This window comes from Fodinicola acaciae, from assembly GCF_010993745.1.
Taxonomy (GTDB): Bacteria; Actinomycetota; Actinomycetes; order Mycobacteriales; family HKI-0501; genus Fodinicola; species Fodinicola acaciae.
The window spans coordinates 1,609,246-1,666,314 of record NZ_WOTN01000001.1 but is presented as its reverse complement, the minus strand read 5'-3'; the positions used below and the strand labels follow the sequence as shown (position 1 = coordinate 1,666,314).

General features: G+C 67.3%; 56 protein-coding genes and 1 pseudogene (2 of these 57 cut by a window edge). 39 read left to right on the top strand and 18 right to left on the bottom strand.

The window, feature by feature from the left end:
- The 4 genes from GNX95_RS07835 to GNX95_RS07820 form a co-directional block, all read left to right on the top strand.
- Positions 1-824: the 3' portion of a S53 family peptidase gene (locus tag GNX95_RS07835; protein WP_163506448.1), read on the top strand. Its footprint begins 586 nt before the window's first position; the window shows 824 of its 1,410 coding nt (coding positions 587-1,410); its start codon lies beyond the left edge, outside the window; its stop codon occupies positions 822-824.
- A 156-nt stretch (positions 825-980) separates the two neighbouring features.
- Positions 981-2,003 carry a LacI family DNA-binding transcriptional regulator gene (locus GNX95_RS07830; protein WP_163506447.1) on the top strand — a complete coding sequence of 341 codons (1,023 nt, stop codon included), beginning with the start codon at positions 981-983 and terminating at the stop codon, positions 2,001-2,003.
- Between the two features lie 67 nt (positions 2,004-2,070).
- Complete coding sequence (locus tag GNX95_RS07825; protein ID WP_163506446.1) at positions 2,071-3,546, top strand: methyltransferase; 1,476 nt, start codon at positions 2,071-2,073, stop codon at positions 3,544-3,546.
- 45 nt (positions 3,547-3,591) lie between these two features.
- A complete protein-coding gene (locus GNX95_RS07820) occupies positions 3,592-5,019 on the top strand; it encodes a carboxylesterase/lipase family protein (protein WP_246281531.1) in 1,428 nt (475 codons plus the stop codon).
- Here GNX95_RS07820 and GNX95_RS07815 read toward each other — a convergent pair.
- A complete protein-coding gene (locus tag GNX95_RS07815; RefSeq protein ID WP_163506444.1) occupies positions 5,016-5,252 on the bottom strand; it encodes a DUF397 domain-containing protein in 237 nt (78 codons plus the stop codon). The genes GNX95_RS07820 and GNX95_RS07815 overlap by 4 nt on opposite strands.
- On the bottom strand, positions 5,249-6,100 hold the full coding sequence (locus tag GNX95_RS07810; RefSeq protein ID WP_163506443.1) for a helix-turn-helix domain-containing protein: 852 nt from the start codon (positions 6,098-6,100) through the stop codon (positions 5,249-5,251). Before GNX95_RS07810 ends, GNX95_RS07815 begins: the two co-directional genes overlap by 4 nt.
- A 183-nt stretch (positions 6,101-6,283) precedes the next feature.
- On the opposite strand from GNX95_RS07810, the gene GNX95_RS07805 reads away from it, so the two are divergent.
- Complete coding sequence (locus tag GNX95_RS07805) at positions 6,284-6,598, top strand: hypothetical protein (protein WP_163506442.1); 315 nt, start codon at positions 6,284-6,286, stop codon at positions 6,596-6,598.
- Here the strand turns inward: GNX95_RS07805 and GNX95_RS07800 are convergent.
- Both GNX95_RS07800 and GNX95_RS07795 read right to left on the bottom strand, forming a co-directional pair.
- Positions 6,579-7,979 (bottom strand): formimidoylglutamate deiminase, encoded by a 1,401-nt coding sequence (locus GNX95_RS07800; protein WP_163506441.1) that lies wholly within the window; start codon positions 7,977-7,979, stop codon positions 6,579-6,581. The two genes, GNX95_RS07805 and GNX95_RS07800, sit on opposite strands and share 20 nt — an antisense overlap.
- Positions 7,976-9,184 (bottom strand): allantoate amidohydrolase, encoded by a 1,209-nt coding sequence (locus GNX95_RS07795; RefSeq protein WP_163506440.1) that lies wholly within the window; start codon positions 9,182-9,184, stop codon positions 7,976-7,978. The genes GNX95_RS07800 and GNX95_RS07795 overlap by 4 nt, the downstream gene beginning before the upstream one ends.
- A gap of 206 nt (positions 9,185-9,390) precedes the next feature.
- Here GNX95_RS07795 and GNX95_RS07790 point away from each other — a divergent pair, with 206 nt between their 5' ends.
- Entirely contained in the window at positions 9,391-10,617 is a 1,227-nt protein-coding gene (locus GNX95_RS07790; protein WP_163507915.1) for a sensor histidine kinase, read from the top strand.
- Positions 10,605-11,249 carry a response regulator gene (locus GNX95_RS07785; protein WP_163506439.1) on the top strand — a complete coding sequence of 215 codons (645 nt, stop codon included), beginning with the start codon at positions 10,605-10,607 and terminating at the stop codon, positions 11,247-11,249. The genes GNX95_RS07790 and GNX95_RS07785 overlap by 13 nt, the downstream gene beginning before the upstream one ends.
- Positions 11,250-11,857: 608 nt before the next feature.
- Here the strand turns inward: GNX95_RS07785 and GNX95_RS07780 are convergent.
- Genes GNX95_RS07780 through GNX95_RS07770 form a run of 3 tightly spaced genes read right to left on the bottom strand, consistent with a single transcriptional unit; the run spans position 11,858 to position 13,598 of the window.
- On the bottom strand, positions 11,858-12,574 hold the full coding sequence (locus tag GNX95_RS07780; protein WP_163506438.1) for an SDR family NAD(P)-dependent oxidoreductase: 717 nt from the start codon (positions 12,572-12,574) through the stop codon (positions 11,858-11,860).
- Positions 12,571-13,218, bottom strand: a complete 648-nt coding sequence (locus GNX95_RS07775) for a VC0807 family protein (RefSeq protein WP_163506437.1) — start codon at positions 13,216-13,218, stop codon at positions 12,571-12,573. Before GNX95_RS07775 ends, GNX95_RS07780 begins: the two co-directional genes overlap by 4 nt.
- Positions 13,215-13,598, bottom strand: a complete 384-nt coding sequence (locus GNX95_RS07770) for a hypothetical protein (RefSeq protein WP_163506436.1) — start codon at positions 13,596-13,598, stop codon at positions 13,215-13,217. Before GNX95_RS07770 ends, GNX95_RS07775 begins: the two co-directional genes overlap by 4 nt.
- Before the next feature lie 130 nt (positions 13,599-13,728).
- On the opposite strand from GNX95_RS07770, the gene GNX95_RS07765 reads away from it, so the two are divergent.
- Both GNX95_RS07765 and GNX95_RS07760 read left to right on the top strand, forming a co-directional pair.
- Positions 13,729-15,603 carry a sensor histidine kinase gene (locus GNX95_RS07765; RefSeq protein ID WP_163506435.1) on the top strand — a complete coding sequence of 625 codons (1,875 nt, stop codon included), beginning with the start codon at positions 13,729-13,731 and terminating at the stop codon, positions 15,601-15,603.
- The gene (locus GNX95_RS07760) at positions 15,555-16,202 is read left to right on the top strand and encodes a LuxR C-terminal-related transcriptional regulator (RefSeq protein WP_163506434.1); all 648 of its coding nucleotides are present in this window, start codon (positions 15,555-15,557) and stop codon (positions 16,200-16,202) included. The genes GNX95_RS07765 and GNX95_RS07760 overlap by 49 nt, the downstream gene beginning before the upstream one ends.
- Positions 16,203-16,252: 50 nt before the next feature.
- Here GNX95_RS07760 and GNX95_RS07755 read toward each other — a convergent pair whose 3' ends face one another.
- Both GNX95_RS07755 and GNX95_RS07750 read right to left on the bottom strand, forming a co-directional pair.
- Entirely contained in the window at positions 16,253-17,092 is an 840-nt protein-coding gene (locus GNX95_RS07755) for an LLM class F420-dependent oxidoreductase (protein ID WP_163506433.1), read from the bottom strand.
- A gap of 19 nt (positions 17,093-17,111) precedes the next feature.
- A complete protein-coding gene (locus GNX95_RS07750; protein WP_163506432.1) occupies positions 17,112-17,636 on the bottom strand; it encodes a hypothetical protein in 525 nt (174 codons plus the stop codon).
- A gap of 88 nt (positions 17,637-17,724) precedes the next feature.
- Between GNX95_RS07750 and lpdA the strand changes: the two genes are divergently transcribed.
- The 16 genes from lpdA (at position 17,725) to arfA (ending at position 32,762) form a co-directional block, all read left to right on the top strand.
- Positions 17,725-19,125 carry a dihydrolipoyl dehydrogenase gene (gene lpdA / locus GNX95_RS07745; RefSeq protein ID WP_163506431.1) on the top strand — a complete coding sequence of 467 codons (1,401 nt, stop codon included), beginning with the start codon at positions 17,725-17,727 and terminating at the stop codon, positions 19,123-19,125.
- Between the two features lie 79 nt (positions 19,126-19,204).
- Complete coding sequence (locus GNX95_RS07740) at positions 19,205-20,338, top strand: discoidin domain-containing protein (protein ID WP_163506430.1); 1,134 nt, start codon at positions 19,205-19,207, stop codon at positions 20,336-20,338.
- Positions 20,339-20,525: 187 nt separating this feature from the next.
- The gene (locus tag GNX95_RS07735) at positions 20,526-21,512 is read left to right on the top strand and encodes a trypsin-like serine peptidase (protein WP_163506429.1); all 987 of its coding nucleotides are present in this window, start codon (positions 20,526-20,528) and stop codon (positions 21,510-21,512) included.
- 185 nt (positions 21,513-21,697) lie between these two features.
- Positions 21,698-22,222, top strand: a complete 525-nt coding sequence (locus GNX95_RS07730) for a MauE/DoxX family redox-associated membrane protein (protein WP_343034783.1) — start codon at positions 21,698-21,700, stop codon at positions 22,220-22,222.
- The gene (locus tag GNX95_RS07725; protein ID WP_163506427.1) at positions 22,219-22,752 is read left to right on the top strand and encodes a hypothetical protein; all 534 of its coding nucleotides are present in this window, start codon (positions 22,219-22,221) and stop codon (positions 22,750-22,752) included. The genes GNX95_RS07730 and GNX95_RS07725 overlap by 4 nt, the downstream gene beginning before the upstream one ends.
- The gene (locus GNX95_RS07720; protein WP_163506426.1) at positions 22,749-23,081 is read left to right on the top strand and encodes a hypothetical protein; all 333 of its coding nucleotides are present in this window, start codon (positions 22,749-22,751) and stop codon (positions 23,079-23,081) included. Before GNX95_RS07725 ends, GNX95_RS07720 begins: the two co-directional genes overlap by 4 nt.
- Before the next feature lie 72 nt (positions 23,082-23,153).
- Positions 23,154-23,726, top strand: coding sequence for a hypothetical protein (locus GNX95_RS07715; protein WP_163506425.1), 573 nt, complete (start codon positions 23,154-23,156; stop codon positions 23,724-23,726).
- Positions 23,727-23,729: 3 nt separating this feature from the next.
- A complete protein-coding gene (locus tag GNX95_RS07710) occupies positions 23,730-24,161 on the top strand; it encodes a hypothetical protein (protein WP_163506424.1) in 432 nt (143 codons plus the stop codon).
- Positions 24,158-24,439 carry a hypothetical protein gene (locus GNX95_RS07705; RefSeq protein ID WP_163506423.1) on the top strand — a complete coding sequence of 94 codons (282 nt, stop codon included), beginning with the start codon at positions 24,158-24,160 and terminating at the stop codon, positions 24,437-24,439. Before GNX95_RS07710 ends, GNX95_RS07705 begins: the two co-directional genes overlap by 4 nt.
- Before the next feature lie 160 nt (positions 24,440-24,599).
- A complete protein-coding gene (locus tag GNX95_RS07700; protein ID WP_163506422.1) occupies positions 24,600-25,403 on the top strand; it encodes an NAD(P)H-binding protein in 804 nt (267 codons plus the stop codon).
- 67 nt (positions 25,404-25,470) lie between these two features.
- Positions 25,471-26,934: a cation:proton antiporter domain-containing protein gene (locus tag GNX95_RS07695; RefSeq protein WP_163506421.1), complete on the top strand. Its 1,464-nt coding sequence runs from the start codon at positions 25,471-25,473 to the stop codon at positions 26,932-26,934.
- Between the two features lie 110 nt (positions 26,935-27,044).
- The gene (locus tag GNX95_RS07690) at positions 27,045-28,058 is read left to right on the top strand and encodes a LacI family DNA-binding transcriptional regulator (protein WP_163506420.1); all 1,014 of its coding nucleotides are present in this window, start codon (positions 27,045-27,047) and stop codon (positions 28,056-28,058) included.
- Positions 28,055-29,383 carry an extracellular solute-binding protein gene (locus GNX95_RS07685; RefSeq protein WP_163506419.1) on the top strand — a complete coding sequence of 443 codons (1,329 nt, stop codon included), beginning with the start codon at positions 28,055-28,057 and terminating at the stop codon, positions 29,381-29,383. Before GNX95_RS07690 ends, GNX95_RS07685 begins: the two co-directional genes overlap by 4 nt.
- Before the next feature lie 21 nt (positions 29,384-29,404).
- Positions 29,405-30,313 carry a carbohydrate ABC transporter permease gene (locus GNX95_RS07680; RefSeq protein ID WP_163506418.1) on the top strand — a complete coding sequence of 303 codons (909 nt, stop codon included), beginning with the start codon at positions 29,405-29,407 and terminating at the stop codon, positions 30,311-30,313.
- 3 nt (positions 30,314-30,316) lie between these two features.
- Complete coding sequence (locus GNX95_RS07675; protein ID WP_163506417.1) at positions 30,317-31,222, top strand: carbohydrate ABC transporter permease; 906 nt, start codon at positions 30,317-30,319, stop codon at positions 31,220-31,222.
- Positions 31,223-31,244: 22 nt separating this feature from the next.
- Positions 31,245-32,762, top strand: coding sequence for an arabinosylfuranosidase ArfA (gene arfA, locus GNX95_RS07670; RefSeq protein ID WP_163506416.1), 1,518 nt, complete (start codon positions 31,245-31,247; stop codon positions 32,760-32,762).
- A gap of 135 nt (positions 32,763-32,897) precedes the next feature.
- Here the strand turns inward: arfA and GNX95_RS07665 are convergent, their stop codons facing one another.
- Complete coding sequence (locus GNX95_RS07665; RefSeq protein WP_163506415.1) at positions 32,898-33,974, bottom strand: LCP family protein; 1,077 nt, start codon at positions 33,972-33,974, stop codon at positions 32,898-32,900.
- Between the two features lie 233 nt (positions 33,975-34,207).
- On the opposite strand from GNX95_RS07665, the gene GNX95_RS07660 reads away from it, so the two are divergent.
- Positions 34,208-34,651, top strand: coding sequence for a universal stress protein (locus GNX95_RS07660; RefSeq protein ID WP_163506414.1), 444 nt, complete (start codon positions 34,208-34,210; stop codon positions 34,649-34,651).
- Between the two features lie 129 nt (positions 34,652-34,780).
- On the opposite strand, the pseudogene GNX95_RS07655 reads toward GNX95_RS07660, so the two are convergent.
- Positions 34,781-35,227: pseudogene (locus GNX95_RS07655) on the bottom strand (MBL fold metallo-hydrolase); the annotation flags it as partial.
- 109 nt (positions 35,228-35,336) lie between these two features.
- Complete coding sequence (locus GNX95_RS07650) at positions 35,337-35,984, bottom strand: HAD family hydrolase (protein ID WP_163506412.1); 648 nt, start codon at positions 35,982-35,984, stop codon at positions 35,337-35,339.
- A 50-nt stretch (positions 35,985-36,034) separates the two neighbouring features.
- Between GNX95_RS07650 and GNX95_RS07645 the strand changes: the two genes are divergently transcribed.
- Positions 36,035-36,655: a TetR/AcrR family transcriptional regulator gene (locus tag GNX95_RS07645; RefSeq protein ID WP_163506411.1), complete on the top strand. Its 621-nt coding sequence runs from the start codon at positions 36,035-36,037 to the stop codon at positions 36,653-36,655.
- A gap of 106 nt (positions 36,656-36,761) precedes the next feature.
- Positions 36,762-36,950, top strand: coding sequence for a hypothetical protein (locus tag GNX95_RS07640; RefSeq protein WP_163506410.1), 189 nt, complete (start codon positions 36,762-36,764; stop codon positions 36,948-36,950).
- A 3-nt stretch (positions 36,951-36,953) separates the two neighbouring features.
- On the opposite strand, the gene GNX95_RS07635 is transcribed toward GNX95_RS07640, so the two are convergent.
- Positions 36,954-38,165: an acyl-CoA dehydrogenase family protein gene (locus tag GNX95_RS07635; RefSeq protein ID WP_163506409.1), complete on the bottom strand. Its 1,212-nt coding sequence runs from the start codon at positions 38,163-38,165 to the stop codon at positions 36,954-36,956.
- A 330-nt stretch (positions 38,166-38,495) separates the two neighbouring features.
- On the opposite strand from GNX95_RS07635, the gene uvrA reads away from it, so the two are divergent.
- Positions 38,496-41,474, top strand: coding sequence for an excinuclease ABC subunit UvrA (gene uvrA / locus GNX95_RS07630; RefSeq protein WP_163506408.1), 2,979 nt, complete (start codon positions 38,496-38,498; stop codon positions 41,472-41,474).
- Positions 41,475-41,527: 53 nt separating this feature from the next.
- Here uvrA and GNX95_RS07625 read toward each other — a convergent pair whose 3' ends face one another.
- Positions 41,528-41,971, bottom strand: coding sequence for a DUF6294 family protein (locus GNX95_RS07625; protein WP_246281630.1), 444 nt, complete (start codon positions 41,969-41,971; stop codon positions 41,528-41,530).
- 253 nt (positions 41,972-42,224) lie between these two features.
- On the bottom strand, positions 42,225-42,956 hold the full coding sequence (locus tag GNX95_RS07620; RefSeq protein ID WP_163506406.1) for a maleylpyruvate isomerase family mycothiol-dependent enzyme: 732 nt from the start codon (positions 42,954-42,956) through the stop codon (positions 42,225-42,227).
- Between the two features lie 45 nt (positions 42,957-43,001).
- Between GNX95_RS07620 and GNX95_RS07615 the strand changes: the two genes are divergently transcribed.
- The 3 genes from GNX95_RS07615 to def are packed head-to-tail and all read left to right on the top strand — an operon-like array spanning position 43,002 to position 45,001.
- Complete coding sequence (locus GNX95_RS07615; RefSeq protein WP_163506405.1) at positions 43,002-43,898, top strand: MerR family transcriptional regulator; 897 nt, start codon at positions 43,002-43,004, stop codon at positions 43,896-43,898.
- Positions 43,899-43,940: 42 nt separating this feature from the next.
- Positions 43,941-44,456, top strand: a complete 516-nt coding sequence (locus tag GNX95_RS07610) for a helix-turn-helix domain-containing protein (RefSeq protein WP_163506404.1) — start codon at positions 43,941-43,943, stop codon at positions 44,454-44,456.
- The gene (gene def, locus GNX95_RS07605) at positions 44,453-45,001 is read left to right on the top strand and encodes a peptide deformylase (RefSeq protein ID WP_163506403.1); all 549 of its coding nucleotides are present in this window, start codon (positions 44,453-44,455) and stop codon (positions 44,999-45,001) included. The genes GNX95_RS07610 and def overlap by 4 nt, the downstream gene beginning before the upstream one ends.
- A 57-nt stretch (positions 45,002-45,058) precedes the next feature.
- On the opposite strand, the gene GNX95_RS07600 is transcribed toward def, so the two are convergent.
- Both GNX95_RS07600 and GNX95_RS07595 read right to left on the bottom strand, forming a co-directional pair.
- Positions 45,059-45,880, bottom strand: a complete 822-nt coding sequence (locus GNX95_RS07600) for a hypothetical protein (RefSeq protein WP_163506402.1) — start codon at positions 45,878-45,880, stop codon at positions 45,059-45,061.
- A gap of 110 nt (positions 45,881-45,990) precedes the next feature.
- Entirely contained in the window at positions 45,991-46,278 is a 288-nt protein-coding gene (locus GNX95_RS07595) for a hypothetical protein (protein WP_163506401.1), read from the bottom strand.
- Between the two features lie 351 nt (positions 46,279-46,629).
- Here GNX95_RS07595 and GNX95_RS07590 point away from each other — a divergent pair, with 351 nt between their 5' ends.
- The 7 genes from GNX95_RS07590 (at position 46,630) to GNX95_RS07560 (ending at position 56,579) form a co-directional block, all read left to right on the top strand.
- Positions 46,630-47,310, top strand: a complete 681-nt coding sequence (locus GNX95_RS07590) for an HAD family hydrolase (protein ID WP_163506400.1) — start codon at positions 46,630-46,632, stop codon at positions 47,308-47,310.
- 128 nt (positions 47,311-47,438) lie between these two features.
- A complete protein-coding gene (locus tag GNX95_RS07585; protein WP_163506399.1) occupies positions 47,439-50,864 on the top strand; it encodes a phosphodiester glycosidase family protein in 3,426 nt (1,141 codons plus the stop codon).
- Between the two features lie 61 nt (positions 50,865-50,925).
- Positions 50,926-51,732 (top strand): TIGR03619 family F420-dependent LLM class oxidoreductase, encoded by an 807-nt coding sequence (locus GNX95_RS07580; protein WP_163506398.1) that lies wholly within the window; start codon positions 50,926-50,928, stop codon positions 51,730-51,732.
- A 9-nt stretch (positions 51,733-51,741) separates the two neighbouring features.
- On the top strand, positions 51,742-52,449 hold the full coding sequence (locus GNX95_RS07575; protein WP_163506397.1) for a hypothetical protein: 708 nt from the start codon (positions 51,742-51,744) through the stop codon (positions 52,447-52,449).
- A 70-nt stretch (positions 52,450-52,519) separates the two neighbouring features.
- Entirely contained in the window at positions 52,520-54,883 is a 2,364-nt protein-coding gene (locus GNX95_RS07570; RefSeq protein ID WP_163506396.1) for a beta-glucosidase, read from the top strand.
- Positions 54,883-55,539, top strand: coding sequence for a TetR/AcrR family transcriptional regulator (locus tag GNX95_RS07565; RefSeq protein ID WP_163506395.1), 657 nt, complete (start codon positions 54,883-54,885; stop codon positions 55,537-55,539). The genes GNX95_RS07570 and GNX95_RS07565 overlap by 1 nt, the downstream gene beginning before the upstream one ends.
- Entirely contained in the window at positions 55,536-56,579 is a 1,044-nt protein-coding gene (locus GNX95_RS07560; RefSeq protein ID WP_222853455.1) for a serine hydrolase domain-containing protein, read from the top strand. Before GNX95_RS07565 ends, GNX95_RS07560 begins: the two co-directional genes overlap by 4 nt.
- On the opposite strand, the gene GNX95_RS07555 is transcribed toward GNX95_RS07560, so the two are convergent.
- Positions 56,565-57,069, bottom strand: the 3' portion of a protein-coding gene (locus tag GNX95_RS07555) for a hydroxyacid dehydrogenase (RefSeq protein ID WP_222853454.1). Its footprint extends 455 nt past the window's final position; the window shows 505 of its 960 coding nt (coding positions 456-960); the start codon falls outside the window, past its right edge; its stop codon occupies positions 56,565-56,567. The genes GNX95_RS07560 and GNX95_RS07555 overlap by 15 nt on opposite strands.

The window sequence follows — 57,069 nt, the reverse complement described above, 5'->3', positions numbered from 1 at the left end:
TGCAGATCCCGATGGACCTGCTGAAGCTGCTGGAGGCGGCGACGCTCAACCTGCCGGGGCCGCTGGCCGACGACTTCGGCACGGCTGTCGGCGAGGCGGCCAAGCTCGGTGCCAAGGCGGTCAGCATGAGCTACGGTCTGCCGCCGGGCCTGCAGGCCAGCTACATCGGCACCGGCGCGCCAGCCAAGGCGCTGCACCGGCCCGGCATGGCCGTGGTGGCGTCGTCCGGTGACGCCGGTTATGCCGGCAATACGCAGATCTGGCCGCAGCAGCTGCCGTGGGTGACCTCGGCCGGTGGCACGACGCTGAAGACCGCCGACGGCGGCCAGACGTACACGCAGACCGCGTGGGGCAACATGTTCACCAACTCGCAGGGGACCACCAGCTGGGTCGGCGCCGGCAGCGGCTGCGCGACCAATCTGGCGCCGGCAGTCGGCCAGCCGGCCGCGGTCTCGGCCAACTGCGGCGGTCACCGCGCCACCTCGGACGTGTCGTCCGACGCCGACCCGTACACCGGCGTCGCCGTGTATGACACGTACACACCGGACAGTGGCACCGGCGGTGGCTGGCTGGTCGTCGGTGGTACGAGCGCGGCGTCGCCGTTACTCGCCGGGCTCTACGCACGCGGTGGTCACGTGTCCGGTGTCGAGGGACCGAACACGATGTACGCTGCGGCGGCCGGCACGATCGACGACGTGGTCGGCGGCTCCAACGCGCGGAACGGCGCGGCCGACTGCTCGGCGCACGTGGCGCTGTGCACCGGCGTCGCCGGCTGGGACGGCGTGACCGGCGTCGGCACGCCACACGGCCTGGGCGCCTTCTAGGGCTTTCGCCGCGCGACTCCCACGAAAGTTCGCATGGCCCCCATGCGTGCACTCAACGCACGCATGGGGGCCATGCGACCAAAACGGGGGTGATCGTCCGCTAGGGTCGGTCGACAGGTATGTCGGCTGATCAGACGGGTCCGACCGGGGGTACGCGTGAGCACACAGCGGAAGCCGACTCGGCCGACGCTGGACGCGGTGGCGGCGCGCGCCGGCGTGTCACCGTCGACCGTCTCCCGGGTCGTACGAGGCTCGACGCCGGTCAGCCCGGAGGTCGAAAAGCTGGTGCGCGCCGCTATCGCCGAGCTCGGTTACGTGCCCAACCTGGCCGCGCGGCAGCTGGTCACCAGCCGGTCCGACACCGTCGGCCTGGTGATCACCGAGGACCAGAAGAACATTTTCGCGCAGCCGTTTTTCGCCGGCATGATCGAGGGATTGTCGGCCGAGCTGACCGAAACGCCATATCGGCTGGTCATCATGATCGCCCGGTCGGCCAGCGACCGTGACTGGCTGGAGCATTACGTTCGCAGCCAGCACGTCGACGGTGTCATGGTGATCGCGCCGCCGCGCCGCGATCCGCTGGCGCGCGTGTTGCTCTCGGCCGGTGTGCCGGTGGTGTTCATGGGAAAACCGTTCGCGGCCCGCGGCGCGTGTTTTGTCGACGCGGACAATGTCGGCGGCGCGAAACGAGCGGTCGAGTATCTTTACGCCAACGGCCGCCGGCGGATCGCGGCCGTCACCGGCTTTCCCAACGTACGCCACGGCGTCGATCGTTTTACCGGCTATCAACGGGGTTTGGCGGCGGTCGGCCTGGCCGAGGAGCCGCGGTTGATCGTCGAGGCGGATTTCACCAACGAGGGCGGATTCGCCGCGACGACGGAGCTGATCGCGCGCGGCGCGCCGTTCGACGCGTTGTTCGCCGCGTCCGACCTGACCGCCCAGGGCGCGATCAGAGCTTTGCGTGCCGCCAAAATCCGCGTGCCGCGCGATGTCGCGGTGATCGGATTCGGCGACGAACCGGAAAGCGCGCGCATGCGGCCGGGCCTGACGACGATCGCGCAGCCGACCGTGCGGATGGGCCGCGAGCTGGCGCGGTTGATGGTGACCGTGATCCAGAATCCGAGCGTACGCAGCAAAGTCGTGGTGCCGACCGAGCTGGTCGTACGCGGCACGACCTGATTGCCCTATCGGGCCAAGCTGCCGCCGTGGCGGCACGATCGCCGACCGGATACGCGAGAATTCGTGAATGACGGCGACCACACCGGCGGTGCGAGGCGATCTCGAAGCGCTGCGGGAGGCACTGGACAAGGTCGGCTACACGGTCGACGCGCTCGGCGACCTGCTGCGCAACGACGGCTCGCTCTCGGCGCGCCGCACCGACCGCGAGATCTATCGCCGGCGGCTCGCGGCGCAGCCGGGTCCGCTCGCCGACGTGGTGACGCTGTTGGCAATGGGCTGGGACGTGCCAGCCGATCGGGTGACGGCCGCGCTCGGAAAGCCGGCTTTCGCGGCATTGCTGGAAAGTGGCGCGGTCGTGGTCGAGGGGTCCACGGCCTCGGCCACCATACGGCTGGTGCCGAGCATCGATCTGTGGATCGCCTCGGATGCGCCCTACGATCCGGCCGAACGCGGCGATCCGTTGTATGTCACCGGAATCAACTCGCCGGCCGCGCTGCTGGCCAGCCTGACCGTACGCAGGAAGGTCGCGACCGCGCTGGATCTGGGCACTGGCAACGGAATCCAGGCCTTGGTGTGCGCGGCAGACACCGAGCACGTCGTCGCCACCGACATCAATCCACGTGCGCTCGCGTACGCCCGGTTCAATGCGGCGCTGAATGGCGTCGACAACATCGAGTTTCGCGAAGGCAGTCTTTTCGAGCCGGTCGACGGCGAGCGTTTCGACCTTGTCGTCAGCAATCCGCCATACGTGATCTCGCCGGCCAGCGATTACGTCTACCGTGACAGCGGACGCGAGCCGGCGGCGCTTTGTCGAGAAATCGTCGGCACCATGCCACGACACCTCACCGACTGCGGATACGGCGCGGTTCTGGTGAGCTGGCCGATGAAAGCCGGCGACGACTGGGCCGAGGTGCTGCACGAGTGGCTGGCTCCTGGCGCCGACAGCTGGTTGATTCACCTGCACACCAACGAACCTCTCGGCCATGCGGCTCGGTGGAATCTGGATCTGGACACCGATCTCACCACGTACACCACCGAGGTCGACCGCTGGGCCGGCTATTACCGCGATCAGGGGATCGAGCAGATCGGCTTCGGCGCGGTTTTGTTGCGTGGCACCGACGGCGACGGCACTGTCATCCGCGCGGACGACGCGAAAGCGGTGGAGGGATCGGCCACCGAGCGGATCCAGCGTGCGTTTTCCGCACACGACTTTCTCCGCGACAGGCCGGACATCGCCGACCTGAGGATCCAGCTGGTGTCCGGGCACCGGTTCACCCAGTCGCTGGTGTGTTCCGACGGCGGCTGGGAACTGGCGGCGGCCGAGCTGGAGGTTTCCGGCGGACTCGCGTTCTCGGTGCGGCTGGACGCGGTGATGGCGCAGGTGTTGGTGGCGCTGGACGGCACGCGTACGGTCCGCGAGGCGGTGCGGGCGACGATGCCGGTGATCGGCATCGGGGAGGACAGCCTGCCGGACTTCCTGGACGCCACCTCGCGGATGGTCCGGGGCCTGCTCACCCTCGGCATCGCCGCGGTGATGGCCTGACATGTCACGCCGCAAACGAGCATGACATGGAGCATGATCGGTGGCATGGAGATCGTGACGGCCAGCGGCCGGCTGCGCGGGCGCGCGCTTGGTGACGGCCTGCTTTTCGCCGGCATACCGTACGCGGCACCGCCGGTCGGCGCGCTGAGGCTGCGGCCACCGCGCGAGGTCGAGCCGTGGAGCGGCGTACGCGACGCGGTCGAGTTCGCGCCGGCGCCGGCGCAGGTCGGCTTCGCCGGCATGTCCGGACTGCCGTCGATCGGCGCGACCAGCGAGGACTGCCTGTATCTGAACGTGTGGACGCCGGACGTCTCCGGCCGTCGGCCGGTGATCGTCTGGATCTACGGTGGTGGCTTCGAAACCGGCTCGGCGTCACCACCGAACACCGACGGCGCGGCGCTGAGCCGGGGGACCGGTTGCGTTGTCGTCGCGCCGAACTATCGCATCGGCGCGCTCGGCTTCCTGCATCTTGTCGACCACGGCTGGACCGGCTCGACCAACCTCGGACTGCGGGACCAGGCCGCCGCCTTGCGGTGGATCAGGGAAAACATCGGCGCGTTCGGCGGCGATCCGGACAACGTCACGATCGCCGGCGAGTCGGCCGGAGCCTTCTCGATCGGCTCGTTGTTCGCGCTGCCGGCGGCCGCCGGCACGTTTGACAAGGCGATCTTGAGCAGCGGCAACACCTCGCGCGTCTACTCACTGGAGACGGCTCGAGAGATCACCGCCGATTTCCTCGCCGCCGCACAGGTGTCCACTGTGGACGAGTTGGCCGCGCTGCCGGTCGAGCGGATTCTGGCGGCACAGCAGGTGGTGATCGACAACGACCTCGGCCGCCGCAACCTGCCCGGCGGCCGCGCGTGGGGGACCGTACTCGACGGCGACATCCTGCCGCGCCGGCCGCACGACGCGGTCACCGACGGATCGGTCGCCGGCATTCCGTTGCTGGTCAGCGCAAACCGCGACGAGATGCGGTCTTTTCAGGCGATGCAAGGCGAAGCGTACGCACCGGCCGACGAAGCCGCGCTGCTGGACGAGATCGGCCGAGGCGGCATCGCGCAGCCGGAGGCCATGCTGGCCGCCTATCGCAAGCGCGCGCCGTCCGCTGACCTGACGACGCTGCGTACGCTCTTTCTGAGCGACGCCATCTACAAGCTGCCCGCCTGGCGGCTGGCACGCGCGCAGGTCGAGGCCGGCGGCCGCGCGTACGCTGCGCTGCTGACCGCCGAGCCGCTTGGCGAAGCTTTCGGCGCCGGACACGGCATGGATCTTGTGTACATCTTCGACGGCCTCGCGGCGGCGCACATCGACACGCCGGACAATCTGGCCATACGCGACGACATCCACCAGGCCTGGGGACGGTTCGCGGCCACTGGCGATCCCGGCTGGCCGGTCTACGACGGTCGCGTGCGCGTGTGGGGTGGCGGGTTCGCCGTCGAGCCGCCGGACGACGAGGTCACCAGGCTCAGCTAGAAGTCGAACTCGCCGGACTTGGCACCGACGAGGAAAGCCTGCCACTCGGCGGCGGTGTAGACGATGGCGGTGGCGTCCGGCTGCTGGCTGTGGCGTACGGCCACCGACCCGTCGGCCAGCGGCGCGGCTTCCACGCAGTTGCCACTGCCGCCTTGGCTTCGGCTGCTCTTCTGCCAGACAGCGCCATTCAGGATGGCGGGGTCCAGCGTTCCAGTGCGGCCGATAACGATCATGAAGTGTCCTCCCGGGCCGCCGAGATGATCTCGACGGACTGCTTGGCGGTCATGGCCTTCTTGCCAAGCAGATCGTACGCCCGGGAGAAGCGTTCTACGCCTTCAGTTTCCACGTACAGTGACCCGGCCAATGTCTCCGAGTAGGCCACCTCGGGATACGGCTCAGGCAGTACGAACAGTTGGAACTCTCCGTTGTGAGCCGCGTGTGCACCAGCCGAGAAAGTCAACACGCGTAGCTCGATGCGCGGATCCTTGGCCAGCGTCAACAGGTAGTCGAGCTGAGCACGCATAATCGCAGGTCCACCGATGATCCGGCGCAGCACGGATTCGTCGAGAATGAACGCAAAGCGCTTGGACTCGTCATCGCGAACGCGTTGTCGTGTCAGCCGAAATTCCAGATACTTGGCGACCTGCTCATTCGAGGCGTCCGGATCGGATGCTCGGATAACTTCCTCGGCGTACTCAGGTGTCTGCAACAGGCCAGGGATCACCAGGCTCGCGTAGCCGCGCATCTCGTCGGAGCGTGACTCCAGCCAGGCGAGGTCGATGAACTTCTCGTGCAGGTCCTCGGCGTAGCGGTCCCACCAGCCGGTCTGCCACACCTCACGTGCCACCTGGTCGTAGTGCTCGCGTTTGCGCGGGTCGTCGATGCCGAACAGGTTGAGCAGCGCCATCACGTCTTGTGGCCGGCACGGCAGTGTGGCGTTCTCGAAGCGGCTGACCGAGCCCTGGTCGCGCACCAGATAGTCGCCGCACTCCTTCAGCGTCAGCTTCCGCGCCTCACGCATCTCGCGGAGTTGCTGGCCGAGCCACTGCGCTCGCAGTGAAGGACCTCGTCTACGCGCCATCTCTCTCTCGACTCCCTATTGCAGTTGAACGCGCGCGTTCAACATTGGCGATTCCAACCTGACGAGGCGCAAGCTTGCGCGATTCGATCATTCCTGTCAAGCTGTGCGTCATTCCGCCACAGCAGCGCGTGACGGAAAAGTCGACAAATCGGGGCGGTTAGCTCCGCCGTTGAAGGAGTACGAGTGACCGACAAGGACATGCCGCGGACGCTGTACGGGCCGATGATCGGCATCGACTGGAGCGACATCGACCAGCTCGACTGCTATCTGATCCGCGAGATCCCGGCGCAGCGCGAGCCGGACGGCGGCCGCGGCCTGCCGGCGTACGAGGTGCGCGCGTATCGCCAGCAGGTCGGCGTCGCGCCCGACCTGGTGGGCGCGCGCAACCTGGTGCTCAGCCACATCCGGGAGAACCTGGCGCTGATCGAGGAGCCGAACAGCGATCAGACCGTGTGGGAGGTCGGCCTGATCGATCCGCTCAGCCCTCGGTCGGTTTGACGGCCGACCAGGCCCGGTCGATGGCGTCGGTCAGCAGCTCGCTGGCGCGGCCGAGCCGGTGGTGACGGCCCTGGCGCACCAGGATCCGGCCGCCGACGACGGTCAGCAGCACGTCGCTGGCCGACGCCGCCATCAGCAGCTGGTCAGGCGAGGAGCCGGCGGTGCGGGCCGAGTCGGCCTGCAGGCACACCACGTCGAAAGGTGCGCCGACGACGAGCTGTCCGCCGGGCAGGCCGAGCGCGCGATAGCCGTTGGCCGCGCCAAACCTGACCAGCTCGGCCGGGCTGAAGCGGACGCGGCGGCCGGCACTATGGCCTGTTTTGTCGCCGGTGGCGCGTGTGCCGGAAAGCAGCCGCTCACCGTATTCCAGCGCGCGCAGCTCGGCGACCGGGTCGATCTGCGCGTGCTGGTCGCTGCCGATCACCAGCCGAGCGCCGGCGTCGTGCAGCCGGCCGGCCGGGCCGATGCCGTCGGCCAGGTCGGCCTCGGTGGTCGGGCAGAAGGCGATGTTGGTGCGCGACTCGCCGAGGATCTCGATGTCGGTGTCGGTCAGGTGCGTGGCGTGCACGGCGGTCGTACGCGGACCGAGCACCTTGTGGTCGGACAGCAGCGTCGTCGGCGTTTTTCCGTACGCCGCCAGCGTTTCCTCGTTTTCGGCCGGTTGCTCGGAAAGGTGCACGTGCAACGGCGTGTCACCGTCCACTGTGGACATGATGGTCTCGATGGCGGCCGCCGGCACCGCGCGTACCGAGTGGATCGCCGCACCGAGCCGGAAGGCGCTGTCGTCCGGAAATGCCTCCTGCAGGGACTTCCATCGCCACGACCAGGCCTGCACGCTGCCGTCGGTGAAGCGCTTTTGTTCGTCGGCAAGCGGAATCGGCGTACGGTCGGCGTTGATGCCGGCGCTGAGATAACAGGTGTCCAGCAGGGTCAGCCGGATGCCGACGTCGGTGGCCGCCTTGTGCAGCGCGGCGGTCATCGCATACGGATCGTCCTCGTAGGACCTGCCGTCAGGTTTGTGGTGCAGGTAATGGAATTCGCCGACCGCGGTGTAGCCGGCGGCGAGCATTTCCGCGTAAACGGCGCGCGCGAGCAGATAGACCAGCTCGGGGTCGAGCGCGTTGGCCAGCGCGTACATCCGCTCGCGCCAGGTCCAGAAAGTGCCGGCGGCGTCGTGCGTGCGCCCGCGCAGCGCGCGGTGGAAGGCGTGTGAGTGCGTGTTGGCGAATCCTGGCACGACCAGGCCGGGAAGCGGTGTGGCGTCTGGAAAATGGCCGCCGGTGCGGATCGCCGCGATGATGCCTTTGGGATCGACCTCGATCTCCAGCGGTCCGGTCAGTCCGCCTGGCAGCCACGCGTGGCGGAGCCGAAACGCGGTCATCGGGCCAGGTCCCGTACGACGGCGGCCAACGCCTTCGTGCCGATTTCGATGTCCGGCTTTTCGGCGTGTTCCTCAGGTGCGTGGCTGATGCCGGTGGGGTTGCGTACGAACAGCATGCCGGTGCGTGTCGCGGCCGCCAGGATGCCGGCGTCATGGCCGGCGCCGGTCGGGATGATCGGTGCGTCGCCGGTGATCTTTGCCAGCTGTCGCGCCAAAGTCGTGTCGAAGGTGACCTCGGGAGCGAACGATTCCCTGGTGACGGTCAGCTGGCAGCCTTCGTCGCGGCAGGCCGACTCGGCGGCTCTCGTGATGTCCTCGACGAGTCGCGTGACGACCTCGTCGCGGTCGTCACGCGCGTCCAGCCACAGGTCCACTGTGGACGCGATCACGTTCGTGCCACCTGGCAATGACTGCAGCCGACCGACCGTGGCGCGCGCGTCGTGCTTGGCGGCTGCCTGGCGAGCGGCGATGACGGTCGCGGCGGCCGGCATCATCGGGTCGGCGCGGTCTTCCAGCCGGGTCGTGCCGGCGTGATTTCCTTGGCCGGCAAAGCGAAAACGCCACCGGCCGTGCGCGAGGATCGCCGACGCGACCGCGACCGGTGCGAGGTCGGCGAGATAGCGGCCCTGCTCGATGTGCAGCTCGACGAACGTACCGATATTGGCGATCCTGTCTTTGTCCGCACCGAAACTCGACGGGTCGAAGCCGGCCCTCTTGGCGGCTTCGGCGAGCGTGACGCCGTCAGGATCGGTGCGGCGCAAGGCATCCGCGGCGTCGACGGTGCCGGTCGACAGCGCTGAGCCGAGGCACGCGCGGCCGAAGCGGCCACCTTCTTCCTCCGCGAAGACCGCCAGCGCGAACGGCTTTGTCGGTCGGAAGTCCTCGGCCTTGAGCAGGTCGACGGCGGCCAGCGCGGACGCGACGCCGAGCGGTCCGTCGTACGCGCCGCCGCCCGGCACCGAGTCGAGGTGGCTGCCGGTCACCACGGCGCCGGGACCCGGCTCGCCCCACCAGGCCCACAGGTTGCTGTTGCGGTCGACCTCGACGGTGAGACCGCGGCGGGTGGCGGCCTCGGTGAACCACTCGCGCAGCCCCAGCTCGGCGTCGGTGAACAGGTGCCGTGAGTAGCCGCCGCGGTGCTGGTCCCGACCGGTGTCGGCGATCTCGGCGAGCAGTGCCGAGGTGGGTTCCTGCGCAGCGGTCATGAGGCCTTCCACGGACGTACGACGGTCACGTCATCCTATGACAGCGCTCGCACCCGCCACCGCTCATGCCGCATGGCCACCATGCTTGCGCTGGATGCACGCATGGTGGCCATGCGGTCCTCACCAGCGCGTAGGTACCACGGAAAACGGTGTAGCCTGCTCCACCGCGAAGTGCTCCAGCATGGGCCAGACTGGCGGTCGTGAGGATGAACGAACGGCTGCGCTCGGCCGGTTATCTGTTGATCGGCCTGCCGCTCGGCATGGCCGCGACGCTGGTGTTTCCGCTGCTCTTCGGCACATTGCTGACGATCGTCGTGGCCGGCCTCGGCCTGGTGTTGCTGCCGTTGGCGCTCACCGGGCTCCGCCAGTGGACCGACGTCGAGCGGCTCCGGGTCGGCCGGTTTCTCGGCGATCCGATCGAGCCGCGTTATCGCCCGCTGCCACGTGGTGTCGGTGCCAGGCTGCGTCAGGTCGTCACCGATCCGGCCACCTGGCGCGACCTCGGCTGGGTCGCGACGCAGGTCGTGCTGGGGATTCCGTTTGGCATGATCGCGCTGTACGCGGTGCTCGGCGCGCCGGTCGCGATCATCGAAGGTGCCCTGTGGTGGCTGGCGCCGGCCAACGACCCGGTCATGCCGCTCGGCGTACCCGTCACCAACTGGACGGTCGCCATCCTGTCGACGCTCGGTCAGGTCGCCATCTCGGCGGTGCTGTTCTGGTGGGTCGTCCCGGTGCTCGCACGTGCGCAGGCGTGGCTGGCGCGCTGGATCCTGCAGCCGAGTGCGACCGACGAGCTGGTGAAACGGGTCGAGGTGCTGACCGAGACGCGTGCCGACGCGATCGACGCGCATGCCGCCGAGCTGAGACGGATCGAGCGTGACCTGCACGACGGCGCACAGGCACAGCTCGTGTCGCTCGGCATCCGGCTGGCGGTGGCGCAGCGCACCCTTGCCGACGATCCGGCGGCCGCAGCCGAGCTGCTGAGCGATGCGCAGGCATCAACCGAGGCGGCGATGGCTGAGCTGCGGCAGGTCGCGCGTACCGTCTATCCGCCGATCCTGACCGACCGCGGACTGGCCGGAGCGCTCGCCGCGCTCGGAGCCGGCTCGTCGGTGCCGTGCCAGGTTTCCGTTGAGGTGCTGGGAAAACTGCCGGCCGCGGTGGAGGCCGCCGCGTATTTCGTTGTCGCCGAAGGTCTGACGAACGTGGCGAAGCACGCTCATGCGAACAGCGTACGCGTGCGGGTGTGGCAGGAGGACGCGAAGCTGTTGGTGCACATCGTCGATGACGGAGTTGGCGGTGTCGACGAGTCGCGGGGGACCGGTGTCGTCGGCATCCGGCGTCGAGTGGCGGCGCTCGATGGCACGGCGACCGTGTCGAGTCCGGCTGGCGAGGGTACGCGGATCCAGGTGGAGTTGCCGTGCGGGTCGTGATCGTCGAGGACAATGTCGTACTGGCTCAGGGCATCAACCTGCTGCTGGCCTCCGCCGGCTTCGAGGCGGTCGAGACAGTCGCCGACGGCGATGCTTTCGTTGCCGCTGTGGAAAAACACCAGCCGGACGTGACGGTGGTGGACGTACGCCTGCCGCCGTCCTTCCGCGACGAGGGCATCCGTGCGGCGCTGGCCGTACGCCGGTTGCGGCCTGGTCAGCCGGTGCTGGTGTTTTCGCAGTATGTCGAGGAAAGCTATGCCGCCGAGCTGCTCGCCGATGGTGCTGGCGGGGTCGGCTATCTGCTGAAGGACCGGGTCGTACGCGTCGAGGAGTTCCTGGACGCGCTGCGTCGCGTGGCCGGTGGAGGCACGGCGATCGATCCGGAGGTGATCGCGCAGGTGCTGGTGCGGCGCACCGACCCGCTGGCGGCGCTGACGCCGCGGGAGCGCGAGGTGCTGTCGCTGATGGCGCAGGGTTACGACAACGTCGGCATCGCTGAGCGGCTGGTGGTCACCGAACGCGCTGTGCACAAGCATGTCGGCAATATCTTCACGAAGCTCGACCTCGCGCCGACGGACAGCGGGCACCGCCGCGTGCGGGCTGTGCTGACGTACCTCGGCGCCACGGGGTAGCCGTAGCGGGCTGCACGCATGGCCACCATGCGTGCATGTGTTGGCCGGGTCTCAGTCCGGTGTGGGGTCTCGGGTGGGGTGGGTCTCGGGTGGCAGCGCGCCGCTGTCGCCTCGCCAGTCACATCAGTCACATTGATCACGGGTGGCGTCCAGAGTGATGGTCGCAGGGACGCCATGCTTGCGTCAGACGCACGTAAGGGGCCCATGCCACCATTACACAAAAGGTCAAGGCGGGCATTTAGCGCTCCATGCCACTCGCGTGAACGCCTGCCGCCGGATGCACGCATGGTGGCCATGCTTGCGTTGAACGCACGCGTGGTGGCCTTGCGTGCGCCGGCCAACGCCACCGACCCTCCGACCGCGACACGCCAACGACCCGCGACACGCCGAGACCGCGCCAAAACTGTCGTACCCAACCCAAAGAATGGCCCCCACCCAGTGGTCGGGGTGGGGGGTGGGTCGAGAGGCACACCCACGAACATTTTCGAGCCAGGTGAAAGGCCTCAAACCCACCCCCCACCCGTGACTGGGTGGGGGCCATTCCAGCAGGGGAGTACGACAGTTTCGCGGTGGGGTGGCGAGTCGTGCGCGTTGCTAAGGAAGCGGCGCTAGGCCTGGGGCAGGGTGAATTCGGGGAAGGTGACCAGCTCCGGTGCGCGGCCCGCCTGGACGATCCAGGCCTGGCCGGTTTCGCCGCCCGCGATGATCTGTTCGACTGCCTGTGCGACCTCGTCGGGGTCGGCGATCGCGAGACCGTGCTTGACGACCTCGGCGCGGATCGCCTGGAACATCAAGGATTCCACGAAGCCGGGACAGATCGCGTTGAGCGTGATCTTCGACTCGGCGAGCGTGGTCGCGAGCGAGCGGACCAGGCCGATGATGGCGTGTTTGCTGGCCGAGTACGCCGGGTCAAACCAGTTTGGCGCGATGCCGGCGAGGCTTGAGGTGACCACGATCGAGCCGCCGGGTCGCATGGTGGGCAGCGCGGCGAGAATGCCAAACATCATGCCTTCGACATTGACGGCGAAGGTCCGGCGGAAGCGCGTCAGGTCGAAGTCGTCGAGCGCGCCGCCGCCGCCGGTGCCGGCGTTGAGATGGACCACGTCCAGGCCGCCGTACGCCTCGACCGCTGCCGCCACGGCCGCGCGGTTGTCGGCCTCACTGGAGACATCGGTGCGTACGTACAAACCATCGATCTCAGACGCGACCGCCGAGCCGTCGACGATGTCGGCGATCACGACTTTGGCTCCGTTACGCGCGAATCGGCGCGCCACCGCGGCTCCGATGCCGTTCGCGGCTCCGGTCACCAACACTACCTCGCTCATTTGGAAGACTCCGATTCGATTTTGTCGCGGATGGACTTGCGGCGCAGATAGAGCCTGGTGCCAACTTCCAGGCAGACGAACAAAACGACATACTGCAGCGTGCTGATCAGCGGCACCTGGTCGATCGGCAGCGTGTACGCGAGCACCACTCGTACGCCCGCGTCGAAGACCAGGCCGACACCCCAGATCGCGGTCGCGACCCGCATCGAATGCCGGAAAGTCGGCGAGTCGCGCCAGTTGCCCTCCATGCGCTCGAGCGCCTCGCCGGTCAGGATCGTGCGCAGGAAAGAGAAAATAAACGGCGTACGCAGGATCGTCAGCAGGATCCAGCCGCCGGCGACCGCGGTCATCCAGCCGTCTTTCGCCAGCAGGAAACGCGGACTTCCGGTGACAAACGACCCCAGCAGGCTGAGCGCGATAATGCTCAGCGCGAAAAGGGCCAAGCCGTCGATTTTACGACTGGTGATGATGCTCTGAACGGCACGCGCCGCCGGCGGAATCGCGGCGAGAGTCAGTGCCAGCCATTGATTGACGCCGAAAGCCCGCAACAGATAGAAAAGCGCGACCGGTGCCGCGACATCGATGGCGAGATTGACGATGATCGCGCGGTTGATCCCGCGAGGCTTGCTCTGTACGGCGGTCATGATGCGAACTCCGATCGCATGGATTTACGATTGACGAGCACGACGACACCGAGCAGCAGGAGGCCGCACAGTCCCTGCTCGAGTCGCATCCACAGCGGCAGAAAACCGGGGATGGAGACGAGCACCGCGATGGCCACCACCATGACCGCCGAGACGATCCGCAGCCGCAGGAAATCGCGCTTGGAAGCACGTGCGGCGCGTACGGTGAAAAGCAGCATCAGCAGGGACGTCGCGGCCACGATGCCGCCGCGGATCCACACCGCGTCGGTCACCAGCGCCGGATTGTCGCTCCAGATGACGGCGACGACCAGCGCGAGAAAACTGACGACGACATAGCCGGCGACGAGGCCGATGACGGGACGGAAACGCGATTTCAGCATGACTCGAACGTACGAACGCCGGCCGCCGGCCAACATGCGTCTGGGCTCCGAGGTGGGGTGGTGCTAGGCCCACCCCCGGCAGGACCCCAGGCCCAGTGCGGACGAAACGGCCGTGGACCAGACTGAGTGCGTGAAGCTGGTGACGAGCAACGCGCGCGCGGTCCTACGCGGTGCGGCGCTGCTCGCACTCACGCCGGTCAAGGTGCTGTTGGCCGCGGCGCACGCGATCGCCATCCTGGCCGCCTGCGTCGGCATGATCTTCGTGTTTCCACCGGTCTTCGACCGCAGCCGATGGATGGCCACGCTCGCGCGACGGCTCGCCGGCCAGTGGTCGGCGGCGCCGGCCGCCGAGCCATATCGGCCCCGGCCACGACCGACCGAGCCGAGCGCCGACGGGCTCTATCGATCGCGGTACGGCCGACCGTTCCGGTCGGCTCGCGTGCCGGACTTCCAGCAGCACAGCCACTGGATCTGGACCGACCCGGCGACCTGGCGCGACATCGGCTGGCTGTTGGCCGACCCGGTCGTCGGCAGCGTGATCGCCGGACTGCCGGCCGCGCTCCTCGCCTACGGCGTGGCCAGTCTTTTCCTGTCGTGGCAATGGATTCTCGGTGTGCCGGCAGCGGTCGCCGGCTGGCTGGTCGCGCCGGCACTGTTGCGGCTGCACGGCCGCTGGACGCGGTTCATGATCGGACCGGCCACACCGGCAGCGGCGGCGCGCGGCGCGGCATGGCGCCGCTGGTTTGGCCGCTGCCTGCTGGCGACACTGCGATCGGCCGCCTTCCTGGTTGGCTCGCTGGTCGCGCTGGTGGTGCTGGCCGCCGCGGTGGTCGTCCTGGTGTTCACCGGTCCGCTGGTGGCCGTACGGTTGCTGGTCGCCGTGCGGCCGCTGCCGGACTTCTTCCGCCGCTATGCCGGTGTGCCGCGGCCGTACGGCCCGGCGCCGCAGACGGTGCGTACGGCTTCCTGGTGGACCGATTTCGCCAGCGTTTCGCGCGCGTACGCCGAAGATCCGGCCACCTGGCGCGACCTGTTCTGGCTGGCCTGCCAGCCGGTGATCGGCTGCCTGCTCAACCTGCCGCCGGTGGCGCTGATCGGCTATGGCGGATGGGGGCTGTTCTTTCCGTCGTTCGCGATGTTTTTCGGCTCGCGGCCGCAGCCGTTCTATGGCGAGCTGTTCGGCTCGTCATGGCTCGCGATGACGATCGGCCTGGTGCTCGTAATCGCCGGGTTCGCGGCCACACCGGTGATCCAGCGGCTGCACACGCGATGGCTGACCGTCCTGCTGGCACCGACCGCCAGCGCGCGGCTGTTCGCCGAGCGCGAGCAGTTGGCCGCGCGCGTCGAGCAGCTGACCGAGACGCGTACGGCCGCCACCGACACGCAGGCCGCCGAGCTGCGGCGGATCGAACGCGACCTGCACGACGGCACGCAGGCACGGCTGGTCGCGATGGGGATGACGCTCGGTGCGGTCGAGGCGCTGATCGACCGCGATCCGGCCGCGGCGAAGAAGCTGGTCGCGCAGCTGCGTGAGACATCGGCGACCGCGTTGGCGGAGCTGCGCAGCCTCGTACGCGGCATCCATCCGCCTGTGCTTGCCGAGCGTGGCCTGGTCGACGCGATCCGTGCCGTCGCGCTCGACACGCCGCTGGCCGTCCGCGTCGAGGCCGACCTGGACGGCCACGCCGAGCCGCCGCTGGAGGCCGCCGCGTACTTCGCCGTCGTCGAGCTGCTGACCAACGCCGTCCGCCACTCGGGCGCGTCGGAGGTGCGCATCGACATCGAGCATCACGACGGTGAGCTGCGGATCTCCGTACGCGACAACGGAAAAGGCGGTGCCGATCCGGACATCGGCACCGGCCTGCGTGGCATCCAGCGCAGGCTGGGACCCTTCGACGGTAGGGTCACCGTGAGTAGTCCGCTGGGTGGTCCGACCCTGGTGACACTGGAGCTGCCGTGCGTGTTGTTCTCGCCGAGGACCTCTACCTCCTCCGAGACGGCCTGACGCATCTGCTGTCGGCACACGGCTTCGACATCGCGGCGGCGGTCGCGAGCGGGCCGGAGCTGCAGCGTGCGCTGGCCGACGAGCATCCCGACGTGGCGATCGTCGACGTACGCCTGCCGCCGACCTTCACCGACGAAGGCCTGCAGGCCGCGCTGCACGCACGCCGGGAGAGGCCGGGCCTGCCCGTACTGGTGTTGTCGCAGCACGTGGAGCAGTTGTACGCGCGCGAGCTGCTGGCCGACGGGTCCGGCGCGATCGGCTATCTGCTCAAGGACCGCGTGTTCAACGCCGACCAGTTCATCGACGCCGTACGCCGGGTGGCCGCCGGTGGCACCGCGATGGACCCCGAGGTGATCGCCAAGCTGCTGGCCAGCAACTCCCGCGACGAGCCGCTGGCCGCGCTGACGCCACGCGAGCGCGAGGTGCTGTCGCTGATGGCCGAAGGCTGCTCCAACGCGGCGATCGCGGCGCGGCTGTACGTCAGCGAGGGCGCCGTCGGCAAGCACTCGGCCAACATCTTCGCCAAGCTCGGCATCGGCCCGTCCGACGACACCAACCGCCGCGTCCTCGCCGTCCTCGCCTACCTCAACGGTCGCTAGCTCCCTACGTGCGCCAGGTGCAGGTAGGAGTCCCTGCGGCGAAAAACCGGCTAGCCGAGGGTGCGGAGGCGGGGGAGCAGGGCGGCCAGCTCCTCGGCCTGGCGCACCGGGTCGCGGTTGACGATCAACAGCAGCTCGGTGACGTTGATCTTGGCGAACGCCTCGACCGCACGCAGCACCTGCTCGGCGGAGTCGAAGCGGATCTGTACGGACCGCCGGATGTCGGCCGGGTCGCGTCCGATGTCCTCGCAGTGCTGGTCCAGCACCGCCGCCGCCTCGGCGACCTGCTCCGGCTCGCCGCCGGCGGCGTTCCACACGGCCGCGTATTCGGCGGCCAGCCGGAGCGTACGTTTGCGGCCGCTGCCGCCGATCCAGATCGGCGGATGCGGTTTCTGCACCGGCTTTGGCTCGGCGATCGCGTTCTCCAGCTCGTAGTGCTGGCCTTCGAAGGTCGTCAGGGGCTGTGTCCACAGCGACGTGATGATCTTCAGCGACTCCTCGAACCAGTCGGCCCGGTCGCGCGCGGTGCCAAACGGCAGCCCCAGCATGGTGTGCTCGTTTTCGGCCCACGCCGAGCCGATGCCAAACTCCAGCCGCCCACCGCAGAGGTGGTCGACGGTGACCGCCATCTTGGCGAGTACGCCCGGATGCCGGTAGGTGTTGCCGGTGACCGAGCAGCCGATGCGTACGCGGCTGGTCAGCGCGGCCATGCCGGCGAGCGCGGTCCACGCCTCGAAGATGTCCAGCTTGTCGTCCTGGCCGAGGCTGGCGAAGTGGTCCATGTTCCAGCAGTGGTCGAAGCCGGACTCGTCGGCGATCCGCCAGACGGACTTGAGCGTGTCGATGGTGGCGCCCTGGCTCAGCTTGAGGCCGAATCGAAGAGGATGCATGCCTCCAGTCTTACTCCGGTCAGGACAGGCGGCAGTTGGGACTGGCGTCCATGGCTGCGCGCAGGCCTGGCACGCTGTCGGTCTCGACCGCCGGCGTGTGCTGCGAGAGGTCGAGCTCGGTCAACGTCAGCGCCGACTGCGCGTACGACAGCGGAGCTCGTGGCAGCAACGTCCGGTATTCGGTGACCTTCGCCAGCAGGCCGGCGTAGAAGCTCAGCTCGCCGGCGGCCAGCGTGTTGGCGCGTGGCGCCGGCGCCTTCGGCAGTTTTCTCAGCGCCGCGACGGTGGCGGTGAGCTTGGTGTCGAGGGTCTGCAGAGCGGCCGCCGCCTTCGGCCGGTCGGCCTCGGACTTGATGTCGAAGCCTTTCGGCAGCGTGTACACCAGAAACCGGAGGTCCTTGGTCGCACCGCAGTACGCGTTGGACCACGACACCAGCGCCGGACTGGGCCCGGTCGGTGACGGGGACGGCTTCGGCTTGGGCGCTGATCCACAGCCGGCGAGGACGGCGAGCGCCGCGAGGACGGCGACGAGTCGTACGGTCACGCGGCGATCGTACGAGCGGCGGCGGGGACCCCTCCCCGGCGCGGGCCAGGATGAGCGGCGGCCGGTCCGGCGAAATATCATCCGGCCTGTGACTCAACACTTTGACGTCGTTGTCCTGGGTGCTGGCCCAGGTGGGTACGTGGCCGCCATCCGGGCCGCGCAGCTGGGCTTCTCGGTCGCCGTCGTCGAGGAGAAATACTGGGGCGGGGTGTGCCTCAACGTCGGCTGCATCCCGTCGAAGGCGCTGCTGCGCAACGCCGAGCTGGCGCACATCTTCCAGCACGAGGCGAAGACCTTCGGCATCGAGGTCGACGGCACGGTGTCGGTCGACTACGGCAAGGCGTACGAGCGCAGCCGCCAGGTCGCCGACGGCCGCGTCAAGGGCGTGCACTATCTGATGAAGAAAAACAAGATCGCCGAGTTCACCGGCTGGGGCACCTTCACCGACGCCAACACGCTGCGGGTGAAGCTCGCCGACGGTGGCGAGGAGACGGTGACCTTCGGCAACTGCATCATCGCCGCTGGCTCCACCACCAAGCTGCTGCCGGGCACCTCGTTGAGCGAGCGGGTCGTCACGTACGAGGAGCAGATCCTGTCCGACACGCTGCCGGAGAGCATCGTGATCGCCGGTGCCGGCGCGATCGGCGTGGAGTTCGCGTACGTGCTCAACAGCTACGGCGTGAAGGTCACCATCGTGGAGTTCCTCGACCGTTTGGTGCCGCTGGAGGACGCCGAGGTTTCCAAGGAGCTGGCGCGGGCATATCGCAAGCTCGGCATCGACACGCTCACCTCGACGCGCGTCGAGTCGATCGACGACAGCGGCGACAAAGTGCGCGTGACGGTCTCGAAAAACGGCGAGCAGCAGGTGCTGGAGACCGACAAGGTGCTCCAGGCGATCGGTTTCGCGCCGCGGGTTTCCGGTTACGGCCTGGAAAACACCGGTGTCAAGCTGACCGACCGTGGCGCCATCGAGGTCGACGGCCGGTGTCGTACGAACGTGCCGCACATCTTCGCGATCGGTGACGTCACGGCGAAACTGATGCTGGCGCATGCCGCCGAGGCGATGGGGATCATCGCCGCCGAGACCATCGGCAACGCCGAGACGATGGAGCTCGACTACGTCATGATCCCGCGCGCGACCTACTGTCAGCCGCAGATCGCCAGCTTCGGCTGGACCGAGGCGCAGGCCAAGGAGCAGGGCTTCGACGTCAAGGTGGCGAAGTTTCCGTTCAGCGCCAACGGAAAGGCTCCAGGCCTCAACGACACCAGCGGATTCGTCAAGATCCTCAGCGACGCCAAGTACGGCGAGATCATCGGCGCGCACCTGGTCGGGCCCGACGTCACCGAGCTGCTGCCGGAGCTGACGCTGGCGCAGCAGTGGGATCTGACCGTGCACGAGGTCGCCCGCAACGTACACGCGCACCCGACCCTCGGCGAAGCCGTCAAGGAGGCCATCCACGGCCTCGCCGGCCACATGATCAACCTGTAGAAACCGCATCGAGGGTGACGTTTCCGGCTATTTGATCGCTAAAACGTCACCCTCGACAGCGGCTGATAGCATGCCGCGGATGCGCGTACGTGCCGCGATGGCCGCGGTTTTGGTGGTGGCACTGGCCGGTTGTGCGGCCAGCAAGGTCGACCCGAAGGCATCCGTCGACCTGCACGGCAGCCTGTTCCAGCCTGGCGGCGCGGCGGCGAGCGGCCTGCAGGTCGGCCTGTTCCGTACGCCCGACCCGGCCGAGGTGCTGACCGTCGGCCTGACCGCCGGCTCGGCCCTGCTGACCTGCCTCAGCGACAACGGCCTGCCGATCTGCAAGACACTCCAGCAGCAGCGTACGGACGGCAACGGCGTCTATCACTTCCGCATGCGCGGCGACGACGTACGCGGATTCTTCGGTGAGGCAAGCGGATTCTCGCTGGCCGCCAGGTTGTCCGGGCCGTCCGGGCCAGGCCTGGAGACCGACTTCCAGATCCAGCGTACGGACCTGCGGATGCCGGATCTGACCTTCTGGCGACCGAGCCGGTTGTACGCCGCCACCGACGGCACCCTCATCTGGTCGCGGTTGACCGGCAGCCGGTCGTACTTCGCCGAGTTCACCGCCGGTGACGCGCAGGTGTGGCGCCAGCCGGCGTCGCCGGGCGACAGTGTCGATCCGCGAGCGTTGGAGGACGTACGCGCGGATTTCCGTGTCTCCACGACGATGTCGACGAATGGTCCGGACACCAGCTTCGACACGACGTACCGGTCGCAGGCCATCGCCGCGCCGGCGGGTCCGGGCGCGCCGGAGTCGCGCGGTGCGGCGTGTTTCGTGCAGGGGGAGAAGGCGCCGGTGCGGCTGGATCCGTGCCCGGTCACCAACGGCCGCTTCGACGACAACATCACCGTGCAGAAATGCGAGAGCGGCGGCACGTCGAGCGCGCCGCCATGCCGGGCCAACACCGCCGTGTGGATCGATCTCGGCGCGTCGCGACCGGTGGGCACGGTGTTCGCGCGCGGCATCTCAATCGCTCAAGTCTCGGTGTCGACAAGCGACGACGGTGTGCACTGGACGCAGCGCAAGACCGTACGACCGGAGAGCGGCTTCGAGAAGATCACACTCGACGAGCCGGTCAATGCGCGTTATGTCCGGTTGTCCGGGCCGGATGCGACCAGCCAAATCGTCGCATTGACAGAATTTTCGGTTTGGCCGACCGTTTCCTGACCAGCGCCGACATCGCCAGCGTCCTGTAAATCGTTCTTTAATTCCCCTCTTCCTGGCCGTACGGCCGATGGTCACCGGGGCCGAACGGTTGGACGCTCGCTAGCACCAAACGGGTCATATCCGATTCGTGCGGTGGTTCCGGTGGATGACCGGGCTGATGCGCCGGTCGGCAGAGAAGGTGGTGCCTATGTTGCGAAGACACTGGCGAAGCGGTGCGGTGCTCGCGGCGAGCACGTTGGTGGCGTGCGGACTGTTCGCGCCGGCGCCGGCGTCGGCGGACTCGGGGATCGCGCACCCCCAGGCGGTGACCAACGCGCAGGCCGAGAAGGTCTCCGCCTACTGGACGCCGGCGCGGATGCGTGCCGCCATCCCGATGGACCAGTTGCTGGCGCGTACGACCAAGAAGATCAGCGGCAAGGTCGCGGCCGGCCGGCCGGCGACCGTACGGCCGACCGCGGTTGGTGGCGTGGTCCAACCGCAGGCGTTCCCGTCCGGTGGCGGCGCGTGGACCGGTGGCGGCGCGGTGGTGCACACCGCCGGCCGGGTTTTCTTCGTCTACAACGACGCCGGCACTCCGCGTAACGCGTCGTGCAGCGGCAACGCGGTGACCAGCGGCAACAAGAGCGTGGTCATCACCGCCGGGCACTGCGTCAAGCTCGGCGGCAACTTCCACACCAAGTGGACCTTCGTTCCGGCCTACAACAACGGAAACGCGCCCTACGGCACCTGGTCGGCGCGGGCCACGATGTCGACGCCGCAGTGGGTCGCCAGCGAGGACATCAACTACGACGTCGGCGCCGCCGTGGTCAACCAGCTCAACGGCAAGTCGCTGACCGACGTGGTCGGTGGCCAGGGTGTGGCCTTCAACCAGGCAAAAAACGCGGCGATGTACGCGTTTGGCTGGCCGGCGGCCGACCCGTACGACGGCACCAAGATGATCTACTGCAGCGGCAACACGTTCAACGCGCTGATCAGCGACGGCATCGGCATGACCTGTGACATGACCGGTGGCGCGAGTGGTGGTCCGTGGTTCCGGAGCTTCAACGAGTCGACCGGCACCGGGCTGCTCAACTCGGTGAACAGCTACAAGATCAACCTGGTCTCCATCTGGATGTTCGGACCGTATTTCGGTGCGGACGCTCAGAATCTCTACAACAAGGCGCAGGCCGCCTGACAAAGAGACGGTAAAAAGCCGGCCAGCACTTCGGTGTTGGCCGGTTTTTTCATGCTCGAATCAAAGTTTGCGACAGATCCTCTTGACACTGATCTGCGACTCATCTACCCATATGACACCCCCTCGTTCCGGCGGATTTCCCGCCATGGGAGGACCGGAGGTGTGGCATCAGTCTTTTCGGGCTTGTGTTGGCAATCGCCAACGCAGGCGTCCTCAGCATGTTCCTGCAGGCTGGGGCCGCCAAAATCGTACGACCGGGGATTAGCGCTAAAGCGCTGGCCGAGGTGCTGCCGCTGCGGGCCGAGTCGTTGCGCTGGCTGACAAAACTGACCGCCGTCGCGGAGCTGGCCACCGTGCTCGCGGTCGTGTTGCCGCCGGTCAGGCCGGCCGGGCTGGTGCTCGCCGGCACGCTGGGCCTGTTGTTTGCCGTGCTCGGGCTGGCCGGTCTGGTCACCGGAAGCAGCGAGCCCTGCGGTTGTTTCGGTACGCAGAACGGAAAACCGCTGGGCATGGCAAACGTCCTCACCGGCTTGGTGTTCGTCGTCGTGTCGGCCGTCAGCCTGTGGATGGGCGCGTACGACGAAACTTTCGTGGCGACGACAGCACTGTTGACCACGGTGTTTTCCGCGGGATGGCTGATGTGGGCCAATCGCGGACACCTGCTGCGCATTATTGACAACGTTCGCAATCGAGAGGAGCCGGCCGGATGATGATGATCCTGGGTGCGGTTGCCCTGCTGGTGCTGACCGCCGCTGTGGTGCTGCTTTTCGCGATGGTCGGCGAGCTTTCCAGCCGGGTGCCGGAGGCGCGCGAGGAGCAACACGTCACGCCGTACTCCGACTTCACGGCCGGCGCCACCGCGCAGGAATGGCCGGCGGGGCTGGCACACCTGGCCGACCGCCCGGCCGCGACCGTCCTGGTGCTCAGCTCGATCTGCACCACCTGCGCCAACGTCGCGCAGGAGCTTTCCAGCTATACGCGGCAAACCCTCGGCGACGTGGGCATCGTGGTGTCATGCGCGGCGGCGCCGGTCGGGGTGGACTTCGTCGAGCACTACGGGCTCGACCACCTGCCGCACCACGTCGACGAAGGCGGCTCGTGGATGGCGACGAACTTCGGCGTCAAGATGAGCCCGACGGCATTGCGCTTCCAGCGTGGCGTGCTGGTCGAGGCGTACACGTTCAGCAAGGTCCAACCTCTTCTTGGCCAGATTTCCAAGGTATTGGAAGGAGTCTCATGACAGCACCAGAAGGCCCGGTCGCCGCGGTGACCGGCAAGAAGATGCTCAGGAGGCGGGTCCTGACGGCCATCGGCGCGGCCGGTGTCGCCGTGTCGGCAGGGCTTTTCGGCCGCCCCAACAAGGCGGCCGCGGCGAGCGCGTCTCCGGCCGACGCGGGCCGGCCGGCCTGTTGCAACCTCTACAACTACCCGCCCAACACCTCGTACGACTACTGCCACGCCCACGCCGGCTACATCTGGTACTGCACCGCCAGCGGCGGCTTCTTGCACTGCTCCTGCTGCGAAACTCCGGGAGATGTGCTGTCGGCCGCTGACTGCCGCTACAACTGATCCATGGCGACCTGGCTGATTATCGGCGGGGTGGCGGCGATCCTGCAGATCTTCAGCCCTTGAGGCCAGTCCATGGCCGGGGTCGCCGGTCCGATGCTCAAACGCAGCAAGGCGCGGGGCGCGAGGTTTCTGGCCGGTCTCTGGATCGGCGGCATGGTGGCGTCGGCTGTGCTGGCGACCGCTGTCTTCGCCGTCGGTTCGCTGGCGGTCTGGTTGATCCCGTCGTTGGTCAGGCAGATCATCGCCGGCGTTCTCCTGGTGCTTTTCGCGCTGCTCGACCTGGCCGCCCGTACGCCGCACGTCTGGCGCCAGGTGCCGGTGGAACACCTGAAAACCATGCCGCCGGGAAAGCTCGGCGTGGTCTGGGGATTCGACCTCTCGCTGCTGTTCACCACGCAGAAATCGACGTCACTGACCTGGGTGGCGCTGACCGGTCTGGTGCTGCTCGCGCCGGGCGCCTCGTGGTGGACGCTGTGCGGGATGACGACCGTGACGGTGCTCATGGTCGTGGGCCGCAGCATTGTCTTCCAGCTGCGGGGGCCGGCCCGGCTGGGGGATTTCCGCCAGTCGTGGTTTCACTGGGTCCGCCGAGCCAGCGGTGTCGCGTTGGTCGGCGTCGCCGCGTACGTGATGTTGGGAGCGTGAGCGATGGAAAACGGCGAACGGGTCAGTGACCGGCGTGGCCAGGTGGTCATCACCCGGTTCGCGTGCCCGTCGGTGAGCCGGTTGTTCGTGCTGCTTTTCCTGCACGTGCGGATAAAGCGGCAGGTCCGCCGGCACGCCACCGGTTTCGTCGGCGGCAAGGCGGTCGTGCTCTGGCGCGAGCGCACCATGCTCAGCGTGACGTTGTGGCGGCACCTGGAGGACGTTTACGAGATGGGGAAGGTGAACGCGCACATCATGGCGGCCCGGCTGCCGGCACGGCTGGGCATCCAGACCAGCTGCGGGATCTATCCCTACCGGGGTGACTGGCGGCAGATCATGTTCGGCGTACCGGCCGCGTCCGCCGACCCGCTGGTCGCCTCAGCCCCACCGGCGGCCGAGAAAGTGAGTGTTGACAGCGAAAGGACGAACGGATGAGCACACCGACCGACCGTGGCATCGCCTTCATTTTGGAGAATGCCAACGGCACGAAGAACGTTTACGTCGCGGCGGCCGCTGGCCCCGACGACGCGCCCCAGGACGTGTTCGCGATGCATCTGGCCACCAGAACGGTGAACCTCGGACCCAACGTCCGCACCGTCCCGGCCGGCACGATGCGGCGCACCACCAGCGTCGTCCACGTCTCCGGTGACAACAACGGCACGGTGAACCTGCAGGCCCACCGGACCGACTTCGGACCGATGCTGGCGAAGTGACCGACGGACCCGGCCGCGCACGTGCGCGGCCGGGTCTGACGGATTACGTCACAGGCAAGCTATCTCAGCCATTTTCTTGCGAATCCGTATGCCTTTCTGGCGCATCGGGGCACAGTGTTCGCAACCTTGGTCGTGACGACGACACGACCAAGGAGAAACCGTGCGAATTCTGGTGACCGGCGCGACCGGCAATGTCGGCCGCGAAGTGGTGGCGCAGCTGGTCGCGGAAGGCGCGGACGTGCGCGCGCTCAGCCGCAGCCCGCGGGCGGTCGTTCCGGTCGACCTGGCCGTCGGCGACCTCGCCATTCCGACCTCGCTGGAGCCGGCACTGTCCGATGTGGACGCCGTGTTTCTGGTCTGGCCACTGCACAACGCCGACGCGGCGCGCGAGGTGCTGGACGTGATCGCCAAACAGGTCCCGAAAGTCGTCTATCTCGGCTCCGGCGGCGTCGTCGGTTTCGGTCCGCCGGAACAGATCCAGCTGCTGCGCGAGTCCGGCCTGCGTTGGACGTACGTGCAGCCGAGCACTTTCGCGGTCAACGCGTTGTGGTGGACCGCGCAGATCCGTGCCGGTGATGTCGTACGCGGCGCGTACGGTGACCTCGCGCTGCCGATGCTGCACGAGAAGGACATCGCGGCGGTGAGCGTGCGCGCGCTGCTCGACGACGGCCACGACTCGGCGATCTATCCGTTGACCGGTCCGGAAGTGCTGTCACAGGCCGAGCAGGTGCGGCTCATCGGCGAGGCGCTGGGTCGGGACGTACGGTGGCAGGAAATCCCGCGCGCCGACGCTCGCGCGCAGATGCTGGCCGACGGCTTTCCCGAGTCCTTTGTGGACGTTCTGCTGGACGCGTACGAGCAGATGGAGCCGGTCGCCGTCACGACGACCGTGGCCGAGGTCACCGGCCGGCCGGCGCTCACCTTCCGGCAATGGGCTCGCGACCACGCGGCGGCTTTCGGCTAAGGTTGACCAACGGTGAGCCGGGAAGCCTGGTCGGCAGCAGGATGACTCGTCGGCTGGGGGGACTGGAGTGGAAGACGTAACGCCGTTTGGAATCATGGCCGGCCTGGTGGCGGCGGCGGTCCTGCTCGCGGTGCTCTCCAACCGGCTGAGCGCGCGGCTGCGCGTGCCGGCGCCGGCGCTTTTCCTCATCGGCGCCGCGGTGGCGTCCGATCTGGTGCCATCGCTGCAGAAAATCCCGATCGAGACCGTTCAGCGCATTGTCACGGTCGCGCTGGTGGTCATCCTGTTCGACGGCGGCATGCACATCGGCCGGCGCCGGCTGCGGTCGGCGGCCGGCGCGATCGTCTGGATCGGCACCGCTGGCACCCTGGTCACCGCAGCGGCCGTCGCCTTTCTCGCGCACGCGATTTTCGGCCTGGACTGGATGATATCCCTTCTGATCGGCACGGCGCTGGCGCCGACCGACCCGGCGGTGGTGTTTTCGGTGCTCGGCCGGCGCGAGGTGTCCGGCCGGTCCGGCGTGATCCTGGAAGGCGAGTCCGGGGCCAACGACCCGGTCGGCATCGCGTTGATGGTGGCACTGCTCGCGACCGCCGGCGTGACCGGCTTCGGCGCGGTGTGGACCGGCGTCACCGAGTTCCTGTTGCAGATGGCCGTCGGCGCGGCGGTCGGCATCGCCGGCGGAATCGGCCTTTCCGTGTTCATTCGCCGCGTGCCGCTGCCGAGCGAAGGCCTTTACGCGTTGCGTACGCTTGCCAGCGTCTTCGTCATCTACGGCGTGGCGACGGTCGCGCACGGCTCCGGTTTCCTCGCGGTGTTCATCGCCGGCATCATGCTCGGTGACGTACGCGCGCCGTACAAGCGGGAAATCGAGCGGTTCCACGGATCCCTGGCCAGCCTCGGCGAGATCGTCGCGTTCACCGTGCTGGGGTTGACCGTGTCGCTGAAGTCGCTGCCGGACGGCAATGCCTGGCAGATCGGCCTGGTTTTGGCCGTGTTGCTGGCATTCGTGGTGCGGCCCCTGCTGGTCGGCCTGCTCCTGCTGCCGATCAGACTGCAGTGGGGTGAGCGGCTTTTCGTGCTGTGGTCGGGATTGAAAGGCGCCGTGCCGATCCTGCTCGGCACGTTCATCCTGGCCTCGGACATCGGCGGCAACGTGCGCGCGTACGACATCATTTTCGTCGTCGTGGCGTTTTCCGTTGTGGTGCAGGGCGGACTGGTGCCGTTCCTGGCCAACCGGATGGGCGTGCCGATGCGGCTGGTCGAGCCGGAGCCGTGGTCGCTGGGCGTACGGCTGCGCCAGGAACCAGACGGCGTTTGCCGCTTCAACGTCGCGGCCGGCTCACCGGCGGACGGCACGGCCATCGACGATCTGGACATCGGCGAGGACGTGTGGATCAGTCTGGTGAGCCGCGACGGCCGGCTGCTGCCGGTGCGGGGCGACACCGTGCTGGCGGCCGGCGACGAGGTGCTGGCGATCGTCGACCCGGACAACCCAGCCGACTCGACGCACGTCTTCACCCGGCCGTAGAGGCCTCATGTGGCCAGCGGAAACACCGCTGCGAGGTGTTGCCTGCGGGATGGTCAGCTGGCATTGTCTTCCGGCAAGGCGAACGTTCGCCTAATGCACGGAGGTTAGCTGTGTACGCCTCGCTGAAGGATGTGGCCGCGCATGCCGGCGTGAGCTTCCAGACCGTCAGCAAGGTGCTCAAGGGCGCGCCGGTGGCGGTGTCCGAGCAGACCAGGCAGCGGATCCTGGCCGCCGCCGAGGAGCTCGGCTACGTGCCCAACGCGGTCGCGCGCGGCCTGCTGAGCCGGTCGACGTACTCGATCGGCATCGTCGCCGACGACCTCGACGACTGGGCTCTCGGCCAGTTCGTGATCGGCGCGGAACGTGAGGCGCGCGGCAACGGTCACGCGGTGATCATCGGCACCGCGCTCGGCGAGGACGGGCCGCTGTTTATCCGGCAGTTGTTGGAAAGACGGGTGGACGGCATTCTGTCGGCGGCGCCGCGGCTGGAGGCAAACGCGGAAATCGGCACGTTGTTGCGTGGCCGGGTGCCGGCGGTGAGCGTGCATCACGTGCCAGGCGGCGGCGTGCCGGTGGTCGGCTCCAACCACCGCGATACGGGAAGGCTGGTCGCCGATCACCTCGTCGATCTCGGTCATCGGCGGGTGGCGATGGTCGCGGGTCCGGCCGACCGGCGGGTCGTTTCGGCCCGGTCGAAGGGATTCCAGGCCGCGCTGGCCGACCGCGGGGTGAGGCTGCCAGCGAGCCGGATCGTGCAGACCGACTGGAGTGCGCAAGGCGGTTTCGCGGCTGTGGCGGCACTTCTGGACCGCGACCCGACGATCAGCGCGATGTTCGCCCATAACGACCTCATCGCGTTGGGCGTGTTGTCGGCCCTGCACAGTCGGGGCGTACGCGTGCCGGACGACTGCGCGGTGGCCGGTTGCGACGAGATGCCGTTCACCGGATATCTGACACCGCCGTTGACGACCGTACGGATTCCTATGCAGGAGACCGGAAAACGAGCGATGTCGCTGTTGCTCAGCCGCATCCGCGGCGAAGAGGTGGCCTCGCGTGTGCTGCTGCCAGTGCAGCTGGTCGTACGCGCGTCGACCGCCGGATCCTCGACGGAGGAGGGAAAATGAGACCGATGAGCCGGCGCGACCTGTTGCGTACGGCCGGACTGCTGGGCGTGAGCGGGATGGCGCTGAGCGCGTGCGACTCGCCGTTGGCCACCGGCATCTTCGGTGTCGGACCCGGCGCGCACGAGTTGGCGTACTGGAACCTGCTCGGCGGCGGTGACGGCGATCGCATGGTGTCGATGGAAAAGGCGTACGCGAAGGCGCATCCGGACATCAGCCTGAAGTCGGTGACGCTCTCCTGGGGAAATCCGTACTACACGAAGGTCTCGTTGGCGACGCTGGGAAACCAGCCGCCGGACGTGGCGATCGCGCACCTGACCCGCGCCACCATCCTGGCCGAGGCCGGCCTGCTGGAGCCGCTGGACAAGACCGAGCTGGCCCGTTTCGGCTTCACCGAGGAAAACTTCACCAAGACGGCCTGGCAGAAGGCGCACACCAACGGCAAGCTCTACGCCATCCCGCTCGACACGCATCCGTTCGTGATGTACTACAACACCGACATCTGCAAGAAGGCCGGCCTGCTGGACAGCTCGGGGAAACTGAGGAACCTGGACGGTCCGACCGGCCTGGTCGACGCGATGAAGGCGGTGCAGAGGGTCACCGGTGGCTATGGCGGTGTCGTCGCGATGACCGCGGAGACCGCGACGCCCTGGCGGATCTTCTCCAGCCTCTACTGGCAGCTCGGCGGCACTGTACTGGCCGACCAGGGCCGGAAAATCGTGCTGGACGAGGCGAAGGCCGAGCGCGTGCTCGGTTATCTGGCGAGCCTCACCAGCAAAGGCAAGCTGATGCCGAACAACATCGACTACGGCGCCGCGACGACGCTGTTCGCCAGCGGCAAAGCCGGCTTCTATTTCCAGGGTGACTGGGAGATCAGCACGTTCCTCACCGCGAAGACGCCGTTCAGCATGACGCGGCTGCCAAACGTCTTCGGCGGCGCGTACGCCTGTCAGGCCGACTCGCATTCCTTCGTCCTGCCGCGCAGTGCCAGCCGCGACGCGGAAAAACGAGCGGTGATCTTCGGCTTCGTCCGGTCGATGCTGGACCAGAGCGCCACCTGGGCCGGCGGTGGTCACATCCCGGCCTGGGTGCCGTTCCAGAAAAGCGAGGCGTACGCGAAGATGTCGCCGCAGTCCGACTACGCCCAGGTCGCCAACTCGGCACATTACGACGACGACGCCTGGTATTCCGGCTCCGGCTCGGATTTCGAATACATCGCCGGGTCGGCGATCGGCGCGGTGCTGTCCGGTCAGTTGACGCCGGCCGCCGCGGTGCCGCAGATCGTCGCCAAGCTCACCAAATACGCCAACACTCCGTCGCCGCTGTAACGAGGATTGAGGAGACGCGCGATGGTTGTTCACACGATCTCCGGCGCCGCACCGGGAAGACGGACCGAACATCGTGCCGGCTGGGGACTGGTCGCTCCGTTCCTGGTGATCTATCTGCTTTTCCTGGTGGTGCCGACGCTCTACGGCTTTGTGATGAGCTTTTTCAACGGAGCGCTGGTGAAGTCGGGCCTCGGCAGCTTCGCCGGCGTGTCCAACTACCTGGAAGCGCTGACCAGCGCGGACTTCTGGTCGTCCACCTGGCACACGCTGCTGTTCACCATCATGACGACACCGCCGCTGGTGATCGTCGCGCTGGCGCTGGCGATCCTGACCGACCGGATGCGGCACGGCCGGTGGTTCTTCCGGCTGGTGTTCTTCGCACCGTACGTCGTGCCGGTCGCCTCCGTCGCGCTCATCTGGACCTGGCTCTACACGCCCAAAATCGGCCTCTGGGAGAGCTGGCTCGGCGCCGTCGGCATCAGCGCGCCGAACTGGCTCGGCGACCCCAACTGGGCCATGGCGTCGGTCGCGCTGACGACGGTGTGGTGGACGCTCGGCTTCAACTTCGTGCTCTATCTGGCCGGTCTGCAGGAAATTCCGCGTGAGCTCTACGAGGCGTCCGCGGTCGACGGTGCCAGTCCGTGGAGCCAGCTGTGGAACATCACCATCCCGATGCTGCGGCGCACGACCGTGTTGGTGTTGCTGTTGCAGGCGATCGCCTCGCTGAAGGTCTTCGACCAGATCTACCTGATGACCGAAGGCGGCCCCAACTTCGCGACCAGGCCGATCATCGGCTACATCTACGACATCGGTTTCACCGACTTCCGCACCGGTTACGCTGCGGCGATCTCGACGCTGTATTTCGTACTCATCCTGACGGTCTCGGTGATCTGGCTGCTGGTCAACCGCCGCCAGCTGCGGGAGGTGTGAGCGATGGCAACCAGCACGACGAGCCGTACGCCGGCGGTCGCGACGCCGGCGCGTACGAAGCCGGCGGCGCGCCGGCAGATCGTCGACGCGAAGGCTCGGTGGTTCAACGGCTTCTGTGTTTCGGTGCTCGTGGTTTTCGCGGTCATCTGGGCCCTCCCGCTGGTCTGGGCCGCGGTCACCTCGCTGCGGCCGGAAGGAGAGATCGCGGTCAACCCGGCCGCGTGGTGGAGCGGCAGCTGGACTTTCGACGCGTACGCGAAAGTGCTCGGCACCGGCGACATCCAGAACTGGTATCTGAACAGTTTCGTCGCGGCGGCGGTGACCGCGATCCTGGCCGTCGTGGTCTGCTCGATGGCCGGATTCGCCTTGTCCCAGACGAAGTTTCGCGGGCGGCGCTGGCTGTTCGCGTTGATCGGCGCCGGCCTGGTGATCCCGCCGCAGGTGCTGATCGTGCCGCTGTTCAACGAGTTCAACACGTTGCACCTGCTCAACACGTACTGGGCGCTGATCCTGCAGGCACTGCCGGCACCGCCGATCGCGGTCTTCGTCTTCGCGGCGTTCTTCCGCGGCATTCCGGCCGAGCTCGCCGAGTCGGCGCACGTCGACGGGGCGAGCTGGTTTCGCATCTATCAAGGCATCTACATGCCGCTGACCCGGCCGGCGGTGTCGGCGGTGTTCATCTTCCAGTTTGTGTGGAGTTGGAACAACTTCCTGTGGCCGCTGCTGGTCATGACCAACACGCGGATGATGACGCTGCCGGTCGGCCTTTCGCAGGTGTCCAGCGCGTACGGCATCCATTACGCGCAGATCATGGCATCGGCCGTGCTCGGCGCACTGCCGTTGCTGTTGGTCTTCGTCATTTTCCAGCGGCGCATCGTCGAAGGCGTCGCGACGACCGGCTTCAAGTAACCGTATTCGAAAGGAAAACCGAGTGTCCGAGGCTCGCATTGTCGTCGATCCCGACTTCCGTGTCGGCGAGGTCGACCCGCGCATCTACGGGACGTTCGTGGAACATCTCGGCCGGTGCGTCTACACCGGGATCTACGAGCCCGGCCATCCGACCGCGGACGGCGACGGATTCCGGCGGGACGTGGCCGACCTGACCCGCGAGCTCGGCGTGCCGATCGTCCGTTATCCAGGCGGAAACTTCGTGTCCGGCTATCGCTGGGAGGACGGCATCGGGCCGCGCGACCAGCGGCCGGCCCGGCTGGAGCTGGCCTGGCATTCGGTGGAGTCCAACGACGTCGGCACCGACGAGTTCTGCAAATGGGTGCGCGGCGTCGGCTCCGAGGCGATGCTGGCCGTCAACCTCGGCACCCGCGGACCCGACGCGGCGGCGCGGCTGGTCGAATACTGCAACCATCCGGCCGGCACGTACTGGTCGGATCTGCGGCGGAAAAACGGCGCCGCCGACCCGCACGACGTACGCGTGTGGTGTCTCGGCAACGAAATGGACGGGCCGTGGCAGATCGGCCACAAGACGGCCGAGGAATATGGCCGGCTGGCGACCGAAACGGCCAAGGCGATGCGCCTGGTCGATCCGACCATCGAGCTGGTGGCGTGCGGCTCGTCCAACTCCCAGATGCCGACTTTTGGCAGCTGGGAGGCGACGGTGCTGGAGCACACGTACGACGTCGTCGACTACGTCTCGCTGCACACGTATTACCAGGAACGCAAGGGCGACAAGGCGAGTTTCCTGGCGTGTGCGGTCGACATGGACAACTTCATCGACAACGTCATCGCCACGGCGGATTTCGTACGCGCCAAGGGACGGCACCAGAAACGCGTCAATCTTTCCTTTGACGAGTGGAATGTCTGGTACATGGGTGGCGACGACAAGACGCAGGGATGGCAGGCGGCGCCACGGCTGATCGAGGACACCTACAACGTCACCGACGCCGTCGTCGTCGGAAACCTGCTGATCAGCCTCCTGCGGCACGCCGACCGGGTGAAGATGGCCTGCCTGGCGCAGCTGGTCAACGCGATCGGCGCGATCAGGTCGGAGCCGGGTGGGCCGTCCTGGCGCCAGACGATCTTCCACCCGTTCGCGCTGACCAGCCGATACGGCCGGGGGACCGTACTGCGTACGGTCGCGACCAGTCCGTCGTACGACACCTCGTGGTTCGGTGGCGTGCCGGCCCTCGACAGCGTCGCGGTGGAGTCGCCGGATGGCTCGGGGCTGACGGTGTTCGCGGTCAACCGGCTGATCGACGAGAGCCTGCCGCTGACCGTGGACCTGCGCGGCTATCCGGATCTGGAGGTCGCGGTGCACACGTACCTGACCGACGACGACTCCGCTGCCACGAACACGGCGGAGAATCCCGAACGGGTCACGCCGCGGCAGGCCGCGGCGTCCAAAGTGGACGCTGGGTCGCTTTCGTTGTCGCTGCCGGCGCAGTCGTGGAACATGATCCGCATCGGCAAGACCGCAGGTCGCTCGATGAGCTGACGATGTAACGAAAGTCCGGTTTTGCGGTGACGAACCGTAGTCAAGCTCCGGACTCGCCGCCGCTGGTTGGTCGCATGGACCCCATACGTGCGTCAGGCGCACGCAAGGGGTCCATGCGACCAACGACCGGTGGGTTTACAGGCCGTGTGAGGCGTTGTTGGGGGGATAGCGCTTGAAATACGCGGTGAAGTCGTCGGCGTTGATGGCCTTGCCGAGCGCTTCGGCGCCGGAGGTGCTGACCTGTTCGTAGTCGGTGCCGTCGATCTTCAGCGTGCCGGCCATCGGCATCGTGCTGAAGGTGACCGCGTCGAGCGACAGGCCGCGGGCGGCGAACGCCAGGTCCTTGACAGGCATGCCGTCGCTCACCTTGACCGACGCGGCGACCGCGGTGACCAGGTCGTTGAGCTTGAACGGGTTGGTCAGTACGCCGGCCGACGTCGCCTTCTTGAACAGCGCGCGGATCAGCTGCTGCTGGCGCTTCATCCGGTCGTAGTCGCCGCCGGCCAGGCCGTGCCGCTGCCGTACGTAGAACTGCGCGTCGGTGCCGTTGAGGTGGTGCATGCCCTTGGTCCAGGTGCGCTTGAACTGGTTGTCGTACGTCGTCTTGTCGACGTAGACGTCCACGCCACCGACCGCGTCGACCGACTTGATCAGCGCGGCGAAGCTGACCACCGCCACGTACGGGATCTTGATGTCGAGCAGGTTCTGCACGGTCCGCACGGTCAGCGACGGCCCGCCGTACTGCAGCGCGGCGTTGATCTTGTTCTTGCCGCCGCCCCACGACCCGCCGGCCGGGATGCGCACGTACGAGTCGCGCTCGATCGAGAAGGCGTAGACCTTCTTGAAGTCCTTGTCGATGTGGAAAAGGATGATCGAGTCGGACCGCTGGCCGTCCACCCCCTGGCTCTTGGCCCGCGAGTTGTCGGCGTTGTCCGAGCCGAGCAACAGGATGTTGAGCGGGCCGGTGACCGGCGCACCGGACGGCGGCAGGCTGGCTCGCTCGTTCTGCGGTACGCCACCGAGGAGGTTGTCACTCTTGACCTCGCTGGCGTAGTGATTGACGACCACGTTGGCCGCGGCGTATCCGCCACCGGCCAGCACGACGATCGCGATCCCGGCGACGAGGCACAGCCGTGCCCACCGCGGCGACTTCGACTTACGCGGTTTGCCCTGGTCGGGCCGTTTCCGCGTGGCCTGGTACGCCAACCTCACCCAACTCCTTTGTTGTGGTCGTGTGCCGTGCTGCGGGTCGAAGCGGAAGGATACCCGACCGCCGCTCGACCGTGGCTCTCGCTTTAGGAACGACGCACACCACCGTTTGGTTGCCTGCTCTTTCGAGTTGGTCGGAAATTTTGCCGGGTTTTACCGGTGTTGTCGGTACGCGCCCGGCTCGGCCGGCCGATATCGTGTCAGCTACCTGCGACGATTGCGAGGAAACCCGGCCGATGAGCGGCTTCGAACTGGGCACCGACGGCCCGACGACCATCCTGGTCGGCATCGACGGCTCGGACACCTCGATGCGCGCCGCCGCGTACGCGGCCGGACTGGCCCGCCGGCAGAGCGCCGAGCTGCTGTTGGTCTACGTCGGCAGCACGCCATCGATGACCTCGCTGGTGCCGGAGCTGGCCGGGTCGGTCGAGCAGACCAACGAGGAGGTGGCCGAAGACCTCCGCAAGGAGGTGGAGACGGCCGCGGCACGCAGTGGCGTCGCGTACCGCTTCATCACCGTTCACGGCGACCCGTACGCGGAGCTGGCCCGGATCGCCGACGAGGAGCGCGCCGACGCGGTGGTGGTCGGCGCGTCCAGTCAGGCCGGTCACCGGCTGGTCGGCTCGATCGCGGTCCGGCTGGTACGCGCTGGCCGCTGGCCGGTCACGGTCGTGCCGTAGTAGTTACCAGCCGCGCTCTTTCCACTCGCCGAGATGCGGCCGCTCCGCGCCGAGCGTGGTGTCGTCGCCGTGGCCCGGATAGATCCAGGTGTCGTCGCCGAAGCGGTCGAAGATCTTCGTCGTCACGTCGTGCAGCAACGACGTGAAGTCCTCCGGCTGCCAGGTTTTGCCCACACCGCCAGGAAAAAGCGAGTCGCCGGTGAAGATGTGCGCGTGGCCTGCGGGATCCTGGTATGCCAGAGCGATCGAACCCGGCGTGTGGCCGACGAGGTGGATGGCCGTCAGCGTACAGTCGCCGACGGCCAGTTCGTCGCCGTCGTCCAGCGGCACGTCGACGGCCACCGGCAGCTCCGGCGCGTCGGGTCGGCCGGCGGCGGTCGTCGCGCCGGTCGCCGCGACGACCGCGCCGAGCGCCTGCCAGTGGTCGAAGTGCTGGTGCGTGGTGAACGCCGTTTCCAGCTTGCCGGCGGTGTGCTTTGCCAGCAGCGCCAACAAAGTGTCGGCGTCGTTGGCGGCGTCGACCAGCAGCGCGTCGCCGGTCTCGCGGCAGCGCAACAGATAGGCGTTGTTGTCCATCGGCCCGACCGAGACCTTGGTGATCTCCAGTTTCGCCAGCTGGCGGGTCTGCGCCGGCCCGCCGTTCAGTTGTCCGGTGTAGGTGTCCGTCACCCCTTGCATCGTGCCATCAGCGCAGGCCGGTGGCCAACGCTGGTACGCGCTCGGCGAACCAGTCGCGCGTACTCGCCGCGTCGGTGTGCAGCACCGCCGAGATGCCGAGCTTCGCGGCCCCTTCGACGTTGTGCGCGATGTCGTCCACGAACGCGACCGTCGCCGCCGGTGTGTCGAGTCTTTCCAACAGCAGCTGGAAAATCGCCGAGTCCGGCTTGCGCAGGCCGACCTCGCCGGAGATGACGCTGAGGTCGAACAGCTCGGCCACCAGGTCCTCCGGATAGTGGTTGGCCCAGCTGTTGGACAGCATGGCCGTACGCAGTCCGGCGGCGCGCAGGTCGCGTACCAGCTGGACCATCGCGTCGTCCAGCGTCATTCCCTCGAACATCCGCTCCAGCAGCCCTTCGGCGACCACCGGTCCGCCGTCGGTGCGCCGGAGCCGCGCGGCCAGCAGCCGCTCGAACTCCGGACCGGACAGCTCGCCGGTCTCCAGCCGATGCGCCGGCGTGCCGTCGGCGGTCTCGGCGAAGACCCACTCGGCCATGGTCGTGCGATAGCCGTCGACCTCGATCCCTTCGTCGGCCAGCCAGGCCATCACGGATCGGTTCACCGCCGTCGTGATCACGCCGCCGTAGTCGAAGACGGCCACCCGCAGCTTTTCCATGTTCACGACAATAGCCGTGGCCCGACCGACCACCCGGTATGATCCACTGGATGGAGACGTCCGCGGTCGGACTCGGCCATCCCGAGCGCAGCCTCGGCAGCCTGAGCGGCGTGCCCGGCCGGTTGCTGGAGGCCGCCACCCGGCTGTTCGCCGAGAAGGGCTTCGAAAGCACCTCCGTGCAGGAGGTCGTTGAGGCCGCCGGCGTCACCAAAGGCGCGATGTATCACTACTTCGGCTCCAAGGACGACCTGCTCTACGAGATCTACCACCGCGTGCTGTCCGTGCAGACGGAGCGGCTGGAGAAGCTGTTCGCCGGCGATGGGTCGTACGCGGAACGCATCCACGCCGCCGCGGTCGACGTCGTGCTGACCAGCATCGCCAACCTCGACGACACGGTGATCTTCTTCCGGTCGATGCACATGCTCGGCACCGAGAAGCAGGCGCTCGTACGCGCCGAGCGGCGGCGCTATCACGAGCGGTTCCGCGGCATGATCGAGGACGGCCAGCGCGCCGGTGAGTTCCGCGCCGACGTGCCGGCTGAGCTGGTCGTCGACTACTACTTCGGCGCGGTGCACCACCTCGGCTTCTGGTATCGCCGCAAAGGCCGGCTGTCCGCGCGCAAGGTCGCCGAACATTACGGCGACCTGCTGCTGGCGAGCCTGCGCGGCTGACCCGGCCGGGAGATTTTCCGGCAATTTCCCGGATCCGACCCCTGTCGCGCGGGTGATGACCGATCGCAGTCTGATGGCGTCCCAATGCCCGCGAGCGGAGACCGCCATGCTGACGCGTACGCCCATCGACGACGAGTACGACCTCGACATCCGCGTCGAGGAGCTGGAGCAGACCCTGGACTATCCGACACCGACGCAGGGTGGCCCGTGCGCCAGCCGAAACCTCAGCTGCCTGCGGACCTGCGTCGGGACGACGGTCAAGACCAACGGCGACTGCTGCTACCAGAACCCCTGATCGTCAGGCGTACTTGCGCAGCTCCCGGTGCGCCAGCGACCGCTTGTGCACCTCGTCCGGGCCATCGGCGAGATGCAGCGTGCGCGCGTGCGCGTACAACGACGCCAGTTTGAAATCCTGGCTGACACCGGCCGCGCCATGTGCCTGGATGGCGCGGTCGATCACCCAGGTCGCCACCGACGGAGCGGCCACCTTGATCGCCTGGATCTCGGTGTGCGCGCCCTTGTTGCCGACGGTGTCCATCAGCCAGGCCGTCTTCAGTACGAGCAGGCGCAGCTGTTCGATGCGGATCCGCGCCTCGGCGATCCAGTCCTGCACAACGCCTTGCTCGGCGATCGGTTTGCCGAAGGCCACGCGGCTGCTGACCCGCTGGCACATCATCTCCAGCGCGCGCTCGGACATGCCGATCATCCGCATCGCGTGGTGGATGCGGCCGGGGCCGAGCCGCGCCTGCGCGATCGCGAAACCGTCACCTTCGCCGGAGACGATGTTGTCCATCGGCACGCGTACGTTGTCGAAGTCGATCTCGGCGTGGCCGCCGTGCGATCCGTCCGTGTAGCCGAAAACGTGCATGCCGCGCCTGATGTTCACGCCCGGCGTGTCCCTCGGCACCAGGATCATCGACTGCTGGCGGTGCCGGTGCGCGGCCGGGTCGGTCTTGCCCATGACGATGAAGATCTTGCAGCGCGGGCTCATCGCGCCGGACGACCACCACTTGCGGCCGTTGATCACGTACTCGTCGCCGTCGCGTTCGATCCGCGTACTGATGTTGCTGGCGTCGGAGGAGGCGACGTCGGGCTCGGTCATGCAGAAGGCCGAGCGGATGTCGCCGTCCAGCAACGGCCGCAGCCACTGCTCTTTCTGCGCCGGCGTACCGAACATGCTCAGCACTTCCATGTTGCCGGTGTCGGGCGCTGCGCAGTTGAGTGCGGCCGGCGCCAGCTCCGGGCTGCGACCGGTGATCTCGGCCAGGGGGGCGTACTGGAGGTTGGTCAGTCCGGCGCCGCCGTGCTCACCGGGGAGGAAGAAGTTCCACAGGCCGCGGCTGCGCGCCTCCTGCTTGAGCTCGTCGATGACCGGTGGCTGTTCCCACGGATTGTCCCGTTTCTCCAGCTGCTCCTCGATGATCGGCTCGGCCGGATAGACGTGCGAGTCCATGAACTCGTTCAGCCGGCCGCGCAGCTCCTCGGTACGTGCGTCGAACGCGAAATCCATCGGTGCTCCTGTCGATGCTCATCGGTGGGCTCATCGGTGGGCTCATCGTCTGGGCTGCCGTCGTCCGGAGCATACCGACCAGTCGGTCCAGGCCAAAGGGTCGTGAGGTCGCATGGCCACCATGCGTGCACTGGACGCACGCATGGTGGCCATGCGACCCTCCCGTACGCAAGTCACGCCTCGTACGCATAAGTGCTGGTCGGCGACGATCGCTGGACACATGTACGAGGCCGGGATCAAACTGTCGGACCCCCCGGTTACATTGGTGCGGGGGACTTCTCGTCTCTGCACAGTCTTCAGTCCTAACGACGAGAGAGCGGACACACCGCGGTGGCCGACCAGCAGCAGCTCAGTGTTCATGGCGCGCGTGAGCACAACCTCAAGAACGTCAGCGTGGACCTGCCAAGGGACGCGCTGATCGTCTTCACCGGCCTGTCCGGGTCGGGGAAGTCCAGCCTGGCCTTCGACACGATTTTCGCCGAAGGCCAGCGGCGTTATGTCGAGTCGCTGTCGTCGTACGCGCGGCAGTTCCTCGGTCAGATGGACAAGCCGGACGTCGACTTCATCGAGGGCCTGTCGCCGGCGGTGTCGATCGACCAGAAGTCGACCAACCGCAACCCGCGGTCCACGGTCGGCACCATCACCGAGGTCTATGACTATCTCCGGCTGCTGTTCGCGCGCGCCGGCGAGCCGCACTGTCCGACCTGTGGCGAGCTGATCAGCAAGCAGACGCCGCAGCAGATCGTCGACCAGATCCTGGCCGGGGAGGAGGGCGCGCGGTTCCAGGTGCTGGCCCCGGTCGTACGTGCGCGTAAAGGCGAATATCTCGACCTGTTCTCCAGCCTGCAGACGCAGGGTTTCTCGCGCGCCAGGGTCGACGGAGTGGTGCACCAGCTGACCGAGCCGCCAAAACTGAAGAAGCAGGTCAAGCACACCATCGAGGTGGTGGTCGACCGGCTCGCGGTGAAGTCGAGCTCGAAGCGGCGGCTGACCGACTCGGTGGAGACCGCGCTGCGGCTGGCCAACGGCATCGTGATGATCGAGTTCGTCGACCTGGACGAGGACGACCCGACCCGCGAGCGGACGTATTCGGAGAAGCTGGCCTGCCCCAACAACCACCCGCTCGGCGTCGAGGAGCTGGAGCCGCGGTCGTTCTCCTTCAACGCGCCATACGGCGCCTGTCCGGAGTGCAGCGGCATCGGCACGCGCAAGGAGGTCGATCCCGAGCTGCTGGTGCCCGACCCCGAGCAGACCATCGAGGGTGGCGCGATCCAGCCGTGGGCCACCGGCCACAACATGGAGTATTTCAACCGTCTCCTGTCCGGCCTCGGCGACGCGCTCGACTTCGACCTGAAGACGCCGTGGCAGGAGCTGCCGGCGCAGGCCCAGAAGGCGATCCTGTACGGCCACGAGACGCAGGTGCACGTCCGCTATCGCAACCGCTACGGCCGCGAGCGGTCATACTGGGCCAGTTTCGAAGGTGTCGTGCCGTTCATCGAGCGGCGCCACCAGGAGACCGAGAGCGACTGGAGCAAGGAGCGCTACGAGGGTTACATGCGCGACGTGCCGTGTCCGGTCTGTAAGGGCGCACGGCTCAAGCCAGAGGTGCTCGCGGTGACGATCGACGGCCGCAACATCTCCGAGGTCTGCGCGATGTCGATCGACGAGTGCGCCGTTTTCCTCCGCTCCGTCAAGCTCAACCGGCGGCAGAAGCAGATCGCCGAGCGGGTGCTCAAGGAGATTCACGAGCGGCTGCAGTTCCTGCTCGACGTGGGCCTGGATTATCTGTCGCTGGACCGACCGGCCGGCACGCTGTCCGGCGGTGAGGCGCAGCGGATCCGGCTGGCCACCCAGATCGGTTCTGGCCTGGTCGGCGTCCTGTACGTGCTTGACGAGCCCTCGATCGGCCTGCACCAGCGCGACAACCGCCGGCTCATCGACACGCTCGTACGGTTGAAAAACCTCGGCAACACGCTGATCGTCGTCGAGCACGACGAAGACACCATCCGGACGGCCGACTGGGTCGTGGACATCGGTCCGGGTGCCGGCGAGCACGGCGGCCACGTGGTCGTGTCGGGTTCGGTGAAGGATCTGCTGTCCAGCAAGGAATCGCTGACCGGCGCTTATCTGTCCGGGCGCGCAGAGATCGCGGTGCCGCCGCTGCGCCGCGTGCCGGATCGCAACCGGACGCTGGTCGTGAAAGGCGCGCGCGAGCACAACCTCGGCGGCATCGACGTGGAGTTTCCGCTCGGTTGCTTCATCTCCGTCACCGGAGTGAGCGGTTCGGGCAAGTCGACGCTGGTCAACGACATCCTGTATTCGGTGCTGGCCAACACGATCAACGGTGCGCGGCTGGTGCCCGGCCGGCACACCAGGGTGACCGGTCTGTCCAATGTGGACAAGGTGGTCGGCGTCGACCAGTCGCCGATCGGGCGTACGCCGCGGTCCAACCCGGCGACGTACACCGGCGTCTTCGACAACATCCGCAAGCTGTTCGCCGAGACCACCGAGTCGAAGGTGCGCGGCTATGGTCCCGGCCGGTTTTCCTTCAACGTCAAGGGTGGCCGGTGCGAGGCGTGCACCGGTGACGGCACCATCAAGATCGAGATGAACTTCCTGCCGGACGTCTACGTGCCGTGCGAGGTCTGCCGCGGTGCGCGTTACAACCGCGAGACGCTGGAGGTGCATTTCAAAGGCAAGACCATCGCCGAAGTGCTGGAGATGCCGATCGAGGAGGCCGCCGAGTTCTTCTCCGCGGTGCCGGCGATCCGGCGCTATCTCAAGACCCTTGTCGACGTCGGCCTCGGTTACGTGCGGCTCGGCCAGCCGGCGCCGACCCTGTCCGGCGGCGAGGCGCAGCGCGTCAAACTGGCCTCTGAGCTGCAGAAACGCTCGACCGGACGGACCGTGTACGTGCTTGACGAGCCGACCACCGGCCTGCACTTCGAAGACGTACGCAAGCTGCTCGGCGTGCTCGACCGGCTGGTCGACGCCGGCAACACGGTGATCGTCATCGAGCACAACCTGGACATCATCAAGTCGTCCGACTGGGTCATCGACCTCGGTCCGGAGGGCGGTCGTAACGGCGGCACCGTGGTCGCCGAGGGCACGCCGGAGGAGGTGTCCGAGGTGCCGGAGAGCCACACTGGCCGGTTCCTGCAGCATGTGCTCGACCCGGCGCCGGCGCCGGGCCGCAAGGCGGTCACCGCGGCACGGCAGCCGAAGGCACGTACGGTCACCGCCGCAGCCCCGAAGAAGACCGCCAAGAAGGCCGCGCCGGCCCGAAAACGCCAACCCGCGAAGAAATAACCGCCGCGAAAGAACTGGTCCGCCTCCCGTTGCCGAGAGGCGGACCAGCCACCCTAGCAGTGGTAGTGCAACTGGACGTGTCCGATGTTCCAGTACCAGTCGGCGTTGAAGTGCCCGTAGCCATACCAGGCATACTGCAGGCTGCTGTCCGGCAGGTTCTTGGCGAACCGTGTCGGGTCGGGCGTGTCCGGATAGGTGTTGACGATGTTGCCCATGAACGCGCCGTTCTTGTCGAACACGTCGATCCACTGGATCCAGGCGTCGTGATCGTCGCTGCTCGTAACCGTTCCCCGGAAGTCCGCGGTGCCGTTCTCCCGGAAGGTCCAGGTCGCGCCGCCGAACATCGTGCAGTCACCGGAGTGAAGCTCGGGCAGCGTCCAGGTCCACTCGTTGACCGCCAGGCTCTTGGCGTTGGCCCGCATCACCTTGGCGCTGATGGACCGGTCGGCATGCGCGGCGGATGCCGGGCTGGCGAGCGTGAGACTTCCCGCCAGCACAGCCAAAAGTGCCACCGCAAGCGCGGACGCCCTGATGATTGTTCGTCGCAATGCATTGCCCCTCGTGAGATGGAAAGAGCGCCAATTCCGTCTTGGCGCAATTCAGGGTTGCAGGTCACGAAAGGCCGCCGCTAGAGCGAAAAGTGCCTGAGATGGAGGACAAAGACGCAGCATTCGCCACTGCGCGGTTGTCTCTGGACAGCTGCCCCTGCGATCGTGGGTAGGTCCGGGACCTGCGGAGATTGCCTTACGTTCACAGCGAAGTCGTCGACAGCCAGTGCTCGATAAGGGTGCGGTTGCCGGCGACGATGGCTTGGTCGACTGGGATCCGGCCGGCCAGCAGCAGGTGCAGGGCCGGCATCGGCGCGACGACAGTGGCGTCGGCGGAGCCGTGTTTTCGCTCGTACGCAATGCCGCTGGGCGTACGGGTGACGAACCAGCCGATGCCGCTTTCCGGTTGGAACTGGAGAGTTTCCCCTTCGCCACGCAGCTTTTCCAGTGCTGGCAGCACCTTCCACGCGACTGGGTCAGACAACAGCTCCATGCGCTCGTTGACTCCATCTTCGGCGAGGTGATCGGTGAGCGCGTACGCCGCTCCGGTGGTCAGGCACGCGTCATATCGGTGCACGGTGGTGTCGTGAAGCATCCGGCGGAGCCAGAATTCCGGTGAGCGATTGCCGAGGAAGGTCCACACCAGCTCTCGCGTCCTGTCGTAGGCCGCAAGGAACTCGTCGGCGCTGTCCATGATCCAGCTTCGCCACGCGGTGACCGGTCCCGGATCGGCGTCATGCGGGTCGGGGACTGCGGCCGCGGCTCGGGTGCGCAGAATGCCGGCGGACCAGCGGAATGCCTGGCCGATGTGGCCGACGAGCACGCGCAACTGCCAGTCGGGGCAGGTCGGGACGTATGCTTCTGGATCGCCGTCGCGTACGGCATCGGCAAAGGCCTGGGCTTCGCTGCGGAGGGTGGCTGGGTTCGGCTTCATGCGCCGTACCGTAGAAACTCCACCTGGCTGGAGGTGCAAGACCGCGTGACCAATGACACGCTCATGAGCATCGGCGACCTCGCGCGGCTCGCCCGCGTGCCGGTCCGGACGATCCGTTTTTATTGCGACGAAGGTGTCCTGCCGTGCGTACGCAGCGCCGGCGGGCACCGCAAATTCGAAAGTGCGGCGGTCGAGCAGCTCAACCTCGTACGACAGCTGCGCTCGCTCGGGCTCGGATTGGCGGCGATCACCGACGTGCTGGTGGGAGAGCGCTCCGTCTCGGACGTCGTCGCCGCCGAACGGGCCACGCTCGACGTCGAGTTGGCGTCGCTGGCGTGGCGCCGGGCGGCGTTGACCGCGGTCGAGACCGCGGGTGCGGAGCGGCCAGCACGGCTAGAATTGCTTGCGATGGTGGAAAACAGCCGGGCGGCCCACCAGGTGCTGGTGGATTTCTGGCGGCGGCAGGCGATCGCGTCGTTTCCGGTGGAGACCGTGGACGATTTCGTTGCCATGACAGTGCCGGAGCCGCCGTCCGACCCGACGGTGGGTCAGGTCGTCGCGTACGCCGAGATGGTGAGCCTGGCCGGCGACCGGTCGTTTCTGCGGCAGCGGCTGGCGCATGCCCAGGCGAATCGGACAGCCGAACGTGCACTCCTCGCCGGGATCAGTGAGGCGTGCCAGTTGGCCGAACCGTACGTGGTGGCCGGGCGGGCGGCCGGGCCGGGGGAGCCGCTCGACCGGTTTGTCGACATCCACGCGGCGGTGCTGCGAGAGCGCGACACGCTGTCTTTTCGGCGGTGGTTGTCGGCGCACTACGCCTTCGAACGGGACCCGCGTATTCGTCGCTACTGGACGCTGGCCGGGCGGGTCGCAGGCGTCGCCGTCTTCCCCGGTGCGATGCACTCGTGGCTGGTCGACGCTCTGGAGGTGGCGACTGCATAGTCCACTTTGCAAAGTCGGCTGTGCATAGTCTACTGTGCGGTTATGGGTGAGGTTGTCGACTCGACGGTCGACCAGGCGCGGGCGCGAAGCCATCCGCTCCGGTTGGCGTTGCTGGAACTGCTGGCCGGCGGACCGCGTACGGCGTCGGAAGCGGCCGCGGCGCTCGGCACCAACACAGGTGCCACGTCGTTTCATCTGCGGCAGTTGGCGCGCTACGGCCTGGTGGAGGTCGCCGAGTCGGCCGACTCGCGGCTCAAGCCGTGGCGGCTGGTCGCGGCGACCGAGGAGGCGCTCGACCGGCGCGACGACGAGCGTTACGCACAGTGGCGGTCGCGCCGGCAGGGCTATCCGGTGGAGTGGCAGCGGCAGGCGGCGGCGACGTACACGGTGCACCTGACGCCGGCCGAGCTGGACCAGCTGGCCGCCTCGATCCTGGACCTGGTCGCGCCGTACTTCGACCGCGAACAGGACCCGTCCGCGCGCCCGCCGGACAGTGCGCCGGTCGCCCTGGTCACCCGGCTCTTTCCGCTCGTATCCCCTGAGGAGGTCATCCGATGACGGCCCCGGCCGAGATCGACACACTGCCGCCGCTCGTGCTCTACGGCCAGCCGGTCCTGCACACACCGACCGCTCCGGTGACGGACTTCGACGACAATCTGCGGCGGCTGATCGACGCGATGTTCGCGACCATGGCGGCCGCGCCAGGTGTCGGTCTCGCCGCCAACCAGGTCGGCGTCGGCCTGCGGGTTTTCGTCTACGACTGCGGACCTGACGCGCGCGGCCACATGATCAACCCGACGGTCGAGCGGTTGCCGGGTGGCCTGCAGCCGGACGACGAGGAAGAGGGCTGTCTTTCCGTACCAGGCCTGTCATATCCGACGCCACGCGCGATGAACGTGCGCTGCGGCGGGGTGGATCTGCACGGCTCGCCGATTTCCGTTGAGGCGACCGGATATCTGGCGCGGTGCTTTCAACATGAGGTCGACCATCTCGATGGGATGGTGTACGTGGAGCGGCTCGGTGGCCGTACGCGGAAACAGGCGCTGCGCGACATGAAATCCTGCGACTGGTACGGCCAGGCGCTCCTTCCTGTCTCGGCGTGACCTCATCCATTGTGGGAAAATCCCGCCTTTTGTCGTGCTCCTAGCGCCGCTTTGCTGTCAACGAGCAACGTCCCTCAACGCTGTGACATCAGAGAGTGCGACGGCGTTTCGCGAGCTGCCAACGCGTCCTGTCGGTTGAACACCGATCCGAACTTGTCGAATGGAAGCGGCCTCGGCTTGAACATAAGCAGGGAATGGCGGCCGCAGCTGTGAAACAAGCTGGGATCTGGCCTGTTTGACGGTGTAGGGGACCGAGGTGGTCAGATAGAGCGGCGGCAGGACGCCGCCGGTGTTGCCGGAGCCGGTCCAGGTGATCGTCCAGGTCACGGTGGCGGTGATCGTGAACGCCGTTTTTCCTGATGTCGTACGGTAGATATGTCCGCAGTCGGGGGAGCCGCGGAGGCCCTGCGCCGGGTCGGTTAGTGGTGTGCCGCGGCCTTTGCAGGTGAGTTTGCCGCCGTCGCCGAATGACCAGGTGGATGAGGTCGGTGTCGCGACAACGTCGACCCAGATGTCGGCGAGGGCGGTGTGTTGGGTCAGCGGTTTCCAGGTTTTGCCTATCCACAGCCACATCGGCGCACCGGTGAGGCCGCCGCGCGTACCATCCGCGTACGTCGTGAACGGCCGGATCTCCAGATCGGGCCGGGGGATCGGCAGGCGGTTGGCGATCTGCTCTGCGAGCGCGGCCGTGCTGATGAGCGGACCCTGGCCAGGGTTGCCGCAGTTCACGTCGAGCAGCTTCTGCTCCTCCGGATTGCCGCCAAGATCCGTGACCCGACAGAACGGCGATGTTGCATCGTGGCCAGTTTTGCCGTACGTCCTGGTCGATCCACTTTTGGTCGAGCCGCCGGGCCGCGATCGGTCAGCCTCGCTGATCACGACACCGCCGTGGTCCGTGCCGAGTGCACGTGGTGGTCGCGGCGGCCGTGGTTTGTCGACCACACCAGGCTGAATCGCTGCCAGGAGGCAGATAGTCAGGCAGGCTTCTGCTAGCACGGCGTGTCCCGATAACTCGTGCCGGCTACTTTCCACACACCGTCTGGCGCGATTTTGAGCGTAATCAGCAGATTGTCACGCGCGCTGCCTTGCGTGAGCCGCTCGCCAGTCTTCTTGTCCCATGATCCACTGTCGAGCGTATTAGCGCAGGAGTCGACGAGAGCGGTTTGACCGCTGCGCTGGACGGTCTGGCTTATTGGATTCGCATGTCCGCGATGCTCCTGTCCTTTGCCGTCCAGATCGGCAATTGTCGTGAGGTAGGTGCCGAGCGCTGGTTCCATGGCGACCGGCTCGAGGATGCGTTTGCGCGCCGCAGGTGGGGCTGCGTATGCCCGTGGAAGTGCGACTGTGAGAAACGTGCGGTACTGAGCGAGGATCTGCTGTTCTGGGGTGCCGGTTGTGGTGGCGACTGGCGGAATCAGTGACTCCGACGGCGACACGCTGGGCGACGGCCGGCTCGCCGCACCGGGAGCCGCCGGCAAGCCGCCAGGCTGACCTCCGGCCCCACAGCCGGCGACCATGGCCACACCGACAACCGCCAGAAGCCACGCAAATCTCCCCGTCATCCGCCCAGAATACGGCAACAAGCGATCAAAAGACCACGCTCAGTCACGGAACTAGGCTGACCATTCGTGACACCGCATAAGAAGCGACCAAAGGTCGTCCTCTTCGACGTATTCGAGACCCTCCTGTCGCTCGAGCCGTTGCGGGAGCGCATCGTCGAGGTTGGCCAGCCGGCGCACCTGCTCGAGCTGTTCTTCACGCGTACGCTCCGCGACGGCATGGCGTTGACGCTCGCTGGCACCTACCAGCCATTCGGCGCGGTCGCGCGCGCGGCGTTGGCGCAGGCCAGCGGATGGACGCTGGATGACGAGCAGGTCGAATACGTGGTAGGCGGCTTTGCCGAGCTGCCGGTCCATCCCGATGTGATCCCCGCTCTGGACAAGCTGGCCGACGCCGGCATCCCCGCGCGCGCGTTCACTCACGGTCCGGCGGAGGTCGCGGCTACGGCGCTGCGCGGCGCTGGCGCGTACCAGCGGCTCACCGGCGTTGTGTCCGCGGCCGATGTGCAGACGTGGAAGCCGCCGAAACCGGCTTATCTGTACGCATGCGCCACGGCCGGCGTGCAGCCGCATCAGGCCGCGCTGGTCGCTGCCCACTCTTGGGACACGCACGGTGCCGGCCGGGCTGGCCTGATCACCGGCTTCGTGACCAGATTGGAAGGCCGCGTACCGCCGATTGTGGACACTCCGGACGTCGTCGCCGACCGGCTCGACGAGGTCGTCCTCGGCCTGCTCGCGCTGCCTGAGTGAGAGGTCCAGATGAGGTCATGTAATTCCCTTACGGCCGCCTGCCGTTCTGTAGTCAGAAACCTGCCAGACGCCATAGGGTGTTGAGCTGTCGATCGGCGTTTGCACAGCTCACCTCGAGGAGTACAAGCTTGTCTGCTCGATCCCGCCTGACGTTGCGACTGGCGACGGCGTCGGCACTCACCGCGAGTCTGCTGACCGCCGTGCCGGCGAGCGCGAACAATCCCGCATCCGACCGGAGCTGGCTGCCGAAGACCCCGCCGGGGTGGCAGCTCGTGGTCGACCAGAGCCGATCTGCCAGCGCGACGATCACCCGTGGCGTCCGGCAGTACGGCGAAATCTACGACACCGTCGACGGCCGGCAGCGCAGCCAGGTGCTCGACCTCGACCTGACCGACCCGAACGTACGCGTCGGCATGGTCGCCAACCACGACCGCGTCACCGACCCGGCCAACGAGACGATCAGCTCGATGGCCGCGCGCACCGGTGCGATCGCCGGAGTAAACGGCGACTACTTCGACATCAATGCCAGCGGCGCTCCGCGTGGCGGCCTTATTCGTGACGGAAAAATCGTCAAAAGTCCGCGGCCAAACTACAACGCGCAGCTGTCCGTACGGCCAGACGGGTCGATGGTGATCGGCGCGCAGGCGTACGAGGCGAGTGTCACCGATGGCGCGAACTCGCACGCGGTGAAATCCCTGAATGTTGTTGGAGACCTGGCCGGAGGCGGGATCACCCGCGTGACGCCGGATCTCGGCGAGACCAACCGTGCACCGGGATCGACGACGCTTCCACCGTCCACATTGGTCACCGGTCACGACAGCGGCGATAACGCCTTCGTCGTCGACAGCGTCAAGACAAATGTCACCGTTTTGCCGGCGTTGCCGGCCGGTCAGCAGGGCCTCGCCGGTGCCGGCGAAGGCGGCCAGTGGCTGGCGAGTAACGTGACGGCCGGCGAAAAGCTCACCATTTCGCAGAAAATCTCGCCGGACAACGATCTCACCGGCCTGATCAGCGGAGCGACGCAGCTGGTCAAGGACGGCAAGGCGTACGTCGACCCGACCGGTGAGCCGCCAGGTGGCAACAATCCGACGCGTAACCCGGAAACCGCGGTGGGCCTGAGCAAGGACGGCAAACACGCGCTCGTCGTGGTCATCGACGGGCGAGGCGCGGACGATCAGGCGGTCGGCGTGACGCCGTCCGAGGCGACCGGCTATTTTCTCGCGCACGGCGTGGATTCGGCGATCCTGTTCGACGGCGGTGGCTCCAGCGAGATGATCGCGCGGCGGCCTGGCGAGGCGGCGCCGTCGGTGATGAACAAACCGTCCGACGGCCACGAGCGCAATGTCGCCAACGGCATTTTCATCTACACCACGGCCAAATCCGCCGGCGAGGCGCGCAATGTGGTGATCAACGGCGGAAAACCGGTGGTGACCGTGCCCAACGCGTCGGTGCCGGTGAAGGTGTACGCCACGGACAGCGCCGGCAATCCGGCCAGCGGCACCACCAGCGTGACCGCTTATCCGTCTTCTGTTGCCTCGTACGAAAACGGCGTGCTGACGACGCATCGGGCCGGCAACGCGGTCATCGTCGCTCGCAACGGCTGGGCCACCAGCGTGCAGACCGTACGCGTCGTCGACAGCCTGAGCGCGCTCGCGATCTCCCCGCCGAAACCAGACATCTCCAGCGGCGAGAAGGTCACCTTCTCGTTGACCGGCAGGAGCGGCTCGGCGGACGTACAGGTTCCCGCGGAGTCGGCGACCTGGTCGGTCGATCCGGCCAGTCTCGGGGCCGTCGACCAACACGGCGTCTTCACCGCGGCGGCGAGTGGCGACGGCGGAATGGCAACGGTGACAGCGAAAGTCGCCGGGAAGGCGGCGACGGCGAGTGTCGCGGTCGGTGGCAAGGCGCAGCACATCGCCGACACAGCCGACGCCAGTGCCTGGAATCTGCGCAACACCACCAACCAGCCGGCGACCTTCACCAACGCGCCAGGCGACGTGCCGCCCGGTTCGAGTGCCGCCGGTTCGATCAAGCTCACGTACGCGATCGAGCGCTCGCCAGGCGTCAAACAGCTCGTGCTGAGCCCGAAATCGGCGATCACCGCGCCGGCCGACGCCAACGGTCGCGCGCCGACGGCGGTCGGCGTGTGGGTCAAGGGCGACGGCAAAGGCATCGACTTCGCGGCGAAACTCGTCGGTTCGGATGGCACGAGCGCGACGCTCTATCCGGAGTTCATCACCTTTACCGGATGGAAACGGATCAACATCCCGGTGCCGTCCACGATGCCGGCTCCGATCAGCGTGAGCTTCATCGACTTCCTGCAGATCCAGCAGGCGGACGAGCCGTACAACGGCGAGTTGAACGTCGGTGGCATCGAGGCGCTGTATTCGCCGCGGCCGATCGTCAAGCCGCCGTACGTGGCGATTCCGAAAAACCCGTCATGGCTGCGTTTCGAGCAGAGCGCGGCAAACTTCGGTCGCAACGGCAGCACGATCCTGACCGGCGACGACGCACACATGCTGGCATCGACACCGGATTCGGCCAGCGCCAACGTGATGGCGGCGATCGCGAAGCGGATTCCGACATTGCCGAAGGTCGCCAGTCCTGACCTGGCGCAGTTCCTCGGTGACATGCCGGACAACGGCGAGCTGGCCAACCTGCAGTTCGCCAAGTCGAAGATGGAGGCGCTCGGCATCCCGTTCCGCGACGCGGTCGGCAACCACGAGATCAGCCAGGGCGCGCTTCCGGAGAACCAGAATTTCACCAAGGTCTTCGGCGACACCCGATATGCGTACAAACTTGGTGCGGCGCAGGTGATCGTCAGCAACAGCTCGCACATCGGCCTGCAGAAGTCCGATCCGTTCAACGTGCCGAGCGGAGCGCAGTTCCCGTGGCTCGTCGAGCAGCTGAACAACACCGACGCCAAGGCCATCATGGTGGTCACGCACACGCCGGCGTACGACCCGCACGAGGCCGCCGACAGCCAGTTCAGCCGGCGGTGGGAGGCGCGCGAATACGTACGGCTGGTGCAGCGCTACATGCAGACGCATCCGGACCGGCACGTCGTGATGGTGTATGGCCACGCGCGCGGTTTTTCCGAGCAGATCCTGGATCCGGACGGCAATGCGACCGACGTGGCGCATGGCGGCGTGCCGCAGCTGACCTTCGCCGACCTGGGCATGCCAGCGTACGCGCCGGCCGACAAAGGCGGTTTCTATCACTTCGGCCTGGTGCACACGACGCCGAACGGCACGATCCAGTTCAGCGTCGAGCCGGTGTTGTCCGGCATCACGATCGCCGCGCCGGGGGCCGTGCGGGTAGGCAAGACGCTGCAGTTGAGCGCCACCGGCACGAACGTCGGCGGCAGCAACCTGCCGCCGGTCACGCTGCCGATCGCCGACCCGGCCTCGCATGTCTGGTCATCGTCGGCGGCGCAGGTCGCCTCGGTCGACCCGTCGACCGGTGTGGTCACTGGAAAACGCGCTGGTACGGCCACGATTTCGGTCACCAGCGGTGGCGTTACAGCCAGCACGACGGTCACCGTCACCCGATGAGTTGACGAAACGGCCGGCCGCGCACCTGCGCGGCCGGCCGTTTCGGGTTAGATTCGGCGGAATGCGACTTCAGGTGGTGCTGCCGAACGAGTCGGCCGTCGGACGCCGGCAACTGCAGGAGATCACGCGGGCGGCTGACGCGCTCGGCTATCACACGGCCTGGCTGCCGGACCACATCCTGCCGCCAGGTGAGTATGGCAGCACCTATGGCGGCGTGCTCGAACCGCTCGTGACGCTCGGCCATCTGGCCGGCACGACGACCAGCCTGCGGCTGGGCACCTCGGTGCTCATCCTGCCGTTGCGCGATCCGTTCCTGCTCGCCAAACAAATCGCCACCATCGACAGGCTGTCCGAAGGCCGGGTCATCCTCGGCGTCGGCATCGGTTGGGTCGAGTCGGAGTTTTCCGCGCTCGGCATGGATTTCCGCACACGCGCAGCCCGCACCGACGAGGCTCTCGAGCTCATCCGCCACCTGCAGACCACCGACGGCCCGTTCCGCGGCCGGTTTTACGCGTACGAGCACGGCGTTTTCGAGCCAAAACCGGAACGGCCGGTGCCGGTGATGGTCGGTGGTGTGTCCGACGCGGCGATGCGGCGGGCGGCCCGGCTCGCCGACAGCTGGCAGGGTTTCGCGATCGACGCGGAGAAATTCGCCGAGCGGGTGGGATTTCTTCGGCAACACACTGATCGGCACGTCGAGGTCGGCACGCGTACGGAGTGGCGCGGCGGTGTCGACGAGCTGGTCGCGGAGGCCGAGGCATTCGCCGCCGCCGGTGCCGACCACCTGGCTGTCCACTTTGGAGAGCCAGACGTGTACGTGGACCGCATGTCGACCGCGATCCACGCGATCCGGCGCCAACTCGGCTAGCGTGTCGGCATGGAGCCATGGGCGGAGCTGGTCTCGCGGGTGGAGTCCGCGGACGTACGCGAGGCGCTGCGGGCGTTGATCGCCGCCGGACAGTCCGAGCCGGTGGAGATCGACGCGGAAACGCAGGCCGAGATGATGCGGCCGTACAGCTGGCTGCTGGACCGGATCGGTGACGACGGCCTGAAACTCACCGGATCCGGCTATCTGCCGCCGGCCGAGGTCGAGGCGATCTACACCGCGCTGGGCATCGGCCGCGAATGGATCCACAAGAGCAAGCGGGAGGTGCAGAATCCGCCGGTGCTCGACTTCCGCGAGTCCGCCGCGAAACTCGGGCTGATCTCCAGCGAACGAGGTTCGCTGATGCTCACGGACACTGGCCGGCGGCTGCGCGAGGATCCGGTCGCGCTCTGGTGGTGGCTGGCCGAGCGGCTGCCGCTGGACTCGGACGAGGAATACACCAGAGATTCCGGATTTTTCCTGCTGATTCTGCTCGCGGCCGGACACACCACCGATCTCGCCGCGGACATCGCCGGTTATCTGACCGCAAGCGGGTCGCCGGTGTCGGCGGCACAGGCCAACGCGGCCAACTGGGAGACGCGCGGTTTGCTGTTGCGCATCTCGGCCCTCAAGTCGCAGGGCCGGCGGTCGATGACCGAGGTGGTGACGCCGGAGGGGATCGCGTTCGCGCGCGCCGTCATACGCACCTGGCCCGGGTGAGGCCTTCACGAGACGCGCACCGTGCCGTACGGTTTAGCCGACCGAGCAGTCGGTCGGCGGAAGGAGTCGCATGGCGGGCGAGCAGGACATCGGGACGGCCGTGGGCGGTCTCGATGTGGAGTCGGCGGTGCGGTTGCTGACCGGCGCGGCGATGTTCGAGTTGCACGGCGACGAGTCGATCGGACTCGCGCCGATGATCTTCTCGGACGGACCGACCGGCGTACGCGGCCTGGACTTCACCGGCGGCCGCAAGGTCGCCCTGCTGCCCAACGCGACGCTGCTCGCGTCCAGCTGGGACGAGCGGATCGCCGAACGCGCCGGTCAGCTGCTCGCCGAAGAAGCGCGCACGCAGGGTGTCCATGTGCTCCTCGGGCCGACGATCAACCTGCATCGGACGCCGCTTGGCGGCCGGCTTTTCGAAGCGTACGCGGAGGATCCGCTGCTCACCGGGCGGTTGGCGGCGGCATACGTGCGGTCGCTGCAGTCGCGCGGTGTCGGCGCCTGTCTCAAACACTATGTCGCCAACGAGGCGGAAACCGAGCGTCAGTCGGTGAATTCCGTGGTCGACGAGCGCGCGCTGCGCGAGATTTACTTGCTGCCGTTCGAAATCGCCGTGCAGGACGCGCATCCGTGGACGGTGATGGCCGCGTACAACGACGTGAACGGAGTCGCGGCGACCGAGCATGACGAGCTCATCAACGGTGTCCTCAAAGGACAGTGGCGGTGGGACGGCCTGGTGATGTCGGACTGGTTCGCCACCAAGTCGACCGTGCCGTCCGCCAACGGCGGCCAGGACCTGGTGATGCCGGGCCCGTTCGGACCGTGGGGTGAGCAGCTCGTCGATGCCGTACGTGCCGGGAAAGTCAGCGAGCAGACCATCCGCGAGCACGCCCGGCGGTTGTTGCGGCTCGCCGGCAGAGTCGGCGCTTTCGGTGACAACGTGCGCAAACCGGAGGACAATTGGCCGAGCCCGGCGGATCCGGTCCGTCGTGAGGAGCTGCGGTCGCTCGCCGCGGCAGGCATGACGTTGTTGAAGAACGACAACGATATTCTGCCGCTTTCCGAGATTCCGTTGGTGATCGGCCGGCATGCGGTGCGTACGGTCGCACAAGGCGCCGGATCGGCCGGCGTACGGCCACCGCATCTGGTCAACATCGCAGATGGACTCGTTGCCGCGCTTGACGATATCCGAGTGCTCGACGGTGTCGAGGTGCGCGAGCGGCCGGACATCGCCGAGCCCGGTTTCGTCCGCGATCCGGAGACCGGCGAGCCCGGCATCCGGATCACCAGCTGGCGGACGGACGGCGAGGAACAGGCGTCGACCACCAGTGAAATCGGGGAAATCGCGCTCGGCATGACGACCGGACCGCACGAAGGCGCGGTGAGCGTCGAGCTGTGCGCGGAGCTGGACGCCGGCGAGGTCGAGGTCGGTGTGCGCGGAGTTGGCGCGTGGACAGTGGAAATTGACGGCGTACGCCACGAATTCGCGCTGGACAACGTAAGCGGTGACCTCGGAGCGGCGATCCTCGACCCGCCGGCGTGGACGAGCGTCGTGCGGGCGCGGCCCGGCAGTCGGCTGACCGCGCGGCTGGACACCTCCGGCGGCGTACTCACCAAGGCAGGCCTGGTGGCGCGCCCGGCGATTCGGCCGACCGCTGAGGTCATCGCCGACGCGGCGGCGGCCGCCAAGGACGCACCGGTCGCCGTGGTGGTGGTCGGTCTGACGGTCGAGCAGGAGACTGAGGGCGTCGACAAGACGACGCTCGCTTTGCCTGGCGCACAAGACGAACTCGTCCGAGCGGTCGCCGACGTGGCTCGGCGTACGGTCGTCGTGGTCAACGCCGCCTCGCCGATTCTCATGCCGTGGTTGGAAAAGGTCGACGCCGTCCTCTACGCCGGCCTGCCTGGCCAGGAAGGCGGCCACGCGGTCGCCGACGTACTGCTCGGAAGACGCGAGCCGACCGGCCGGCTGGTGACGACTTTCCCCGCCGCGGACGGTGAAGGGCCGGCGTGGTCACCGGTGCCGACCGACGGAGTCCTGGAATATCGGGAAGGTGTGCGGGTCGGCTATCGGGGATGGCACGGCGGCGGGCAGAAGCCGCTGTTCTGGTTTGGCCATGGACTCGGCTGGACCACCTGGACGTACCACACCGTCCAGGTCGACGGCGATCATGTCGTTGTGGAGCTGGAAAACTCCGGCAGCCGGGTCGGCGGTGAGGTCGTGCAGGCGTACGTCCAACCCGAGGGCGAGACCGTACGCCTGGCGGGTTGGTCGGTCGTTGACGCTGTGCCGCCAGGGGAGCGGCGTACGGTGACGGTCGAGCTCGATCCGCGTGTCCTGCGAGTGTGGCGCGATGGCTGGAAACCGGTGTCCGGGGGCGAGATCCTGGTCGCGCGTGGCCTCGGCGATGTGCGGCTGCGCACGGCGTTCTAGTGTCGTTTCCGCGGCAATACCGGCGAACCGTTACCGACCGCGCGAGCGTTGCCGGCGACCAGGCACGTGCGAGGGTGCTGGAGGTCGCGCTGGACCTGTTCGCGGCGGCCGGCTATCGCGGCACCTCGATCGCGCAGGTCGCCGAGAAGGCCGGCCTCAGCCAGTCGGGGCTGCTGCACCATTTTCCGTCGAAGATCGCGTTGTTGGTGGCAGCACTGGAACATCGTGAAGAGATCGACGGGCGGCCGTTGGAGGTCGACGGCGAGCCGCCGCGCGGCTGGTCGGCATTCGACGCGCTGATCGGTCTGGTGTCACGCAACAGCGCGCGCCCCAACCAGGTGCGGCTTTTCGTGACGCTGAGCGCGGAGGCGATCGATCCGTCGCATCCGGCTTATGACTGGGTGCAACGACATTACGGGAGTGCGTACGCCTGGCTGACCGCCGCTTTGGAACACGGCCGCGCCATCGGCGAGGTGCGCGAGGACATCCCGATCGAGCGGGTTGTCCACCTGACCATCGCGGCGCTGGACGGCCTGCAGGTGCAATGGCTGGTCAGCGGCGGAAAACTGGACATGCTCGGCGACTTCACCGCGTATGTGCACGACCTGAAAATCCGCTGGAGCAACGCGCCGCCAGCCGGCAGAATCGACCGATGACCTCGTTCGAGCCGGTGCGACACGTGTTCGACGACATCGTACGCGCTCAGCCAGGCACCGGCGCGGCCTTTTGCGTGTGGTATGACGGCGACTTCGTCATCGACCTTCACGGCGGTTTCGCCGACGCCCGGCGCACGCGCGAGTGGCGGCCCGACAGCATCGTGCAGCCGTATTCGGTGACCAAGCCGTTTGCCGCGATGTGCGCACTTTTGCTGGTGGAGCGCGGGTTGCTCGATCTCGACGCGCCGATGTCACGCTATTGGCCGGAGTTTCGCGCACCGGCGACCGTACGCCATGTCCTGTCGCATCAGGCTGGCGTCGTGGCGCTGTCGCGGCCGGCGCCGACCGAGGTTTTCTTCGACTGGGACCGGTTGTGCGCACTGCTCGCCGACCAGGAACCGGAATGGCTACCAGGTGAGGACCTCGGCGAGTCGGCGATGTTTTTCGGTCATCTGGTTGGTGAGCTCGTGCGCCGGATCGACGGTCGCACGCTCGGCGAGTTTCTGCGGGCGGAGATCTGCGGGCCCAACGAGCTGGATTTTCTGGTCGGTGTCAGGGACCAGTCCAGAGTCGTGGACCTGACCGGTCTGGAGAGCCTTGATTCCACTGGAAAGCCGGAGCTCTACCGGCGAGCGACAGCGAACCCACCAGGTGCGTTCGACGCGGCGGTGGTGAACAGCGCGGGTTGGCGGGCGGCCGAGATTCCGGCCATCAACGGACACGGCACGGCTCGCGGAGTCTGCGGACTCTACGCCGCTCTGCTGCAGGGAAAGCTGCTGTCGCCCGGACTTCTCGCGGAGGCGACAACCGCGCAGTGCACCGGCATCGACCGCGTTTTCGGCGGGGAGAGCTCCTGGGGCCTCGGCTTCGGTGTCGATGACAGCGGTTACGGCATGGGCGGCGTCGGCGGCAACTATGGCGGTGCCTGTCCCAAAGACGGCTATGCGATCGCCTTCGTCACCGGCTCGGCCGGTGATTTCGACCGGATCGACCGGCTGGACACGGCCACGCGCGACTGCCTCGATTTACCCCATCCGTAACAGATCGGCGGCGGTCACCTCGTGAAGAAGTGGCTCACCACGCGAAAACCGGCCGATCTCGGCGAGTACGATGTCGCCCTGCCGGCGATGGCCTTCCACGGTCGCGCCGGCGGTGTGCGGCGTGAGCAGGACGTTTGGCAGGCCACGCAACGGATCGCCGGCCGGCAGCGGCTCCTCGTCGTAGACGTCGATCGCCGCGTCGAGGCGGCCGCTGGAAACCTCGGCCAGCAATGCGTCCTGGTCGACCAGCCACGACCGCGCGGTGTTGACGAGACCGGCGCCATCGGCCATCAACGCAAGCTCACGTTTGCCGATGAGGTGGCGCGTTTCCGGCAGGACCGGCGCGTGGACGACGACTATTCGTGACTTGGCAAGCAAAGTGTCGAGGCCGACCGCTCGTACGCCAAGATCGGCGGCATCGGTGAGATAGGGATCGGCGACGGACACCTCGGCTCCGAGGGCTTTCGCCAGCGCGATGTACGCGCGTCCC

Bases quoted from the DNA above. Each gene is read 5' to 3' on its own strand.
- GNX95_RS07645 (WP_163506411.1), top strand. From the start codon at position 36,035: ATGGAGACGTCCGCGGTCGGACTCGGCCATCCCGAGCGCAGCCTCGGC.
- GNX95_RS07640 (WP_163506410.1), top strand. From the start codon at position 36,762: ATGCTGACGCGTACGCCCATCGACGACGAGTACGACCTCGACATCCGC.
- GNX95_RS07610 (WP_163506404.1), top strand. From the start codon at position 43,941: ATGGGTGAGGTTGTCGACTCGACGGTCGACCAGGCGCGGGCGCGAAGC.
- GNX95_RS07680 (WP_163506418.1), top strand. From the start codon at position 29,405: ATGGTTGTTCACACGATCTCCGGCGCCGCACCGGGAAGACGGACCGAA.
- GNX95_RS07775 (WP_163506437.1), bottom strand. From the start codon at position 13,218: ATGACCGCCGTACAGAGCAAGCCTCGCGGGATCAACCGCGCGATCATC.
- GNX95_RS07635 (WP_163506409.1), bottom strand. From the start codon at position 38,165: ATGGATTTCGCGTTCGACGCACGTACCGAGGAGCTGCGCGGCCGGCTG.
- def (WP_163506403.1), top strand. From the start codon at position 44,453: ATGACGGCCCCGGCCGAGATCGACACACTGCCGCCGCTCGTGCTCTAC.
- GNX95_RS07825 (WP_163506446.1), top strand. From the start codon at position 2,071: ATGACGGCGACCACACCGGCGGTGCGAGGCGATCTCGAAGCGCTGCGG.
- GNX95_RS07575 (WP_163506397.1), top strand. From the start codon at position 51,742: ATGGAGCCATGGGCGGAGCTGGTCTCGCGGGTGGAGTCCGCGGACGTA.
- GNX95_RS07685 (WP_163506419.1), top strand. From the start codon at position 28,055: ATGAGACCGATGAGCCGGCGCGACCTGTTGCGTACGGCCGGACTGCTG.
- GNX95_RS07675 (WP_163506417.1), top strand. From the start codon at position 30,317: ATGGCAACCAGCACGACGAGCCGTACGCCGGCGGTCGCGACGCCGGCG.
- GNX95_RS07580 (WP_163506398.1), top strand. From the start codon at position 50,926: ATGCGACTTCAGGTGGTGCTGCCGAACGAGTCGGCCGTCGGACGCCGG.
- GNX95_RS07790 (WP_163507915.1), top strand. From the start codon at position 9,391: ATGAACGAACGGCTGCGCTCGGCCGGTTATCTGTTGATCGGCCTGCCG.
- GNX95_RS07660 (WP_163506414.1), top strand. From the start codon at position 34,208: ATGAGCGGCTTCGAACTGGGCACCGACGGCCCGACGACCATCCTGGTC.
- GNX95_RS07710 (WP_163506424.1), top strand. From the start codon at position 23,730: ATGGAAAACGGCGAACGGGTCAGTGACCGGCGTGGCCAGGTGGTCATC.
- GNX95_RS07595 (WP_163506401.1), bottom strand. From the start codon at position 46,278: ATGGAACCAGCGCTCGGCACCTACCTCACGACAATTGCCGATCTGGAC.
- GNX95_RS07705 (WP_163506423.1), top strand. From the start codon at position 24,158: ATGAGCACACCGACCGACCGTGGCATCGCCTTCATTTTGGAGAATGCC.
- GNX95_RS07810 (WP_163506443.1), bottom strand. From the start codon at position 6,100: ATGGCGCGTAGACGAGGTCCTTCACTGCGAGCGCAGTGGCTCGGCCAG.
- GNX95_RS07725 (WP_163506427.1), top strand. From the start codon at position 22,219: ATGATGATGATCCTGGGTGCGGTTGCCCTGCTGGTGCTGACCGCCGCT.
- GNX95_RS07570 (WP_163506396.1), top strand. From the start codon at position 52,520: ATGGCGGGCGAGCAGGACATCGGGACGGCCGTGGGCGGTCTCGATGTG.
- GNX95_RS07650 (WP_163506412.1), bottom strand. From the start codon at position 35,984: ATGGAAAAGCTGCGGGTGGCCGTCTTCGACTACGGCGGCGTGATCACG.
- GNX95_RS07815 (WP_163506444.1), bottom strand. From the start codon at position 5,252: ATGATCGTTATCGGCCGCACTGGAACGCTGGACCCCGCCATCCTGAAT.
- GNX95_RS07800 (WP_163506441.1), bottom strand. From the start codon at position 7,979: ATGACCGCGTTTCGGCTCCGCCACGCGTGGCTGCCAGGCGGACTGACC.
- GNX95_RS07720 (WP_163506426.1), top strand. From the start codon at position 22,749: ATGACAGCACCAGAAGGCCCGGTCGCCGCGGTGACCGGCAAGAAGATG.
- GNX95_RS07715 (WP_163506425.1), top strand. From the start codon at position 23,154: ATGGCCGGGGTCGCCGGTCCGATGCTCAAACGCAGCAAGGCGCGGGGC.
- GNX95_RS07820 (WP_246281531.1), top strand. From the start codon at position 3,592: ATGGAGATCGTGACGGCCAGCGGCCGGCTGCGCGGGCGCGCGCTTGGT.
- GNX95_RS07740 (WP_163506430.1), top strand. From the start codon at position 19,205: ATGCGCGTACGTGCCGCGATGGCCGCGGTTTTGGTGGTGGCACTGGCC.
- GNX95_RS07620 (WP_163506406.1), bottom strand. From the start codon at position 42,956: ATGAAGCCGAACCCAGCCACCCTCCGCAGCGAAGCCCAGGCCTTTGCC.
- GNX95_RS07755 (WP_163506433.1), bottom strand. From the start codon at position 17,092: ATGCATCCTCTTCGATTCGGCCTCAAGCTGAGCCAGGGCGCCACCATC.
- GNX95_RS07795 (WP_163506440.1), bottom strand. From the start codon at position 9,184: ATGACCGCTGCGCAGGAACCCACCTCGGCACTGCTCGCCGAGATCGCC.
- GNX95_RS07770 (WP_163506436.1), bottom strand. From the start codon at position 13,598: ATGCTGAAATCGCGTTTCCGTCCCGTCATCGGCCTCGTCGCCGGCTAT.
- GNX95_RS07780 (WP_163506438.1), bottom strand. From the start codon at position 12,574: ATGAGCGAGGTAGTGTTGGTGACCGGAGCCGCGAACGGCATCGGAGCC.
- GNX95_RS07735 (WP_163506429.1), top strand. From the start codon at position 20,526: ATGTTGCGAAGACACTGGCGAAGCGGTGCGGTGCTCGCGGCGAGCACG.
- GNX95_RS07560 (WP_222853455.1), top strand. From the start codon at position 55,536: ATGACCTCGTTCGAGCCGGTGCGACACGTGTTCGACGACATCGTACGC.